The organism is Methylobacterium sp. UNC300MFChir4.1, assembly GCF_900110155.1.
Taxonomy (GTDB): domain Bacteria; phylum Pseudomonadota; class Alphaproteobacteria; order Rhizobiales; family Beijerinckiaceae; genus Methylobacterium.
The window spans coordinates 1-54,637 of the sequence record NZ_FOCS01000030.1 but is presented as its reverse complement, the minus strand read 5'-3'; the positions used below and the strand labels follow the sequence as shown (position 1 = coordinate 54,637).

Genomic DNA, 54,637 nt, shown 5'->3' with positions numbered 1-54,637 from the left:
CGCAGCTGCGGCCATTCGGACGCGCCGTCCCGGGCGCGCCGACCCGGACGCTGCGACGCGCGGCCCCGAAGGCCCGCCCCCGTCTGCCCGAACCCTGCCGAGGTCGCCGATGCCTGCCCCCGATCCAGCCCCCGCCAGGGCCGCCGCGCCCGAGGGAGGCGCCTCGACGGTCTGGACGCTCGCCCTCGCCACCGCGCTGATCGGCCTCGTCGCCCTCCCCCGCCGGTCGGCGCGCGGCGCGGTCGGTGCCTCGGTCGACCGTGCGCCCGGCCGGTCCGCCGACCGGGACGGGGCGCGCCGGACGTCGCCCGCGCATGCGGGACGGGAGGCCCACGCCGTGGCCCGGGCCGAGGCCGATCGCGGGCGGCAGGCCTCGACGCCGACCGAGATCCCCGCCAAGGGCTGGAAGGACATCGCGCTGCGCGCCTATCACGACATCGGCGAGAACCGCCTGTCGCTGATCGCGGCCGGCGTCACCTTCTTCACGCTCCTGGCGATCTTCCCGGCGGTGGCGGCCCTGGTCTCCTGCTACGGCCTCGTGGCCGACGCCTCGACCATCAACGACCAGCTCGCCAGCCTCCAGGGCATCCTGCCCCAGGGCGCCCTGGAGATCGTCGGCGACCAAGTGAAGCGGCTGAACGAGCAGGGCAACACCACCCTCGGGTTCAGCCTGCTCATCAGCATCGCCCTGTCCGTGTGGAGCGCCAATGGCGGCGTGAAGCACGTCTTCGACGCCCTCAACCTCGTCTACAACGAGCGCGAGAAGCGCAACTTCCTCGTCCTCAATCTCGTCTCCCTCGCCTTTACGGCGGGGGCGCTCCTGTTCCTCCTCCTGGCGCTGGCCGCGGTGGTGGTGGTGCCGGTGGTGCTGGAATTCGTCGGGCTCGGCGCGGACGCGTGGTGGCTGGCGCTGCTGCGGTGGCCGGTCCTGCTCCTGGCGGTGCTGCTCGGCCTCGCCCTGCTCTACCGCTACGGGCCGAGCCGGGACGCGCCGCGCTGGCGCTGGGTCACGCCCGGGGGCGCCCTCGCGGCCGTGCTGTGGATCGTCGCGTCGCTGCTGTTCTCCTGGTACGTCGGCCATTTCGGCAGCTACAACAAGACCTACGGCTCGCTCGGCGCGGCGATCGGCTTCATGACCTGGATCTGGCTCTCGACCATGATCGTGCTGGCCGGCGCCCAGGTGAACGCCGAGATGGAGCATCAGACCGCCGAGGACACGACCGTCGGCGAACCGCAGCCCCTGGGCACGCGCCGGGCGCGCATGGCCGATACGGTGGGCGCCGCCGCGGAGTAGCGCGGCGCCCGGCCCTCACCCGGGGGCACGGCCTCCTGAGCGAGGGGGACTTCGCGGAGCGCGTCGCCGGCGAGAACGCCGACTTAACACAGGTTGGCGCGCGTTTTTCTGCTGCAGGCACAAGCCGATCAAGAAGATCCGGACTTCGATGTTCGGGCGACGGTTTGGCCCCCTGCCGATAGAAATATCCGTGCCTCATTATTCGACCGATACCCTTGGCGGCGCCGTCGTTCGGGACGCTTCGGATGGGCGCGACGTCGCCCGATCCCCCGCGGCCCCCCGCTTCGGCGACCTCCCCGGCGCCTGCTCCGGCGCCTGTCCCGGCGACTGCCCGGCCGCCGGCACGCCGGCGCCGCGGTGATCTGACCGGAGGCGGACGTGGACAACCCGTTCGTACGGAAGATGGAGCGGCATGTCCGGCTCGCGCCCGAGGACCGCGCGATCCTCGACGGGTTGGGGCGCCTGCATGTCCGCCACGTCGCGGCCCGGCAGGATATCGAGGGGCAGCAGAGCGACCCGTACCACACGCACCTGATCCTCGACGGCTGGGCCTGCCGGTACAAGCAGTTCCCGGACGGGCGGCGGGCGATCGTCGCGCTGCTCCTGCCGGGCGACCTGTGCGACCCGTTCGTGTTCCGCCGGGCACGCATGGACCACGCCATCGGCGCGCTGACGCCCGTCACCGTCGCGCGGATCGCCCCGGAGCAGATCGGCGACGCGGTCCGCGGCCGGCCCGCCGTCGAGGAGTGCCTGTGGCGGGAGCTGCTCGCCGCCACGGCGATCCACCGCGAGTGGATCGCCAGCGTCGGCCGGCGCTCGGCGATCGAGCGGCTGGCGCACCTGTTCTGCGAGCTGCACCTGCGGTTGACGCGCGTCGGCCTCGCGGACGGGACGACGCTGCCGATGCCGGTGACCCAGCCCGACCTCGCCGACGCCCTCGGCCAGACGAGCGTGCACATCAACCGCACCCTGAAGGAGCTGCGCACCGGCGGCCTCGTCGCCCTGCGCAGCCGCCGCTTGACGATCCGCGACCTCGACGGACTGCGGGAGCGCGGGCTGTTCGATCCGGCCTACCTGCAGCTCTCCTGAGCGGCGCGGGCGATACGCCGCGGCACCGGAGGCCGCGTGCGCCTTGCCGCGGGGCGGCCGCGGCCGATCTGAGGCGGACCCGTCACCCGCCACCGGCGCCCGCGCGACACACGATGCACATCCACCTCGACGCGCTTGGCGGCGTCGCCGGCGACATGTTCGCCGCCGCCCTGCTGGACGCCTTCCCCGAGCATCGGGCCGGCGTGTCCGCCAGCGTCCGGGCGGTCGACGCGCGCATCGCCTGCGCGGTCAGCGCGCACAACGATGGGATCCTCAGCGGCGCGCGCTTCACCGTGTCGGCGCCCGGGGCGGAGCCCGGGCCCGCGCCGCACCGGCACGCGCATACCGGGCAGCACGACCATCCGCATGCTCACGGCCACGATCACGGCCACGATCACGGCCACGATCATGCCCGCGACCACGGCCACCGTCCCTGGTCGGAGATCCGCGTCGCGCTGGAGGCGGCGGATCTCGCGCCGGCGGTGCGGGCGCACGCGCTCGGCATCTTCGGGCATCTGGCCGCGGCGGAAGCCCGCGTCCACGGCATCGCGGTCGACGCGGTGGCGTTCCACGAGGTCGGCGCCGCCGACTCGATCGCCGACATCGTCGCCGCCGCCCACCTGATCGCCGCCTTGGAGGCGCGCAGCTGGAGCGTCTCGGCCCTGCCACTGGGCTCCGGCCGGGTGCGGACCCAGCACGGTCCCCTCCCCGTCCCGGCCCCCGCCACGACGCTGCTGCTGGCGGGCTTCGCGACCCTCGACGACGGGATCCCCGGCGAGCGCGTCACCCCCACCGGCGCGGCGATCCTGCGCCACCTCTGCGGCGACGATCCCGGGCGCGGTCGCCCCCGGGGGATCCTCGGGCGCACCGGCATCGGCTTCGGCACGAAGGTCCTGCCGGGCCTGAGCAACTGCCTGCGCGCCCTCGTGCTGGAGGACGGCGCCGCGTCCCGCCCGGGCCGGCGGGATCTCGCGGTGATCGCCTTCGAGGTCGACGACCAGTCCGGCGAGGATCTCGCCACGGGCCTCGACCGGCTGCGCGCCGAGCCCGGCATCGTGGACGTCGTGCAGATGCCGGTCATCGGCAAGAAGGGCCGGATGATGGCCCGGATCCAGGTCCTGGTCCGTCCGGAGAGCCTGGAGGCGGCGGTCGCGGCCTGCTTCCGGGAGACCACGACCATCGGCCTGCGTTACCACCCCGTGGAGGGCGCGGTGCTCGCGCGCGCCGCCCGCACCGTCGAGCACGACGGCCGGTCGGTTCGCGTGAAGATCGTGGCGCGGCCGGGCGGGCGCACCGCCAAGGCCGAGGCCGACGACGCCCGCGACCGTCCGGACCACGCGGCCCGGGCCGCCCTACGCCGCGAGGCCGAGCGCCTCGCCCTGGAACAGGAGCAGGAGGAGCGGTGACGCGCCAGCATCTGGAATCCGTCCTCGCCGGGCTCGGCCCCGTCGCGGTGGCGGTGAGCGGCGGGGTCGACAGCCTGACGCTCGCCACCCTCGCCCACCGGCTGGCGCCGGGGGCGGCTCTCATGGTCCACGCGGTCTCGCCGGCGGTGCCGGAGGAAGCGACCGCGCGCGTGCGCGCCGAGGGCGCCCGCGAGGGCTGGTCCTTACGGGTGATCGAGGCCGGCGAGTTCGCCGACCCGGCCTATCGGGCGAACCCAGTGAACCGCTGCTTCTTCTGCAAGACCAATCTCTACGGCGCGGTCCGGCGCGTCACCGACCGCCAGATCCTGTCGGGCGCGAACCGCGACGACCTCGGCGAGTACCGCCCCGGCCTCGACGCCGCCCGGGAGCACGGCGTGCGCCACCCCTACGTGGAGGCCGGGTTCGACAAGGCGTCGGTCCGGGCGCTCGCCCGCGACCTCGGCCTCGGGGCCGTGGCGGAATTGCCGGCCGCGCCCTGCCTGTCGAGCCGGGTCGAGACCGGCATCGCCATCGAGCCGGAAACCCTGACCTTCATTCATGCGGTCGAGCGGCTGGTCGGCGGAGCGCTGGCGACCGACGGCGCCGGACGGGCCGTCCGCTGTCGGGTCCGCGCCGAGGGCGTGGTGGTGGAACTCGATCCGGCGAGCCTCGCCGCCCTCGACGCCGAGGATCGCGAGACGCTCGGGGCGGGCATCCGGGACATGGCGCCGGCCCGTCTCGCCGGCCCGGTCCGCTTCGCCCCCTACCGGGTCGGCAGCGCCTTCCTGGTCGAGCCGCGGGAGGCCCGGGCGTGAGCATCTCCGAAGAGTTCACCCTCGATTTCGCCCGGCCCGAGCGGATCGGGCTGGAGGAGGCGATCTTCTGCGCCGGCAAGAGCCCGGAGCAGATCGACGCGATCCTGGAGGCCGCCCGGGCGCGCGGCGCCTCGCTGCTCCTCACCCGCCTCGACCCGGAGAAGCGCGACCGGCTCCGGGACGCCGCGCGGCTCGATTACTGCCCGGTCTCGCGCACGGCGGTGTTCGGCGAGGCCCCCCGGATCACCGGTCCGGCCCGGGTCGCGGTGGTGGCGGCCGGCACCTCGGACGTGCCCGTCGCCCGCGAGGCCCTGCGAGTGCTGGCCTATGCCGGGCGGGCGGCCTCGCTCTTCGCCGATGTCGGCGTCGCCGGCCTGTGGCGGCTGACGTCGCGGATCGAGGAGATCCGCGCGCACCCGGTGGTGATCGTCGCCGCCGGCATGGACGCGGCTTTGCCCAGCGTCGTCGGCGGCCTCGTGGCCGGCGCGGTGATCGCGGTCCCGACATCCGTGGGCTACGGCGTCGCGGCGGGCGGGCGCGCCGCGCTCGACGCCGTGCTGGCGAGCTGCGCGCCGGGCATCACGGTGGTCAACATCGACAACGGCTACGGCGCCGCCTGCGCCGCCCTGCGCCTGCTCCACGCGGCGGGACGCCTCGCCACGGGGACCGAACGATGACGCGGCCCGACGCATTACCTCCCCTCACCAGGACATCCTCGAACGGAGACAGCCGATGGAACGCCGCAGCTTCCTCCAGGGCGCCGTGCTCGGCGCGGGCCTCGCGGGCGCCGGCAGCGCGGGTGCGGCCGTGAACGCCCCCGTTCTCCCGGGCAACCGCCCGCAGGACCCCGCGGACCTGCCCTTCGTCACCGATCCCGGCGAGCGCCGGGGCGAGATGCTCTACCGGTCGTTCGGGAAGAGCTCCGAAAAGATCTCGGCGATCGGCATGGGCGGGTTCCATCTCGGCAAGAGCGCCGTGACGGATGACGAGGCGACGCGGCTGATCCATGCCGGGATCGACCGCGGCATCACCTTCATGGACAATTGCTGGGACTACAACGAGGGGCGCTCCGAGCTGCGCATGGGCGCGGCCCTGGCCCAGGGCGGCTACCGCGACAAGGTCTTCCTGATGTCCAAGATGGACGGGCGGACCAAGGAGGAGGCGCTCAAGCAGATCGACCAGTCGCTCCTGCGCCTGCGCACGGACCGGATCGACCTCGTCCAGCACCACGAGATCCTGCGCTACGACGACCCGGACCGGGTCTTCGCCGAGGGCGGCGCCATGGAGGGGTTCCTGGAGGCCAAGAAGCAGGGCAAGCTGCGCTACATCGGCTTCACCGGCCACAAGGATCCGCGCATCCACCTGCAGATGCTGGAGGTCGCCGCCGAGCGCGGCTTCCACTTCGATGCCGTGCAGATGCCGGTCAACGTGATGGACGCGCATTTCCGCTCGTTCAGCCACCTCGTCCTGCCCTACCTCGTGCAGAACGGCATCGCGCCGCTCGCCATGAAGACCTTCGGCGACGGCGTGATCCTGAAGGCGGACGCGCCGATCAAGCCGCTCGAGTACCTGCACTTCTCGCTGAACCTGCCGGTCTCGGTGGTGATCACCGGCATCCAGAACCAGCGCGACCTCGACCAGGCCTTCGAGGCGGTGAAGACCTTCGAGCCCATGGACAAGGCCGCAGTGGCCGAGCTGCTGTCGCGCTCGAAGCCCTACGCGCTGGAGGGCAAGTACGAGCTGTTCAAGACGAGCGCCACCTTCGACGGCACCGCCAAGAACGCGGCGTGGCTCGGCGAGGACGTGGCGAGCGTGAAGAAGCTCGCGCCGACGATGGAGTAGGCGGCGGGCAAGCGCGTCCGATATTCCCCTCCCCCTTGCGGGGAGGGGTTGGGGGTGGGGGTGGTTCAGAAGGAACCGCCGAGCCCTTTCCGGCCCCACCCCCACGCGGGATCTGCGATCCCCAAACTCCTCCCCGCAAGGGGGAGGAGAGTCAGCCCCTCACGCCACGTCCTCCAGCCGGATCGGCAGGCTGCGGATCCGGCGGCCGGTGGCGTGGTGGATCGCGTTGGCGATGGCCGCGTTCACCCCGATGATCCCGAGCTCGCCCAGGCCCTTCAGGCCCAGCGCATCGACCTGATCGTCGGGATCGGGCACCAGCAGCGCCTCCACCTCCGGCGCGTCGGCCGCCGTGGGGACAAGGTACTCGGCGAGATCCGGGTTGCGGTAGGCGGCGCCGTCCACCACGGTCTCTTCGAGCAGCGCCGAGCCGAGGCCCCAGATCATCCCGCCCGTGAGCTGGCTCCGCGCGGTCAGCGGGTTGAGGATGCGCCCCGCCGCGAAGGCGCCGGTGAGCCGGGCGACGCGGATTTCCCCGGTCTCGGCGTGGACGTGGACCTCGGCGAACTGCGCGCCGAAGCCCCAGGAGACGGCCTTCCCGCCCCCACCGAGGGCGAGCCCGATATGGCCCTGCCGCAGGCCCGCGAGCGCCTTCTCCCGGTCGTCGCCCTCGGGCACGAACTCCGCGACCGTCTCGACGCCTTCCGGGCCGACGACCTCGCCGAGTGCGATCCCGGCCCCGTCCGGCGCCGCGAGCCGGTCGCCCGCGAGGCGCAGGCTGCCCGGATCGCGGCCGGCGAGGCGCCCGCCCTGCCCGGTCGCGGCCTGCGCCAGGCTCTCGCGGATCTGGCGGCAGCCGAGCGCCAGGGCGCTCATCAGGCTGGTGGTCGTGCTCGACCCGCCCGAGATCCCCGCCGCCGGCAGGTCGGTGTCGCCGAGCCGGACGGTGACCCGCTCCACCGGCACGCCGAGACCGTCCGCCGCGCCCATCGCCAGCAGCGTGGTGATGCCGTTGCCGATCTCGTGGTGCGCGCAGGCGACCTCCGCGGCGCCGTCCGGGCCGAGCCGGACCCGCAGGGTCGCGGCCGCGATCTTGGTGGGCCGCACCGAAGTCGCGCAGCCGAGACCCACCCGCCAGGGCCCGTCGCGCATCGCGCCCGGGCGCGGCACCCGGCGCGACCAGCCGAAGGCCTTCGCGCCGGCGTCGAAGCAGGCCATCAGCGGCCGGGTCGAGAACGGTTTTCCGGAGACCGGATCGACCGCCGTGTCGTTGAGGCGGCGCAGCGCGATCGGGTCCATGCCGAGCGCGACCGCCATCTCGTCGACGGCGCTCTCCAGGGCGAACAGGAACGGCACCTCCGGGGGCGCCCGCATCGGCCCCGGCGTGTTGCGATCGACCCGCACGGCCCGCTCCTCGGTGCGGATGTTCGGGCAGGCGTAGAGGCTCGCCGTCACCTCCGCGCCCTCCATGACGAAGGGATCGAAGCGCGACGTCACGGTCTCGGCCTCGTGGACCAGGGCGGTGAACCGGCCCGTCCGGTCGGCGCCGAGTCGGATGCGGTGGCGCGATTCCGGCCGGTAATTGGCGATGGTGAAGCACTGTCGCCGGCTGGGCACCAGCGAGACGGGCCGGCCGAGGTGCCGCGCCGCGAGCGCGACCAGCGCGGTGTGCTGCGACAGGGCGAATTTCGAGCCAAAATGGCCGCCGATCAGCCCCGCCACCACCCGCACCTGCGCGGGATCGAGCCCGAGCTGCGCCGCGAGCCCGTGCTGCACGGCGCCGACGTAGCGGGTCGGCTCGTGGACGGTGAGCCTTTCGCCGTCCCAGGCGGCCCGGGTGGTGAACAGCTCGATCGGGTTGTGGTGCTGGACCGGCGTCGCGTAGCGCGCCTCGACGCGGAGGGCCGCATCCCGGAAATCCGCCTCGGCGTCGCCCCGGGCGATATCCTCGTGCTGAGCCTTCAGGTCGGCGAGGCGCACCGTCTCGGCGCCGGTGGCGTCGAAGCCGCCGGCGGCGGGCTCCTCCGCGTAAGCGACCTTCACCGCACCGGCCGCCGCTTCGGCGGCCGCCTGACTCTCGGCGACCACGAGGGCCACGATCTGGCCGGCATAGGCGACGGCGTCGGAATCGAGCGGACGGTGCGAGCTGTTGGCGTACCCGCCGGCCATCAGGTGCTTCACCGGCGCCACCGCGCCCGCGAAGTCCCGGTGGGTGAAGATCCGGAGGAGTCCCGGCACCCGCTCGGCCGCCGCGAGGTCGAACCCGGTGATGCGGCCCCGGGCGATGGTGCTGGTCACCAGGGCCGCGTGGGCCGTGTCGCGGTCCGGGCCGGTGAGGTCGGAGCTGTAGAGGGCCCGGCCGGTGACCTTGTCGGCTCCCTCGACCCGGGTGTGGGGGCGGCCGAGATGGCCGTCGGTGTCCTGCGCGCCGGCGTCCATGCCGCCCTCCCCGTTCGCGGCCCCTCGGGCCGCATCGCAAGGGGGAAGCGCCGTGAGGGCTTCACGGCTCCCCGGACGGTGGAGCGACAGGATGCAGCAACCGAACGGGCCCAGGCGTCATCGCGAGCGGAGCGAAGTGACCCAGGGCAGCGCGCCCTGGATGAGCGTGGCGCTGCCTGGATTGCTTCGCTCCGCTCGCAAGGACGGAGCGGGCTGCGGCAGCCTTCCGCCGCAGCCCTAGATCTCAGTTCAGGACCTTGCCGTCCGGTCCGACCTTGACCTCCTGCTCCTTGTCGGCGCCGGCGACCTTGATCTCGTACTGGACCGAGGAGCCGTCCTTCTCGACCTCGGCCTCGTAGGCCTTGCCGCCGCCGGCCTTCTGCTCGGCGATGGCCAGCGCGTCCTTCAGCGAGGTCTTGGCGTTCTGGAAGTCGGAGGCCTTCAGCCGGGTGAAGTAGCGCTCGAACGGCTGGTTCTCGGTCTTGTAGAGGGCGCCGGTATCGGCGTTGATGCCGTACTCGACGAGCTTGCCGCTCGGGTAGACGACCTTGATCGCGTAGTGGGCCGGATCCTTGCTGCCGGCCTTCTCGAAATCGGCGTCGATGGCGCGGCCGCCCTTCTCGTCGCCCTGCGACTCGGCGGTGGCCAGCGCCTGGGCGAGGCCGACCTTGGCGACCTTGGCGACCTGCCACTCCTTCATGTTGCTGTCGGCCTTCGTGGCCGGCTCGGCGGGCGTCGCGGTGGGCGTCTGGGCCAGGGCGAGGCCGGTGGAGAGGGCGAGGAGGCCGGCTGCGGCGGTGAGACGGGTGATCATGGCGGTGTGTCCCTTCGCGGGTTCGTTCACGGATGCGTGAAACGTCGGGTCCGGAAATCCGGTTGCCCGCGATCGGGAAAAAATTCGGGTCCCGTCGCCCGGGCGGGGCCGGGTCGGCGCCCGGGGCCGCGCGGGGCCGACGGCCCGGCGAGACGGACGGCCGGCGCCCCTGTATGACACGCGGGCGATCCGGCGCGCCCTCGGGGACGGCGGACGTCCCCCCGATGGAGCAGGCCATGACCGCGCACGAGCCCGAGCCCCTGGACGAGTTCACCCGCCTGCACGCCAAGCTGTCCGCCCTGGAGATCGTGCTCGGCGTCCTGATCGGTCGGCTCTCCGAGGAGAACCCGGAGATCCGCGAGGACGTGAAGCGCGACGTGGCGGCGATCCTGTCGGACCTGCCGATCGACGGCCCGAGCGAGGAGATGATCGCCGCCGAGGTCCGCCGCGCCGCCGAGGTGCTGACCAGCGTGTCGATCGGCTGAGCCGTCAGCGCGGCGGCATCCGCAGCGCCCCGTCGAGCCGGATCGTCTCGCCGTTCAGCATCGGGTTCTCGCAGATGTGCCGGACGAGGTCCGCGTATTCCGACGGGCGGCCGAGGCGCGGCGGGAACGGCACGCTCTGGCCGAGCGTGTCCTGCACGTCCTGGGGCAGGCCCGCCATCATCGGGGTCTCGAAGATGCCCGGCGCGATGGTCACCACCCGGATGCCGTGCCGGGCGAGCTCCCGGGCGATCGGCAGGGTCATGGATACCACCCCGCCCTTCGAGGCCGCGTAGGCGGCCTGCCCGATCTGGCCGTCGAAGGCCGCGATCGAGGCGGTGTTCACGATCACGCCCCGGGCGCCGGCCGCGTCCGGCGCCTCGCGGGCGATGGCGTCGGCGGCCAGCCGGATCATGTTGAACGTGCCCACGAGGTTGACCGAGACCGCCCGCGCGAAGGTCTCGAGCCGGTGCGGCCCGTCGCGGCCGACCACCTTCTCCCCCGGCGCGATGCCGGCGCAGTTCACCAGCCCGTGGAGGTGCCCGAACGCGTCGAGCGCCGTCCGGACCGCCGCCGCGCCGTCCGCCTCGCGGGTGACGTCCGTCTCGGCGAACCGGGCCTGCGCCCCGAGGTCCGCCGCCACCCGGGCGCCGGCCTCCCGGGCGATGTCGGCCACGACCACCCGCGCCCCCGCCGCCGCGAGGCCCCGCGCCGTCGCCTCCCCGAGGCCCGAGCCCGCGCCCGTGACGATGAAGACCCGGTCCCTGATCATCGCGCTCGCCATCCTGGCTCCCCGCCGCTCCCGGGCGGCCGACGGCGCCCCGCGAGTCCCGAGGTAGCGCGGCGCCGCGGCCGCCGGAAGGTGTCCGGCCCGGCACATGCGCCCGATCGCGCCCGCGCCGCGATTGACGTGTGATTTTTTCCCACATATACGGGATGAAGACGATCCGATGTACGGGATCATATCAACGCGTGTATCTGCGAATTTTATCCGGTGATCCGTCGCGCGGCGGCAAGTCGTTCGGCCGCGCGTGACCTGTCGTCCCCTGTATCCGGGCTGCGGACCGGCCCGCGCCCGTCATCCTCCGGTCCCGGCCGTCCGGGAGCGGCCGCTCCCTCACGCCTGATCAGGACAGCCATGGGCGCCCACTGGATCGAGAATGCGGCCCGGCACTGGCGGCACGGGCGGATCGTCGGGCACCGCTTCGCCGAGCGGCGTCCCGGCATCCGCGCGGCCCTCCGGGCGGCCGCGCCCGGCAGCGTGCTGCTCGCCGGCAATTCCCACGCGGAGCTCGTCGGCGCGCCGGATCTCGGCGGCCGGCCCTGCATCAACGTCGCGGTCGGCGGCAGCACCGCGGCCGATTGCGGCCGCCAGCTCGCGGCGCTGTGCGTCCCGGTCCGCTGCGCGGCCGCGGTGCTGATCATCGGCACCAACGACATCCAGCGCTGGCGCCATCCCGAGCGGGCCCGGGTGGTCGACCGGTTCGAGGCCGATGTCCGGGACATCCTGCGCCGCTTGGAGGCCTGGGCCGCGCAGGTCTTCGTCGCGGCGATCCCGCCGATCGGTGCCGGGGCGACCGGGCGCGATCCCGCCGCCGTCGCGGTATTCTCGGATCGCCTCGCGGCACTCTGCGCCGCGGGGGGCCGCACCTTCTTCGACCCGTTCGCGCCGTGGCGATCCGGCACCGTCGGCCTCGCCGGTCCGGGCCTCCACCGGGACGGCGTGCATCTGGCCGACTACGCGCCCCTGGCCGCGGCGCTCGCCAGCGCGGTGGTGCTCGATGCGCTCCCGCTCGCGCCCGTCCGGAGGCCCGTGCCAGCCGCGCCCCTGCGGATCCTGCGCGCCGCCTGGATCGGCCGGCCGTGAGGCTCCGCGCGCGCCTCGCCGCGGCCCTGCGGCCGCCCGCGCGCGCCGGCGTGCAGCACCTCCCCTGGCGGGTCTGGCCCGGCGAGGAGGCGGCTTGGCGCGACGAGAACGGCGTCCGCCACCCGCGGGCGGTGCGCCGTGCCCTCGCGGCGCTGGCAGCCCTCGAACCCCGCGGTCGCTACGGCGCCCGGATCGAGGGACGGGGCAAGGTCGTGACCGGCCCGGCCAGCGCGCTCGTCCTGCGCGACGCGGAGGCGGAGATCGGGTTCGTCCTCGGCCTCACGCCCGACGGGTACGGCGCGGAGCCGTTCTGAGAGGTCCCGTTCAGGGCGGGGTCGTGCACAGCAGGGTCGGCGCGCAGGCCGTCCGGAAGCCTGCCCGCGCGTAGAGGGCCTCGGTCCTGCCGTCGGCCGGGCATTGCAGGAAGACCTGCGCGGCTCCCCGCGCCCGCGCCTCGCGCAGGGCCGCGACCGTCACGGCGGTGCCGAGGCCGCGGCGCTGCCGGTCGGCCCGCGTGCTGACATTGTACAGGCCCGCCGTCTCGCCGCGCAGGTAGAGGCTGGCGCACGCCGCCGGGCCGGCGGCGTCGCGCAGGACGAGGTGCAGGGTCACGAGGCCGTGCCGGCCCCGGGCCGCGCGCAGCGCCGGGATGTAGTAGCGGCGCAGATGCGTCCGCACGCCCGGCGCGTCGGACAGGTGGGCGAAGACCCTCTCGAAATCCGGCCCCGGCGCGGGCGTCGCCTGCACGGTGACGGCGCTGCCGGCCGGGGCCGGCGCCGGAAGCTCCCGCGCCACCATCCAGCGCGCCGGGTAGAAGATCGCGGGCTCGAACAGGGCGCGCAGCAGCGCGATCTCGCCGTCGTCCCGGGCCAGGAAGGCCGGCGCCCGCGCGCGCCCGAGGGCGGCCGCGCCCGCCCAGGCGAACTGGTCGGGGCGGTGCACGCCGAAGGCGAAGTTCACGGTCGGGTCCGGGATGCTGCGCGACCAGACGTAGCCGGCGCCCCCGGGGCCGTGCTCGACGCCGTCGATCAGGGAGCCGGTGAGCGCGGCCACATGGGCGTCGCGCAGGGTCTCGAAGGTCGGTTCGGGCGCCTGCATGTCAGGCGGCCGTCCGAGCGGAGGCTCGCGCGGGGGACGGCGCCCGGGCCTCGGCGGTGTCCCTGGCTGTGTCCCCGGCTGTGTCCCCGGCCGTGCCCGGACCTGCCTCCGCAGCCGTGTCCGCGCCCGCCTCCTGGCCGTGCCTGTCCATCCGCTCGCTCCTGCGCCGCTCGGGCTTCGACGGAGTGACGGTTGAGGCGGGGCGCCGTTCATGCTGTCGCACCCGGTGCCGGCGGACGGCGCCCGCACGAAACCTCTGAACGCCGGACGGGCCCATCCGTCAGGAAGGTGCCGGCGACGCGGAGGTGCCGGCGACGCGCGGAGGACGGATGACGGACGCTTCGAGCCAGCGGATGCGCGACGCGGGGGCGCATCCCCCGAGGACGTGCGATGACGGGGCGCGGGAAACCGCGCGGGACGCCGCGCCGGTGCCCCTCACCCTGGAGGGGACCCGCGAAGTGCCGGTGATCCGCCTCGCCGAGCCGGTCGCGCCGGCGGCGGCCGCGGAGGCGATCCTGGGGCGCGCCGAGGCGCTGACCGCCCAGGACATGCAGGTCCTGCGCATCGTCGTCGCGGCCGATCCGGCGACGTCCGGACGGCTGCTCGACCTCGGCGCGGCCCGGCCCCTCGGTGACGGCGACGGGGTCGAGATCCTGCCGGGGCTCCTCTGGCAATGCGCCGCCCGCTGGCTCCCGCGGGCCCGGCCGCCCTTCCCCGAGCTGTTCACCGCCACGGCCGGCCGCCGCCACCCGCTGCGGCCCCGGACGCCCGCCGGCACGGTCTACGCGCGGGCGATCCCGTGGCTCGATCGGCGTCTGAGCTTCCGCACGATGACGGAGCCCGGCGACGTTGCCCTGTTCTCGACCTGGATGAACGACCCCCGGATCGCCGCGATCTGGCAGGAGACCGGTACCCTGGAGGCGCACGCCGCCTATATCGCAGGGCTCCAGGCCGACCCCGCGACCCTGCCGCTGTTCGGCTGCCTCGACGGCAGGCCGTTCGGCTATTTCGAGCTGTACTGGGCGCGGGAGAGCCGCCTCGGGCCGCTCTACGAGGCCGGCCACTACGACCGCGGCTGGCACGTCGCGATCGGCGACGCGTCCGTGCGCGGGCGGCCCGCGCTCTCGGCCTGGCTGCCGTCGCTGATGCACTACCTGTTCCTCGACGAGCCGCGCACGCAGCGCGTCGTCGGCGAGCCGCGGGCCGATCACGCCCAGCAGATCCGGAACCTCCACGGCTCCGGCTTCGCGACGATCGCGACCGTCGATTTCCCCCACAAGCGCGCGGCCCTGGTCGCGCTGTCGCGCGAGCACTTCGTGCGCGACCGGCTCTGGGTGCCGGGGGCGGTCGCCGCCGACGCCGCGCCGCGGCCTCCCGCGGTGCCCGCCTAGACCGCCCTCCGCGAACAGGGGGGCGCGTCCGGTGATACCCCCGCCCCCGCCCCCGCCCACGGGTCCGTCGCCGGCGGGCTGATGATCGCCTGCGCCGGGCCGCGGCCGAGGTCCTGGCCGACGGGCGCGGTCCGGCGCCGCTGCCGGCCTGGGGCCTCGGCGCGCGCCGGGCAGGCGGCGCAGCGCCGGTCGAGGGCCGCGAGGCAGTGCAGGTGGCCGCGGCGCACGAGGCCGCACACCAGCGCGCGCGAGACCCCGAGCCGGGCCGCGATCTCGATCTGCGGCACGCCCTCGACCCGGTGGAGCTGGAAGGCCGTGCGCACCGGCTCCGGCAACTCGGCCACCGCGGCCTCCACCTGCCGCAGGGATTCCCGCGACGCCGCGGCCGCCTCGGGGGTGCCGGTGCCGGGATCGGCCGGGTCCGGCGCGGCGTCGAGGCCGGTGAACAGGCGCCGCTCGAGGCCCTGCCGCCGCGCCCGGTCCAGGGCGAGGTTGCGCACCATCCGCCCGACATAGGCGGCCTGGATCGCGGTCTCGGCCAGGGGCGGATCGGCGATCAGCCGGAGCAGCACGTCCTGGACCACGTCCTCCGCCTGGGCCGGGCAGCCGAGGATGCGGCGCGCCCGCGCCAGATAGGCGGCGCGATGGCGCTCGAACGCCGCGAGGTTCCATGATCCGCCGGGCGGAGGGCGGCCGGGCCGGCCCGGCGGGACCGCGGCGATCCCGTGGCCGGAGGGACCGGCGTCGCTGTTCCAGGTCGCCACTGTCCCGCTCACAATGTCCCATCGGCACGGCGCGTGCGGGCGGGACGCGTAACACGCGGCTCTTCTGTGTAACAACGTCTATCTTCGTGGATTGGAATTATTAAAACTCGACAGATTGCCGGATGCCTGAGGGAATAGAGGAAACATCTGGTGGCGCGCCCGGCAGCAGGGCGGGAAGTCATTCCGGATCCCGAATCCTGCGGTGCCACGCCTGGGATCGGGCCGGCGGCCGCGCCGGATTTCCGCTCGCGCCAGGGTCCGTCGGCGCGTGTATGCTGGCGCTTCCTCGATTCGGGGCGCGGTGCGCGCCGCCGAACCCGTCCCCGCAGGATCGCGGCAGGAGAGCCAGGGCCGCGATGCCGTCCGTCGATACGCTCGTCCCGGTGGGTGCCTTCGCGCTGCTGGTCCTGGCGTTCGCCGTGAAGCACCTCGCGGCGGACTTCTTCTTTCAGACCAACTGGATGGCGCAGGGCAAGCAGCGGTCGTCCGCCTGGCTCGCCCCCCTCTGCGCCCATACCGGCCTGCACGGCCTCGGCACGCTGCTGATCGCGCTGGCGGTGAAGCCGGCCCTGTGGTGGCTGGCGCTCGTCGATTTCGCGATCCACACGGGGATCGATCGCGGCAAGGTGCTGGTCGGTCGGCGGACGAGCCTGCCGCCCACGGACGCCCGGTTCTGGTGGCTGATCGGCATCGACCAGTTCCTGCACCAAGTCACCCATCTCGGGCTCGCCGTGGTGCTGGCGACGGCCTGACCTCTGACCGGGAGAGCCGGCGCCGCCGGGCGCCTCACTGCATCTCGGCCTCGAGCAGCCGATTCGTGTCGGAGACCTTGCCGGCCAGTTCCAGAATCAGGAAGCGCTGGAAGGCGAGCGCGAGATCCGGGCGCTCCCGCTCCATCCGCGCGAGGGCGGCGCGGTCGATGACGACCACCCGGCAGGGGCTCTCGGCGACGGCGGTGGCGGTGCGCCGCCCGCCCTGGACCAGCGCGATCTCGCCGATCACCGTGCCGGCCGTGGTGGTGCGCAGGCGCAGATTGCCGCGGCCGGGGACCTCCATCTCGATGGAGACGAGGCCCTGCTCCAGGAAGTAGAGGGCATCGGCCGCCTCCCCCTGGCGCATCAGCGCCGCGCCCGCCGCGAGCTCGCGGACCGTCAGGTAGGGCGCGAAGTCGTCCGGGCCGAACGTGCTGCCGAGCCGGTCGGCCATGTGCCGGGCGAAGACGGCGACCTCCCCCGGGCCGGCGCCGCCGGCCTCCGCCAGGAGCGTCGCCTCGGCGGCGCGCAGGGCCTCGTCCAGCGTGTCGAGGATCCGGACACGCGGGTCGGCGGTGAGGCCGCTGCGGGTGATCAGCAGGCGCGCGATCGGATCCACGTGGACCAGCAGCACCTCGAAGCGCCGCTGCTCGGCGAGCTGGCCGACCTTGCGGAACGCGATCAGCGCCGAGCTGTCGAGTCCCACGGTCTCGCGGAAATCCAGGATCAGCACGCGCAGATCCCCGGCCTCCGCGGCGGCCCGGCGGAAGATCGCCTGCGCGTTGAGGAAGAACAGGTAGCCCTGCAGGGTGTAGATCCGGGTCCGGTCGCCGGCCGCCTCGAGCCGCGCGGCGGCGTCGGGGCCGCGGATCACGCTGCTGCGCCGGTCCGCCCCGGAGAGCGACCGGCGGATCGCGCCGATCTGCCCGTACTGGACCCCGAAGATCAGGATCGCCAGCAGGACGCCGACGAGGAAGCCCGTGGTGGCCCCGAAATACGCGGTGGCGGTGCACACGACCAGCGCGATGGCGATCTCCCAGCCCGGCAGGGTCCGGCTGGCGACGCCGAGGTTGAACAGGAGCCCGATGCCGATGGCGATCAGGGCGCCGCCGGCCAGCGGGCGGGGCAGCAGCGCCAGGGGGCTCGCGCCGACGATGAGGAGCGCCGCCATGACCGCGAGGGTCAGCCACCAGCCGAGCCAGTGGCCGCCGCCGATGTTGTGCAGCAGCAGCGTCGAGGTCCGGCCGAAGCCCATCGCGGAGCTGCCGAACACGCTGCCGACCAAGTTGGTGGCGCCCGAGGCGACGAACATCCGGTCGATGTCGAGGTCGCGCCGGATCTCCAGCTCGACGCTCACCACGTAGAGGATCTGGATGATCACCGCCACGACGACCAGGGTGGCGATCTTGGGCCAGATCGGCAGGAGCAGGTGCGGATCGAAGGCCGTCAGGCTGCCGATGGCGGGCGGCCGCAGCAGCGTGCCCGTCGGCAGCGGCTCGATCAGCCATCCCGATGCCTGCCCGGCCGCGACGCTGGTGCCCGTCCAGGCCAGCCCGAGATGGACCACCGCGAGGCTCGACAGGATCACCGTCGGGTAGGTCCCCCAGTGCCGGACGATCCGGGGGAGGTAGAAGGCGCAGAACCCGATCACGAGGGTCAGGGCGATGCGCGCGAGCGCCCCGGCATCGATCCGGCCCGGATCGAGGTTCGCCGGATCGACGGCGTGGAGCAGGGCCGCGAGCGGGTCGTCGACATGGCCGCCGATCTGCACGCCGCTGCGCAGGAACAGCAGGCCGACGCCGCCGAGGAAGCCGGCGAGCACCGGGTAGGGCAGGAGCTGCACCAGCAGGGAGGCCCGCAGGGTGCCGAGCAGCGCGAAGATCACGCCGGTGGCGAAGGTCGAGACGCCGCAGGCGACGAGCACGAGCTGTCCGACCGTCTCCGGATCGGTGACGCCCGCGGCCTCGAGCTGCCCGGCGACCGCCGCGGCGATCGCCGCCTGCACGATCGCGGCCGCGCCGATGAAGGACAGCGAGATCCGCGCGGTGCGGCGGAGCGCGATGAAGACGAGGCTGCCCAGCACGTAGGCCGCGAGCAGCGCCGACAGGCCGGCCGCGCGGCTCTCCACCAGCGGCCCCGAGAAGATGAGCTGGGAGTAGCTGATGAGGTCGAGGAGCAGCACCATCACGGTGACGGCCGCCGCCGCCCCGATGCGGGCCCCGCGCAGGATCGCCGCGCGGCCGCCGGCCGGGGATGCGGTCCCGGCGGACGTCAGGTCGGTTGTCGTCATCGGCACGGTACCCGCGTCTCGAAATCCCGATGGGCGCGGAGATCGCAGATCCCGGGGCAGATCCCGTGCGATCACGCGCACGGATCGTCGCCGAATCGCAGGACCTGACCTTGGCCACGCCAGTTCTCAACCGATGGCAGGCGCCGGCTTAAATTATCGTGCAGGCCGCTTCCGCGCGGCAGCATTGTGGGATCGCCGCGGTGGATCGCGCGGCGGATCGGCCGATCCGCCGCGCCGTCGGGGGCTCCCGGGTCGCGGCCGCCGCGACGGGCCTTCGGCCCTCAGCGCGCCTCGCTGACGCGCTTGGTCGCCCGCTGCTCCTTCTTGTAGGCGGTGATCGCCGCCGAGCAGTTCGGGGAGAGCTTCTTGAGGTTGGCCTTGAAGCAGGCCTCGACCTCCGGGCCGCCCGGCGCGTAGGCGCTGCAGAAATCCATGTAGTCGCCGGTGCAGTACTGCTTGAGGGCTTCCCGGGCCGGGGATTGCTCCGCGAAGGCCGCGGCGGGGCCGAGGCACAGACCGATGGCCAGGAGGGCCGTCTTGGTCGAAGTCATCGAAATCCTACGCTCGTCCAGGCCGCGCGAGCGGGTCGCGCGGCGATGGGCGGTGCGGATGGGCGCCAAGGATGGCATGACCATGACGCCCGGGCCGCCCGAACGCAGATCAGCCATGCCCCGTGCCGGCGGGGCCGCCGGTCAATGGGCGCTGACGCGGCGGGTCGGCACGAGGTCGTTGGCGATGATCTCGCCGAACGGGCCGTCGTTGCGGGCATTGCCGGCCGGCCGCCCGGTCGTGGCGCGCAGCGGCAGCTTCGGGAAGACCAGCTCGGCGAACCGGTAGGCCTCCTCCAGGTGCGGGTAGCCCGAGAGGATGAAGCGGTCGATCCCGAGATCGATGTACTCCTTCATCCGGTCGGCGACCTGGTCGGCCGAGCCGACCAGGGCCGTCCCGGCGCCGCCGCGGACGAGGCCGACGCCGGCCCAGAGGTTCGGCGCCACCACGAGCTTGTCGCGGCTGCCGCCGTGGAGCGCCATCATGCGGCTCTGGCCGACGGAATCCTGCCGCTTCAGGGTCTCCTGCGCCTTGGCGATGGTGGCGTCGTCGAGCTTCGAGATCAGCTGCTCGGCGGCCTCCCAGGCCGCGGCCTCGGTCTCGCGGGCGATGACGTGCAGGCGGATGCCGTAGGAGAAGGTCTTGCCCTTCGCCTCGGCGGCCTCCCGGGCGGCGGCGATCTTCTCGGCGACCTGGGCCGGGGGCTCGCCCCAGGTCAGGTAGACGTCGCAATGCTCGGCCGCGACCGCCATGCCGGCCGCCGACGAGCCGCCGAAATAGAGCGGCGGATAGGGCTTCTGCACCGGCGGGAAGATCAGCCGGCCGTTCTCGGTGCGCAGGTGATCGCCCCGGAAGGTCACGGTCTCGCCCGCGAGCAGGCCGCGCCAGATCGTCAGGAACTCGTCGGTGACGGCGTAGCGTTCGTCGTGGGAGAGGAACACGCCGTCGCCGGCGAGTTCCACCGGGTCGCCGCCGGTGACGACGTTGATCAGGAGGCGCCCGTCCGAGATCCGGTCGAGGGTCGCGGTCATGCGGGCCGCCGCGGAGGGCTCCATCAGGCCCGGCCGCACCGCCACGAGGAAGCGCAGCTGCTTGGTCAGCGGCGCCAGCGCCGAGGCGACGATCCAGGAATCCTCGCAGGAGCGTCCGGTGGGCAGCAGCACGCCGTAATAGCCGAGCTCGTCCGCCCCCTGCGCGATCTGCCAGAGATAGCTGAGCGAGACGTCCCGAGCCCCCTCCCGCGCGCCGAGATAGCGGCCGTCGCCGTGGGTCGGCAGGAACCAGAGGACGTCGGCGCGCCCGTCATTGGCTGCTGTCATCGGAATCTCCTGTGCGGCCCGGTGGCCGGATGCGGAAAAGCCGGACCCGACTGCGCGGGTCCGGTGATCGTCGAGAGCTAGGGCGGGCCGCCGCTTCCGGGAAACGGCGGCCCGCGTTCAGGCGGTCGGCTGCGATCCGAGCAGGTGATCGAGGATGCGGCCCTCGAGGCGGGCGAGGTCCGGATCCCCGCGCCGGCGCGGCCGCGGCACGTCGACCCGCAGGTCGAGGGCGATCCGGCCGGCCTCGACCACGAGGATGCGGTCGGCCAGCGCCACGGCCTCGGCGACGTCGTGCGTGACGAGGAGCGCGGTGAACCCCTGCGCCCGCCAGATCCGCTCGATCAGGTCCTGCATGCCGATCCGGGTCAGGGCGTCGAGGGCGCCCAGCGGCTCGTCGAGGGCGAGCAGGCCCGGCCGGCTCACCAGCGCTCGGGCCAGGGCCACGCGCTGGCGCTGGCCGCCCGACAGGGTGGCGGGCCACTGCCCGGCCTTGTCGGCGAGGCCGACCTCGGCGAGCGCCGCGAGCGCCGCGAGCGCCCGCTCCCGGCGCTCGGCCCGGGAGCCGCGGCCCGACAGGCCGACCGCCACGTTGTCGACGACCCGCGCCCAGGGCAGCAGCCGCGGCTCCTGGAACATGATCCGCTTCGGCGGCTCGGACCGGCGCGGGGAGCGTTCCGGCCCCTCCAGGTCGATCCGCCCGCCCGTGGGCGTGTCGAGCCCGAGGATGAGGCGCAGCAGGGTGCTCTTGCCGCAGCCGGAGCGGCCGACCACCGCGGTGAACCCGCCGGCCGGCAGGAACAGGTTCAGGCCCTCGATGACGGCGGTGCCGTCGAAGCTCTTGTCCAGGTCGCGGACGGTGACGGCGATCCCGCGGGCCGGCGGCGAGGGGGGCGAATCCGCGGGCAGATCCGCGGGCAGATCCGCTTGCCTGTGCCCCGGGGCGGGGCCGGGCGCCGGGCGCGGGTCCGTGCCCGGGTCGGGAAGCGCCTCGCGGCGGACGGCGTCGAGCAGCATCAGGCGCTCCTGTAGGCGGGGTTCCAGGCGAGGCAGGCGCGCTCGAGCTGGCGGGTCAGGGCGTCGGCGAACTTGCCGAGGGCGGCGTAGATCAGGATCGCCAGCACGACGACGTCGACCAGCATGAACTCCCGGGCCTGCATGGCCATGTAGCCGAGCCCCGACGAGGCCGAGATCGTCTCGGCGACGATCAGCGTCAGCCACATGATGCCCAGCGCGTAGCGCAGGCCCACGAAGATCGACGGCAGGGCGCCGGGCAGCACCACGCGGGTGAACAGCTCGGTGCGGGACATGCCGTAGACCCGGCCCATCTCCACGAGGCCCGGATCCACCGAGCGGATGCCGTGCAGGGTGTTCGCGTAGATCGGGAAGAACACGCCGAGCGCCACGAGGAACAGCTTGGCCTCCTCGCCGATGCCGAACCACAGGATCACCAGCGGGATCAGCGACAGGTGGGGCACGTTGCGCACCATCTGCACCGAGGTGTCGGTGAGCCGCTCCGACAGGCGCGACAGGCCGTTGGCGAGGCCGAGCCCGAAGCCGATGCCGCCGCCGATCACGAAGCCCACCAGCGCCCGCAGGGTGCTGACGCCGAGATTGGTCCAGAGCTCCCCGGTCCGCCCGGCCTCCCAGCCGGCCCGGACCACGTCGAGGGGCGCCGGCATGAAGCGGTTGGAGACGAGGCCAGCCGAGACCGCGGCCTGCCAGCCCAGCAGGATGGCGGCCGGCAGCAGCCAGGGCACCGCGGAGTCGCGCAGGCGAACGAGCTTCGAGGGGCGCATCAGCGGTTCTCCGTCCGCTTCTCGGACTTGAGGGCGTCCGCGGGCCGGGGGGGCGTCCAGACCGCGTCGGCGACCCGGACGGGCTTCGGCAGGAGCCCGAGACGGTGGAAGCTGTCGGCGACCTTCTGCTGGTCGGCGATCGCGGCCGCGTCGAGGGGCGCGACGCCGTAGGACAGGCGGCCGAGCGCCACGGCGAGGACCGGCGCGGGGATGCCCACCGAGGGCGCCAGTTCCGCCGCCACGGCGTCGGCATGGCCCTCGGCCCAGGCGTCGATCTCCCCGATCGCCTGCAGCACGGCCGAGACGATCGCGGGGCTGGTGTCGGTGAAGCCGCGCCGGGACAGGTAGAACTGGCGGTTGGGGGCGAGCGCGTGCCCGTCGACCCCGCGCCCGTCGACCAGCACCCGGGCGCCCGTGGCGCGCTCGGCGGCGGCCTGGAACGGGTCCCAGATCACCCAGGCATCGACGGAGCTGCGCACGAAGGCGGCGTTGGCGTCGGCCGGCGCGAGGTACGCGAGCGTCACCGCGTCGTAGGGGACGCCCGCCTGCTCCAGGGCGCGCACCAGCAGGTAGTGGACGTTCGATCCCTTGTTGAGGGCGACGGTCTTGCCGCGCAGGTCGGCGACGCTGCGGATCGGGCTGTCCTTGGGCACGAGGATCGCCTCGCCCCGCGGCGCCGGCGGCTCGGCGGCCACGTAGCGCAGCTCCGGGCTCGCGGCCTGGGCGAAGATCGGCGGCGCCTCGCCGGCCGAGCCGAGATCGATCGCCCCGGCATTCAGCGCCTCCAGGAGCGGCGGGCCGGACGGGAACTCGGACCACGCCACCGCGGTGCCGAGGGGCTGGAGGGCCTTCTCCAGGGTGCCGCGGGCCTTCAGCAGCACGAGGGACCCGTATTTCTGGTAGCCGATGCGGATGGTGCCGGCCGCGCGGGCCGGCCGCAGCAGCGCGGCCGCCGCGAGGCCGAGGCCGGCGGACAGGAGGAGGCGGCGGTTCGGGGCGCCGGCGGATGACAGGGACAGCGCGCGGGGCGATCGGTCGGTCATGGCTCTCTGCGGTCGTCTCAGCCGTTGCGGGCGGGGGGCGTCCAGACCGCGTCGGCGATGCGGATCGGCTTGGGGATCAGCTTCAGGGCGTGGAAGCGGTCGGCGACCCGCTGCTGCTCGGCGGCGACGCGGTCGGTCATCGGTCCGATCACGTAGTCGGTCCGGTCCACCGCCCGCCGCGTCGCGGCCAGCGGCACGCCGGTGCCCTGCGACAGGAGTTCCGCCACCGCGCCGCGATTCTGCGTGCACCAGGCCGCCACCTCGCCCAGGGCGTCGATCGCCGCGGTGAGGACCGGGGCCCGGCTCTCCGCGAAGGGCCGGCTTGCCAGGAAGAAGTTGTTCTGCGGGGTGACGTCGGTGGCGCGCACCAGCACGCGCACGCCCTCCCCCTGCTCGGCGATGGCGAAGTACGGGTCCCAGATCGTCCAGGCGTCGATGCTGCCCCGGGCGAAGGCGGCCGCGGCATCCGCGGGCGCCAGCGTCACCGGCTCGATGTCGGCGTAGCTCAGGCCTGCCTTCTCCAGCGCCGCGATGGTCAGGTTGTGGGAGCTCGACGCCTTGGCGAAGGCGACGCGCTTGCCCTTGAGCTCGGCGAGGCTGCGGATCTCTGAGCCCTTCGGCAGCAGGATCCCGGCGCCGGAACCGCCGGCCTCCTGGGCGGCCGCGTAGACGAGGTTGGAGCGCGCGGCCTGGGCGAAGATCGGCGGGGCGTCGCCGGTCTGGCCGAGATCGATCCCGTCCAGCGACAGGGCCTCCAGCAGCGGCGGCCCGAAGGAGAACTCGACCCAGCGCACCGCGTATCCGAGGGGCTCCAAGCGCTTCTCGATGATCTTCTGCTGCTTGGCGACGACCAGGATGCCGTTCTTCTGGTAGCCGATCCGCAGCACGCCGGGCTCGGCCGCCCGGGCGCCCGGGACGAGGGCCGGCGCGAGGGGCAGGGCCGCGAGGGCGGCCAGCAGGGCGCGACGGTCGAGCATCGGCCGGCTCACTCGGCGGCGGCGAGGGTGAGCGGCGCCGCGGCCGCCCGGTGCACGAGCAGCGCGGCGAGCTGCCCGCCGGCCTCGCGGGCGCGGGCGCGCACTCCGGCCTCGGTCAGCGCGCCGTCGCTGAAATCGGGATCGGAGGCGTAGACCGCGGTCGGGATCTGGAGCGCCCCGAAGAAGCCGAAGAGCGGCCGGAACGCGTGCTCGACCACGAGGGCGTGGCGCGCGCCGCCGCCCGTGGCCACGATCGCCACGGGCTTCCCGGCGAGCGCCCCCGGATCGACCAGGTCGAACAGGTGCTTGAACAGGCCGGTATAGGCGCCCTTGTAGACCGGCGAGCCGACGACCAGCCCGTCCGCCTCCTCGATGGCCGCGAGCACGCCGCGCGCGGCCGGCGCGAGCTGGTCGCGGGTCCAGGCGGCGCCGAGGCCGGTCCCGGCATCGACGAAGTCGAGGATCTCCGCGTCGAGAGAGGCCTGGGCGCTGGCCTCGCGGAGCACGGCATCCACCAGCGTGCGGGTCTTCGAGGGCCGCTGCACGTTGGCGCTCAGCCCGACGAGTCTCGGTCGTGTCATTCCGGATGCCTTGCTGTGAGACAGGATGACGGACCGCCCCGTCTCCGAAGAGCGGAGGTTGCGTGGCCGGACATCCGAACAGGCCGCTAGAATTGATGGCTGCGACTTCCGCCGTCAATGAAACGGCGTTCCCAATTGATCCGTGAAAGAAAAACGTTCTCCCCGAAATCGGGCGACCAATATGGAATTTCATCTCGACCGCCGCGCAGAACGGGCGCGAGATCTTGCGTGCCGGCGGTTCATCCGCACGATTGGCGGGGTTTTATTCTCTCGGAGCGCCCGGCGGGAGAAGCGTGTTCTCGGTACGCGGGCGGACCTGGAACCGAATCGCCAAGCCCGGGATCCGGGGCGGCGGGGGAATCCGGCGCGACCGGAACGCTGCCCGCGGTGACACCTTCGCGGTCGTCAGCGTCGTCATCGCCGCCGTCATTGCCGCCGTCCTCGACGACGCGCCCGGGCCGCTCCGGATCGGAAGGCGGTGCCTACTTACGGACGAGGAGGTGCTGCACGGTGCCGTCGTCGCCGTACTTGGTCCACATCTGCGCGCAGGCCTCTTCCGGACGCTCCCGGAGCTGCGCCAGCTCCGCGTCGAGGTCGTGCTGCAGGGCGACCGAGCGCTTCTTCGTGAAGAAGTCCGCGTGGTTCAGATGGTTCTCGCGCGAGAACTGACGGAAGCGCTCCGTGTCGATCCGGACGGCCGGACAGTGTCTCGCGGCCAGATCGGCCTCGATCCCCGGGCGGAGCGCCGGAACGTCCTTCTGCAAGGACGAGCGACGGGCTTCGGCCCAGGTGCCGAACACGGCCCAGGCCAGTGCGGCCGCCACGAGAGGAGCAAATCTATTCATCGCAAGACGTATCGCTGTGCTGCGACATCCTAAATCTCGCACCTGCGATAAGTTCGATCAGGGCCGCGGAACGCAAGACACTTCTGTGTGAAAGCGCACACCCCGCGACCGGCGCGGCGTCGGGTGCGGAACCCTGACCGCCTCAGTACGCCGGGACGACGCGCGTCTCGGGCAGCGGCGCCCGCATGGTGAAGTGCAGCCCGGCCGGCTGGAAATCGAAGGCGATGTCCGCCTGGCACTGGACCTTCAGGACACGCTGCAGCAGCGTCGAGCCGAAGCCCTTCCGCGTCGGCACCGCCGTGGCCGGACCACCCCGCTCGGTCCAGTCGAGGTGCAGCATGCGGGCGGCCGGCGTCTGCTCGATATCCCACCGGATCGCGATCCGGCCCTCCGGGACCGACAGGGCGCCGTGCTTGGCCGCGTTGGTCGTCAGCTCGTGGATGGCCATGCCGGTCGGGACCGCGAGGTCGCCCATCAGGTCGATCGCGGGGCCGTCCAGCTGGATGCGGGCGCCCTCGACGTCGTTGTAGGGCCCGAGCTCGTTCATCAGCATCTCGCGCAGGGGCGCCTGCTGCCAGTAATCCTCGGTCAGGAGATTGTGGGTCTTGGCCAGCGAGATCACCCGCGCCGAGAACGACGCGTAGAACGCGTCGACGCTGGTCGCTGACCGGGCCGAGGCCCCGAGCAGCGCCTGCACGGTGGCCAGCGTGTTCTTCACCCGGTGATGCAGCTCGCGGATCAGGAGCGCCTGCCGCTCGGTCGTGCGCTCGCGCTCCTCGAGATGGGCGCGCGCCTCGAGCTGCCGGCGCTTGGCGCGATGGGCGGAGCGGGCCGCCATGACCAGCGTCGCCGGGTGGAACGGGCGTTCCAGCACGCTGACGTTGCCGAGCATGTCGGTCAGCTGCGCGTTGGGCTCGGCGCCCCGCAGCCGCAGGAGGATGAACGGGAAATCGGACCAGGGCGGCTGCGCGGCGATCCAGTCCGCCAGGGCCTGGCGGTTCGAGGACAGCAGCGCCTCCTCGGTGAGGACCGCGCAGGCGGCCGCGTCGAGTCGGGAGACCACGTCCGCGAGGCTGGCGCACACCTGTGCCGCGATCCGCGCCTCGCCGAGAATCGCCGCGGCGACGGCGGCGTCGCGGCCACCCGGCGCGAAGATGAGAACCGGCAGTTCAGCCTCGGTCATCAGCCGCGCGGGTTGGCAGGAGCGACGACCGCTCACCCTCGAATGTCGGAACGCCGGTCATGATACCTCGGAACGCGCTGAGCGGTTCGCCAACGCGGATCCCGCCGGAGTCGATCCGCAATTCGCGGATCGTGTCCTCGTGGCTGCCGGTCCGCTTCTTCACGACCGAGATCGCGCGCCGCAGCCGCCCGTCGGCCTCGAAGGTGCGGAACAGCAGGATCGTGTCGCTGAGGTAGGTGAGGTCGACAGTCGCGCCCATCGCCCCGATCATGCCGTGCTGGGCCAGGACGAGGAGCGAGAGCACGCCCTGCTGGTTCAGGTAGGTCAGCATCTCGTGCATCTGCAGGAGCAGGTAATTCTCCTCCGGCATGGCGTTGTGATAGCCGGTCAGGGAGTCGATCACGACCGTCGTCACGCCCCGGTGCTCGACCGCGTTCTGGACGATGTCGGCGAGTTCGCCGGGCGAGACCTCGGCCGGGTCGATCTGCTCGACGATGAGCGATCCGGCGGCGATCGCGTCGTCGACCGGCATGGCGAGGCCGCGGGCCCGGCGACTGAGGACGCCGGTGGTCTCGTCGAAGCTGAGGATCAGCGCCCGCTCGCCGCGGGCGATCGCCGCGGTGACGCAGGTGAGCGCCACCGTGGACTTGCCGACGCCGGACGGGCCGATCAGCATGGTGCTGGTGCCCCGGTCGAGGCCGCCGCCGAGCAGCTGGTCCAGTTCGGGGCTGCCCGTGCCGCACTGGTCGTCGGGGAAGGTGCCGAGATGCTCGGCCGCGACGAGGCGCGGGAACACCGTGAGCCCGCCGCGCCGGATGACGTAGTCGTGGAAACCGCCCCGGAACGGCGTGCCGCGCATCTTGATCACGCGCAGGCGCCGCCGCTCGCCGCCGTACAGGGGCGCGAGCTGCTCCAGCCGGATCACGGCGTGGCTGAGGCTGTGCAGGTTCAGGTCGTCCGTCTCGGCGGTGAGATCGTCGAGGAGCAGCGCCGTGGTGTTCTGGATGAGCAGGAAGCTGCGCAGGGCGTGGACCTGCCTGCGGTAGCGCAGCGATCCCTGTGAGAGCAGCCGGATCTCCGAGAGGCTGTCGAACACCACGCGCTGCGGCTTGAGCCGCTCGATCTCGGCGATCGCCATCCGGACGGTCTCGCCGAGCTCGAGGTCGGACGAGTGGACGAGGCTCTGCTGCTGCCCGGGGTCGAGGCTGAGTTCCGGCGCGACGAGCTCGCAGATCTCGATGCCGTCGAGGGACCAGCCGTGGCGCTCCGCGACGTTCAGGAGCTCGCGCCGGCTCTCCGAGAGCGTGATGTACAGGCAGCGCTCGCCCCGGCGCACGCCGTCGAGGAGGAACTGCATCGCCAGCGTCGTCTTGCCGGATCCGGGCCGCCCCTCGATGAGGTGCGAGCGCTGGGACGCGTAGCCGCCGGCCAGGATGTGGTCGAGGCCGGTCACCCCGGTGGAGACCGGTGCCGCGTCGTGATCGGTCACTGCCATGTCGAGGTCTCTGCCGTCGTCCCACGGGCGGGCGGCCCGTCGACCGCGCGACGGGCCGCGGAGCCCGGTCTCGTACACGAAGCCGCGCGCAGCGCGAAACGCCGCCGCGCGGCCGGCACCGCGCGCCTGCCCGACGGGCGCGCGGCGCGGACGTCGGCCTCGGCGAGACGATCCGGGACCCGGCGAGCGCGGGCTCTGCGGCCGCGGGACGGTCCCTCCCCCGGTCAGGTCGGAAGGCCCGGCGCCCGCCGGGAGCGGGCGCCGGGGCGGTCAGGGCGTCACTGGCTGCCCGGGCCCTTCGCGAGTCCGGCCAGGGTGAACAGGTCCACCGACAGCTTCGCGCCGATCACGAAGGCGTCCGGGATCGGCTTCGGGCGGAACGGGAAGCGGGTCTGGTCCGGGTCGATCACGTATTGCAGGTTCGGCATCAGCCGCACCGCCGGGGTGAGCTGGATGCCTTAACTCAGCTCGAGGATGGTCTGCAGGGACTCGACGGTCCGGGTGCCGAGCCCCAGCGACGCGCGCGCCGCCCGGATGTTGGCCGTGCCCACGGGGGAGAGCTTCTCCATGGCGAAGACGAAGCCGAGGGTGTCGTAGGGCCGGCCCGGGAAGGTGCCGGTCAGCACGGCGCCGCCCTCCAGGAAGTAATCCTGGGTCTTCCGTCCGCCGGTCCCGCCGATCGCGACGCCGAACACCGACAGGCCCTGGACGCCGTTCGGATCCGGCCGCCAGACCATCTGGTCGAAGCGGGCGTAGACCGCCGACCGGCCGAACCGGGTCAGCGGATCGAGGCCGCTGAAGACCTGGGCGGCGCCCCGCCGGTCGAGCACGGGATCCGTGTAGTCCGACCGGTCGAACACGGCGCCGATGCTGTAGTTGCGCGGCAGCGGGTCGTTGCCGAAATTGGTCGAGTAGCCGACCTCCACCGGCACCAGGTATCCGGTGGCGCCGCTGGTCGACCAGTCGACGCCGTTCCGGGTCGGCAGCTGGTCGCGCGGGTTCACCTCGTAGATGCCGGCGTGCAGGAACACCCTGTCGGTGACCCAGGCCTTGGCATGGCCGCCCCAGGTCGCGATCGGCCAGTAGTTAAAGTTCGTCAGCTTGAAGATGGACTTGGGCGCGCCGCAGGTCGCGTTGTTCTGGAAGTTGCAGTAGAGCGGCGAGGCCAGGAAGTTGGGGTTGGCGAGCAGGCGGCCGACTTCGATGTCGAGGCGGTTGTCGAGCAGCTTCTGCTCGTAGGACAGCAGCGTCAGGTGGGCGGTCTGGCCGCCGCCGTAGATCTCCTGCACGCTGCCGTTGAAGCCGATGTCATCCTGCGCCAGGCTCCGGCCGTGGCGCTGGGTGACGACGGTGTGGACCGAGCCGCCGTCGATGCCGGCGAGGCGGCCGAGATCGGCGTCGAGGCCGAACGCGATCTGGCCCGCATAGGCCGATCCCTGCCGGATGCCGCCGGACGGGTTGGCGGCGAACTCGCCCGTGTAGTTCAGGACCATACTGATCCCGTTGCCGAGATCGAGGGTGCCCGGCGGCAGGCTGGGCGGCGTCGCGCTGCTGCCCTGCACGTCGAGGCTGGCGGCGGCGCTGCTGGCGCCCGAGAGAAGCTCCGCGCCTCCCGGATGACCCGCCGCCGGGCGCGGTTCGCCCGGTACCGGGCCTTCTGCGCCGGGCTCGCCTTCGGTCTCGGATTCACCGGGGCCGGTCCCCCGTCCGGTGCCGTCGCCTCGACCTGCGCGACCGCCGGGCCCGCGCCCGCCGTGATCGACGCGGCGCAGAACGCCAGTGCGGCCCATCGCCAATGCTTTGCCCGATGCTTGCCCCGATGCTTTCCCCGATGCTTTCCCCGATGCTTTCCCATGTGTGACTCCCCCTTAACCGCGCGGCCTTGCCTGGCTCTGTCGCGTTCGTGTCCCGGAGGGGGGCCTCCCGGTCAGTCCGTGAAGGCCTCCACCGCGCGGCGCTCGCCGCGCATGAAGGCGTCGGCGGCGTGGATCAGCGGATTCAGGTCGACGTCGCTGGTGCCGGAGCGGACCAGGGCGGCGAAGCGGTCGTAGAGGCCGCGGTACTCCGCCTCGGGCGGGAGCGGCTGGTCGCGGCCGGCGATCGACAGGGCGGCCCCGCCCCGCGACAGGACCAGGGGGCCGTCGTCGGTCTCGACGCGGATGTCCCAGGTCTGCGGCCCGGTCTGGCGCCAGTCGAACCGGGCGTGGATCGGGGTGCCGGCGGCGTCCGCGAAGTGCAGGTCGGCGGCGATCGGCGCCTGCCGGTTCGCCGGCACCGACAGGGTCGCGCCGGTGAGGAAGAACGGCGGCAGGATGTGGGTGGCGATCGACAGGGCGTTGATCCCCGGATCGAACACGCCCATCCCGCCCGCGTCCCAGATCCAGTCCTGGCCCGGGTGCCAGTGCCGGACATCCTCCAGCCAGGCGATCGCCACCGACCGGATCCTGCGGCCCGACAGCCACCGGCGGGCGGGCTCCACCCCCGGCGCGTAGCGGGAGTGCCAGCTCGCGAAAAGGCTCACGCCCCGGTCCCGCGCGGCCGCGACCAGGAGCCCGACCTCGGCCAGCGTCGCGCCCGGGGGCTTCTCGAGGAAGACGTGGCGTCCGGCCGCGATCGCCGCCAGGGCCGCCGCGCACCGCGCCTGCGGCGGCTGGCACAGGGCGACGGCGTCGAGGTCGCCGTGCGCCGCCAGCATCGCCTCCAGGCTGCCGTAGCTCGGCACCCCGTCGAGGCCGCCGTGCCGGCTCGCCACCGCCACGAGCGCGTAATCCGGCGAGGCGGCGATGACTGGCAGGTGCTGGTCGCGGGCGATCTTGCCGACGCCCACGAGGCCGATGCGGATCGGGGCCGCCATGTCAGAGCACCCGCACGGACGGCGCGTCCGCCGGCGCGATCGCCAGCGGGTTGCGCAGGGGCCGCGTGAACGGCGCCGCCGCGATCTCGAACACGTCGCCCGGCCGGGTCGCGACGCCGTCGCTGAACGACAGGGTCGCGGTCCCGAAGAAGTGGACGTGCACGTCGCCGGGGCGCCGGAACGGCGCGTACTTGAAGTGGTGCCGCTCCAGGTTGGCGATGCTGTGGGACATGTTGGCCTCCCCGGACAGGAACGGCTTCTCCCAGAGCACGGCTCCGTCGCGCAGGATGCGGCTCGTGCCGCGCACGTCCGGCGGCAGGGCCCCGAGCCACAGCTCCGGGCCGAGGGCGGCCGGGCGGAGCTTGGAATGCGCCAGCCACAGGTAATTGCCGCGCTCGGTCACGTGGTCGGAGAACTCGTTCGCCAGGGCGAAGCCGAGGCGCACCGGCGTTCCGTCGGCGTCGATCAGGTAGATCCCGGCGATCTCCGGCTCCTCGCTGCCGTCGCGGGCGAAGGCCGGCGAGATCAGCGGCTCGCCGCAGGCGACGAGGCCGGAGCCGTCGCCCTTGTAGAACCACTCGGGCTGCGCGCCGGTCTCGCCCGGCGCCGGCTTCCCGCCCTCGACGCCCATCCGGAACATGCGCATCGAATCGGTCGGCGCCGGGTCGGTCGCGGCCGCGCGGTGCATCGCGTCGCGGCCCTCGGCGGAGCCGAGATGCGTCAGGCCGGTGCCGCTCAGCAGGAGGTGCGCGGGATCGGCGTGGTCGACGGGCGGCAGGAGCCGGACCGCGTCGAGATCGACGGGCGCGCCGAGCCCCGCGCGCCCCGCCGTCGCGGCCAGATCGTCCCCCGCGGCGAGGGCCCTCTGCGCCAGGGCGAGCACGCTGTCGACGCCGAGCACCCGCCACGCCCGGCCGTCGGCGAGCAGCGCGACACCGCGCTGCCCGTCGGCGACGCGGAATTGTAGGAGTGATCGTCCCATCTGTGTCCTCCCGGGGACGCCCGCTTCGGGGCGTCCTGAACGCGCGGCCGTCGAGGGTCGCGCGGCGGCCCGTCAGTGGCCGGGTTGCGGGGCGCGAGCGCCGTCGATCCGGCGCGCCAGGTCCCGCTGGAGGAATGGGCGCGGCATCCGCTCGGTCGCCAGCGGCCCGATCGCGCCGTCGCGGCCGCCCGAGGTCGCCGGGAACGGACCGCCCTGCACCATCGCGGGGGCGACCCCCGCGCCGACCCGGACGCTTCCGCGGACCGTGACGGATCCTGTCGATTAACTACTCATACAATTAGGCTAGAGCAGTTCGCCTCCGGTCGCAAGCGCGGCCGCGCCTTCGGTGCGGCGGGCGTTCCTCTTTGCGCTCCTACAACTTCAGGATACGATCACGCCGTTCCTGCCCCGACCCGGTGGCCCGGACCGGAGGTGGATGCGGTGAGGCAGGAGCGGAGCTCGGAGAACGTGACGCTGCCCCTCGCCTCGGGGTCGCGCCGCATCCACGGCTCGGTCGCCCGCGATCTGGGCGCGGCGATCCTCGGCGGCCGCTACGCGCCCGGGGACGTGCTGCCCGGCGAGATCGAATTCTCTGAGAAATTGAACGTCTCGCGCACCGCCTATCGCGAGGCGATCCGCATCCTGAGCGCGAAGGGGCTCGTCGAGAGCCGCCCGCGCACCGGCACCCGCGTCAGCCAGCGCAGCCGCTGGAACCTGCTCGATCCCGACATCCTCGCCTGGGCCTTCGAGTCGGAGCCGAGCGAGTCCTTCATCCGCGACCTGTTCGAGCTGCGGATGATCGTCGAGCCGGCCGCGGCCGCGCTCGCGGCCGAGCGGCGCTCCGGCCTCGACATCGCCCGGATGGGCCACGCCCTGGAGGAGATGGGCCGCCACGGCCTCGCCACCGAGGCCGGGCGGGCCGCCGACCAGGCCTTCCACAACACGATCCTGGAAGCGGCCCGCAACGGCGCGCTGATCGCCCTGTCGAGCTCCATCGCCGCCGCGGTCACGTGGACGACGATCTTCAAGCACCGCCGCCAGGGCCTGCCCCGGGATCCGATGCCGGATCACCGCGCCCTCTACGACGCGATCGTGGCGGGCGACCCGGACGCCGCCCGCGCGACGATGACCGAGCTGGTCCGCCTCGCCCTCGCCGACACCGAGCTGGCGATGCGGCCCTGACGGTGCCGGCGGCGGGGCGCCGCCGGCCCGGACGTCGCCCGAGTGGCCCGAGTGGCCCGAGTGGCCTCAGTGGTTGTCGCGCGGCACGCCCCGCGTCTGCGCGATGCGCTGGAACGCCTCGGCGCCCTCCAGGATGGCCCCGGTGTGCATCTGCCCCACCGCGGCGCGCTGCATCGCCTGCCAGGGGGTCTGCGAGGCCGGATAGGCGTAGCCGCCCGCCGCCTCCAGGGCCGCGCGCCGCCGCGCGATCTCGTCGGCGTCGACCAGCATGTCGGCGGTGCCGCGGCGCAGGTCGATCCGCACCCGGTCGCCGGTGCGCAGGAGGGCGAGGCCGCCGCCGGCCGCCGCCTCGGGCGAGGCGTTGAGGATCGACGGCGAGCCGGAGGTGCCGGACTGGCGCCCGTCGCCGAGGCAGGGCAGCGCGTGCACGCCGGCCCGGATCAGCTGCGCGGGCGGGCGCATGTTCACCACCTCCGCCGCCCCCGGATAGCCCACGGGCCCGGCCCCGCGCATGACCAGCAGGGTCTCCTCGGTGATGCCGAGGCTCGGGTCGTCGATCCGGGCGTGGTAATCCTCCGGCCCGTCGAACACCACGACGGGACCCTCGAAGGCGTCCGGATCCTCCGGGTTCGACAGGTAGCGGCTGCGGAACTCCGCGCCGATGACGCTGGTCTTCATCACCGCGGCGTCGAACAGGTTGCCGCGCAGGACCAGGAAGCCCGCCGCCTCCTTGAGCGGCCGGTCGATCGGCCGGATCACGTCCTCGTCCTCGATCGCGGCGCCGCGGCAATTGTCGCCGAGGGTGCGCCCGTTCACGGTGAGGGCGCCCTCGCGGATCAGGCCGCGGCGCATGAGCTGCGCCACCACCGCGGGCAAGCTGCCGGCGCGGTAGTAATCCTCGCCGAGATAGGCGCCCGCCGGCTGCAGGTTGACGAGGAGCGGCACGTCGAGGCCGTGGGTCTGCCAGTCCGCGATGTCGAGCGCGACCCCCATGTGGCGGGCGATCGCCGCGAGGTGGATCGGCGCGTTGGTCGAGCCGCCGATCGCGGAATTGACCGCGATGGCGTTGAGGAAGGCGTCGCGGGTCAGGATGTCGGAGGGCTTCAGGTCCTCGGCCACCATGGCGACGACGCGCTTGCCTGTCAGGTAGGCGGCCTCCTGCCGGTCGCGGTAGGGCGCCGGGATCGCGGCCGAGCCGGGCAGCATCATGCCGAGCGCCTCGGCCAGCGTGTTCATCGTGGTGGCGGTGCCCATCGTGTTGCAGAAGCCGGTCGAGGGCGCCGACGAGGTCACCAGCTTGATGAAGCCGTCGTGGTCGATCTCGCCGGCCGCCAGCATCTCGCGGGCCTTCCAGACGATCGTGCCGGATCCGGTGCGCTGGCCCTTGAACCAGCCGTTGAGCATCGGCCCCACCGACAGGGCGATGGCCGGGATGTTCACGGTGGCGGCCGCCATCAGGCAGGCCGGGGTGGTCTTGTCGCAGCCCGTGGTCAGCACGACCCCGTCGAGGGGGTAGCCGTAGAGCAGCTCCACGAGCCCGAGATAGGCGAGGTTGCGATCGAGGCCCGCGGTCGGCCGCTTGCCGGTCTCCTGGATCGGGTGGACGGGAAACTCCAGGACGATCCCGCCCGCCTCGCGGATGCCCTCGCGGATCCGCTCCGCGAGGACGAGGTGGTGGCGATTGCACGGGGACAGGTCCGAGCCGGTCTGGGCGATGCCGATGATCGGTTTGCCCGAGCGCAGCTCCTCCAGGCTGAGGCCGAAGTTCAGGTAGCGCTCCAGGTAGAGCGCCGTCATGTCGATATTGTCGGGGTTGTCGAACCACGCGCGCGAGCGCAGGGGCCGTGCAATCGGTCGGTCGGTCATTTCTGGGTCCGGTGGGCGGGGCTGGTCGAGAAGCGGTAGGTGATCACGTTCCGGTAGGTCTTGCCGGGATCGAGCCGGGCCGAGCCGAAGGCCGGCTGGTTCGGCGTGTCGGGGAAGAGCTCCGGCTCCAGCGCCAGGGCGTCCGACTGGCGGTAGGCGAGGCCGGACTTACCGACCGCGGTCCCGTTGAGGAAGTTGCCGGCGTAGAACTGGAGGCCTGGCTGGTTGCTCGCCACGTCGAGGATGCGGCCCGATCCCGGATCCTCGACCCGCGCCACCGGGTGCGGCTCGGCCGTGGGCGCGTCGGTCACGACCCAGTTGTGGTCGTAGCCGCGCCCGCGCACGATCTGCGCGTCCCGCCCGTCGCGGATCCGCGCGCCGATCACCGCGGGCTCGCGGAAGTCGAAGGGCGTGCCGGCCACCGGCAGGTGCGCCCCGGTCGGGATCAGGGTGGCGTCGACCGGCGTGAAGCGCTCCGCCGGGATGGTCAGAATCTGGTCGAGGATCGAGCGGCCCGAGCCCTCGCCCGCGAGGTTGAAGAAGCTGTGGTTGGTCAGGTTGACGATCGTCGGCTTGTCGGTCGTCGCCTCGTAGGTGACCGTGAGCGTGTTCGTTTCGTCCAGCGCGTAGGTGGCGGTCGCCGTCAGCGTGCCGGGATAGCCCTCCTCGCCGTCCGGGCTGACGTAGCGCAGGGTGACCGAGGGGGCCGCGCCGCCCTTGACCGCGGTGATCGTCCAGAGCCGCTTGTCGAAGCCGGACGCGCCGCCGTGCAGGGCGTTCGGGCCGTCGTTGGTGGCCAGCGTGTAGGTCCGGCCGTCGAGGGTGAAGCGCCCGGCGCGGATGCGGTTGGCGTAGCGCCCGACGCTCGCGCCGAAATAGTTGCCCTTGGCCAGGTAGGAGGCGAGGTCGTTGTAGCCGAGCACGACGTCTGCGGCCTTGCCGGAGCGGTCCGGCACGTCGAGGCTCCGCAGGAGCGCCCCCCACGACAGGATCCGCGCCGTGACGCCCTTGCCGTTCGTCAGCGTCACCTCCTCCACCGTCCGGCCGTCCGGCAGCGTGCCGAACACCGCCCGGGTCGGCTCGGCCGCCCGGGCCGGTGCCGGCGTCAGGCCCGGCAGGGCCGCACAGGCGCACAGCGCCAGGGATCCCACTCCACGCATCGCGCTCTCCCCCTTCGTGATTCCGCCCGCCGCGCCGGTCGTGCGCCGGACCGCGACGGGACTCGCGGTTGACGTCCGCGAGCCCGATATATACTCAGACAAATAAAAGGAACAACACGGGACCCCGACAAGGCGGCCCGAGAGGCAGAGGACAACGCCGGATGGCAGGACCGATCGCGACCGCGGGGACCGCGGCGCCCCGGACGGGGGCGGAGGCCGCGCGCGACCGGGGCGGCTACCGCCCGGCCCTGTCGCTGCTGGCGAGCCTGTTCTTCATGTGGGGCTTCATCACGGTCATCAACAACACGCTGCTGCCGCACCTGCGCAGCGTGTTCGACCTCGACTACACGCAGACCACGCTGATCGAGTCCGTCTGGTTCATCGCCTACTTCGTCGCCTCGATCCCGGCGGCCAAGCTGATCGAGCGCGTCGGCTACCAGCGCGCCCTGGTGACGGGACTGGGCATCATGGCGCTGGGCACGCTCGGGATGATCCTGGCCGCCCACCGGGTCTCCTACGCGATCACGCTCACGGCCCTTTTCGTGATCGCCAGCGGCATCACCCTCCTGCAGGTCGCCGCGAACCCCTACGTGGCGGTGGTCGGCCCGGCCGAGAGCGCCCCGGCGCGGCTCAACCTCGTGCAGGCGTTCAATTCCCTCGGGACGACCCTGGCGCCGCTGTTCGGCGGCTACCTGATCCTCGGCCGCTCGGCCTCGGGCAACGCCGCCGCCGGGGCCACCCTGACCCCGGCCGAGCGCCTGGCAGACGCGCAGTCGGTGCAGCTGCCCTACCTGATCGTGGCGGTGGTGCTCGTCGTCCTCGCCGCGGTCATCGCCCGCTTCCCGCTGCCCGCCATCAGCGGTTCCGGCGGCATCACCGCCCGGGCCGCCAGGGCCGAGCGCGCCGGCCTGTCGCTCTGGCGCCACCGCAACCTCGTGCTCGGCGTGCCGGCGATCTTCATCTACCTGATCGCCGAGATCGGGGTGTCGAACCTGTTCATCAACTTCGTGTCGCAGCCCAAGATCGGCGACCTGACCCACGCCCAGGCCTCGCGCTACCTGTTCCTGCTCTGGGGCGGCATGATGGTCGGCCGCTTCGTCGGCAGCTACCTGATGCAGCGACGCCCGGCCGAGACCGTGCTGGCCGGCGCGGCGATCGGCGCCTGCGCGGTGATGCTGGTGGCGACCTTCGCGACCGGCCACCTCGCCCTGTGGGCGCTGATCTCGGTCGGCCTGTTCCACGCGATCATGTTCCCGACGATCTTCACCCTGGGCATCCGCGGCCTCGGTCCGCTCACCGAGGAGGGCGCCGGGCTGCTGATCATGGCGATCGCGGGCGGGTCGCTGGTGGTGGTGCAGGGCTGGGCGGCGGACCGGTACGGGCTGCAGCACTCCTTCCTGATCACCGCCGCCTGCGAGCTCTACGTCCTGTTCTACGCGCTCTGGGGCTGCAGGACCGGCGCCGCAGCGCGGCCGGCCGGCGCCTGAGCGTCGGCCAGATCGGGGAGCCCGCCATGGACCCGCGGATCCGCATCCTCGACCGGCCCCGGCGCGACCGGCTCGGCGAGGGCCCGATCTGGGTTCCGGAGCGGGGCGTGCTGTTCTGGGTCGATATCGAGGCGCCGGCCCTGAACTGGCTGGACCTCGCCGACGGCGCCGTGGGCACGCGCCCGTTCCCGGAACCGCTCGGCTGGATCATCCCCCGCGCGGGCCGGCGCGACTTCGTCGTCGGGCTGAAGAGTGGCTTCGCGACCTACGACCTGGAGGCCGACCGCCTCGCGCCGATCGGCGACCCCGAGCCCGACGATCCCGACAACCGCCTGAACGACGCCAAGGTCGACGACGCCGGCCGGATCTGGGCCGGGAGCATGCACCAGGCCGAGACCGCGGTGTCGGGCGCCCTGCACCGGCTCGACCCGGACCTGACGTGGCGGCGGATGGATACCAGCTACGGCGTCGCCAACGGGCCGACCTTCAGCCGCGACGGCCGGATCCTCTATCACAGCGACAGCGCCGCCCGGACGGTCTACGCCTTCGACCTCGCCGCCGACGGGGCGCTGACGGGCAAGCGGCCCTTCCTCCGCTTCCCCGACGATTGGGGCTGGCCCGACGGCATGACCACGGACGAAGAGGGCTGCCTGTGGATCGCCCACTGGGGCGGCGGCCGGCTCAGCCGCTTCGATCCCGCGGGGCGCCTGCTGCGCGCGATCCCCCTGCCCGCCCCCAACATCACGAGCTGCGCCTTCGCGGGTCCCGGCCTCGACCGGCTGTTCGTCACCTCGGCGGCGCGGGGGGCCGAGCACGTGCCGGAGGCCGGCGCGCTGTTCGAGCTCGACGTCGGCGTCGCCGGCCTGCCGCCCCGCGCCTTCGCGGGCTGACCGACCTGGCGCCGAGGACGTTGAGTCCCCTGCGCAGATCTTTCCTCCAGCGGGGCGGGTCCTCCGGCGTCCGAGCTGCCGCGGCGGGCGGTCGCGGGCCTGCGGTCGCGGGATCGTGCGTCGGCGTCCTCCGGATGGGGGATGCGGTCGCCCTGTGGCGGGTCTACGGTCGGCCTTCTCCGAGACGAGATCACCTTCAAGCCCGCCCGGCCAGGCCGCGGCGGGCTTCTTGTCGGGCGCTACCGCCGGATCGGCAGCCGGTGGCGGGCGTGCCCGGCGGCGTCGCGCACGACCAAGCTCCAGGACCGGTCGGGATCGGCGGCGCAGACCTCGTCGGCCATCTCGGCGATGACGCTGCGCGCCTCGGCCATGGCCTCGGCCAGGCTGCCGACCTCCACGCCGTCGTCATCCCGGATCGTCTCCTCGCCGCTCTCGAGGTCGAAGTAGAAGCGCTCGGACACCGACCTCCCCCCTGCTGCAGCCCCGCGGCGATCGTCCGGATATCACTACGTAGTGCAATGCACGACTGGGAAAGGTCTTCGGTCGGATAAACCTTAATGCATCTAAAACATGGAGTTTGCTCGGATCTGCGCCGTCCGCCCGAGATTCCGCTCACGTTATCAAGTACAAGAATCTCCAGCGTCCCCCCGCCGTCGTCCGACGGCCCGGAGCGGTGGCGCGCCTGAGCCGGGGCCCCGTGACATGTCGACCTCCGCCAACCCGCCCGACCCGTGCGCCGAGACGGCCGCGCTCCGCAAGGACAAGCTGCGCGCGCACATCAGGAGCGTGCTGTCGACGATCCGGTCCCATCATATGGGCCGCGGGGCGCCGTCGATCCGGGCCACGGGCTACGTCCTTGGAGGGTGGTTCTGCGGCTCGGCCGCGGCAACGATCCCGCTTTTTACGTAGCAACGGTCCGTCCAAGGGATGTGTTTCTCGAGGCGCCGCGATCCGGCGCTTCGAACGGCGTCCCATGGCAGAGAACACCCAGCTTCGATCCCATATCCGCGGCGTGCTGCTCAGATTGGTGCGGCGCCTGCGCGATCGGGCCGGCTGACGGGGTCCTGTTCGAGGCCGGTGGGACAATTGCGAGACAACCGCGAGGAGGCTGGTGCGCCGCGCGGCGCACCGACCCCGTCGTCCGGCCGCTTACCCCGGCTGAGCGCCCATCATCGCCTGCATCCGATCGAGCCGGGCGATGTGCAGGTTGATCAGCGGCAGGGCGCCGCGGGCGATCGCGCGCAGGCCGGGATCCTCGCCCGACCGGGCGTAGGCGCCGTGGATGCCCAGCGCCTCCTGATGGCCCTGGAGCGAGGCGTTCACGAAGGTGGCGTCGTATTGCGGCCCCGGCGGCATGGCGCTGAGCTGCGCCAGGATCTGCGCCTTCTGCGCGTCGGTGGTCATGCCCTGGGCCGGAGCCGGTCCGCCGAGCACGCCGCCGACGACACCGCCGGCGACGCTGCCCGCCGCATTCACGGCCGTGCCGGCCACCGCCACCGGCGCCGCGACGAGGCCGCCGATCAGGCCACCCGGGCCCGCCGCGGCCGGGCTCGGGATCGGGGCGCCGCCCGTGTAGGCGCTGATCTTGCGGGCGAGGTTCACCTGTTCGACCACCTCCGCGCGGGCGAACTTCTTGACGGCGGGATTGGTGGTCTTCGCGTGAGCGTCGCGGGCCGTGTTCTCCAGGAACAGGCCGCCGCTGGTGGCCATCTGGAGATAGGCGCCGGTCGGAATCGCGCCGGCCGGCGTGACCTGCGCGAGGGCTGTGCGGGTGACCGCCAGGGCCGCGGTGGCGCCCAGCATCGTGGTGAGGAGAGCGCGTCTGTGCATGCGACGGTGCATCATGGGAGTGGCATCCGGATTGGGTGAGGCACCCGACGCCCCGATCATCGCTTGAGGTGCTGCCCGGCGAACCGCACAGGGGGGACAAGGTTCCTGCCCGGCGGGCCGTCCGAACGGCGGGATCGGGGCACCGAGAAACCGCAGGATGGATCGGATTGCGCGCGCGAATGACCGGTCCTGCGCAGCCTTTGCGCGGGAATACGCCGTCTTCGCCGCCCGGCCCGCGGCTTTATCTCCGATCGATACAGATCTAGATTGGCGCACCGAACGAGGCAGCGCCGCGCGGGGGGCGCGGCCATCCGGACCGGCTCTCGAGGTGACGATGGGCCAGACGACGATCAAGGACGTCGCCCGACGGGCCGGCGTGAGCTTCCAGACGGTCTCGCTGGTCCTGAACCACCCGCAGAAGGTCGCCCGGACCACGCGCGAGACCATCGAGACGGCCATGCGCGACCTGGACTTCGTGCCCAGCCTCGCCGCCCGGTCCCTGCGCAAGAAGCCCAGTCGCAGCATCGCCTGCGTGTTCGCTCCGGCGCCGGAGCCCGCCGCCGACGGGGGCCGCCCGGGGGAGACGGCCGATCACGGCCACGTCCTCCGGACCTTCGGCACCGTCACCGATCGGCAGGGCTACACCCTGGTCCACCGCTGCCGCCGCGCCGACGACCCGGACGGCCCGGGCCGGATCGCCGGCCTCGTCAGCGAGGCCCGGGTCGACGGCCTCGTGGTCTTCGCCGAGGATCGGGACGACCCGCTGATCGGCCTGCTCAAGGCCAAGCGATGCCCGTTCGTGGTGTTCGGCCTGGAGGTGCCCGGCACGCACTACGTCGCGCTGGCGGAGCGCGACGCGGTCCACGGGGCCGTCCGCCACCTGATCGCGGCGGGGAGCCGGTCGATCTGCCTGCTCGCGGGCGACGCGCGCCGGCCCGCCGCCGCCACCGAGCGGTTCCGCGGCTACCGGGATGCCCTCGCGGAGGCGGGGCTGCCCCTGCGCGACGCCCTCGTGGTCTCCTGCGACGGGACCGCCGAGGGCGGCTACCGGGCCGCGCGGGCTCTCCTGGAGGCCGGACCCGGCGCCCGGCCGGACGCCGTCGTGGCCGCCAGCGACCGGGTGGCGTTCGGCGTACTGCGGGCGCTGCACGAGGGCGGCGTGCGGGTCCCCGCGGAGATCCGCGTCGTCGGCTTCGACAACCTCAGCCAGGGGGCCTACGCGGTCCCGAGCCTGACCTCGGTCGATGTCCCGGTGCTCGACATGGTCCGGTCCGCCTTCGCGACGCTGGTCGAACTGATCGAGGGGACACGGGCGCCGGACGACCTCGCCCAGACGCTGTTCCCCGCGCGCCTCGTCGTGCGCGAGTCGAGCGCGCCGGCGGCACCCTAGCGAGGCCGGCTCTCACTCCGCCGCGAGGACGCCCGCGCCGGCTTCGCCGCGCCCGAACTGCGCCGCGTGCAGGCGGCTGTAGGGGCCGCCGGCGGCCAGCAGAGCCGCGTGCCGGCCCTCCTCGACGACCCCGCCCTCCCCCAGGACCACGATGCGGTCGGCGTCCCGGATGGTGGCGAGGCGGTGGGCGATCACCAGGGTCGTGCGCCCGCGGGCAAGCTCGGCGAGCGCCCGCTGGATCTCCCGCTCGGTCTCAGTGTCGAGCGCCGAGGTCGCCTCGTCGAGGATCAGGATCGGCGGGTTCTTGAGGAAGACCCGCGCGATGGCGATGCGCTGCTTCTGGCCGCCCGACAGGCGCACGCCGCGCTCGCCCACCACGGTGTCGAGGCCCTCCGGCAGGCTGTCGATCAGCCCGCCGAGACGGGCGCGCCGCGCGGCGGCGTCGATCTCGGCCTCGGCGGCGTCGAGGCGGCCGTAGGCGATGTTCTCCCGGATCGTGCCGGCGAACAGGAACACGTCCTGCTGGACGATGCCGATCTGGCGGCGCAGGCTCGCCAGGGTGATGTCGCGGATGTCGATCCCGTCGACGGTGATGCGGCCCGCCTCGACCTCGTAGAAGCGCGGCAGCAGGGCGCAGAGGGTGGTCTTGCCGACCCCCGAGGGACCCACGAACGCCACCGTCTCGCCGGCCGCCACCGCGAGGTCGAGGCCGGCGAAGACCGGGCGGCCGGGCCCGTAGCCGAAGCCCACCCCCTCGAAACGGATGTCGCCGCGCAGGGCGCCGACCGCGCGGGCGCCGGGCCGGTCGGTGATGTCGGGCTCGGTGGCCAGCAGTTCCTGGTAACGGCGGAAGCCCGCGACCCCCTTCGGATACGTCTCGACCACGGCGCCGATCTTCTCCAGCGGCCGGTAGAACACGCCCACCAGCAGCAGGAAGCCCACGAAGCCCCCGGGCGTCAGGTCGCCCCGGACCACGAAGGCGGCGCCGCCGAGCAGCACCGCGATCTGGACGAGGCGCAGGCCCAGGTAGTTGATCGACAGGCCGGCCGCCATCAGCCGGTAGGCCTCGAGCTTGGTGTCCCGGTAGCGGGCGTTGTCGAGGGCGAAGAGGGCGCGCTCGTGGGGCTCGTTGGCGAAGGCCTGCACCACCCGCATCCCGCCGACATTCTCCTCGATCCGCGCGTTGAAGGCGCCGACCCGGCCGTACTGGGCCTGCCAGTTGCGGGTCATGCGGCCGCCGTAGCGGATCGACACGAAGGCGATCAGCGGCAGGATCGCCGCGGTGATCAGCGCCAGCGGCGCGTGGACGTAGAGCATCAGCGCGAAGGCGCCGAACAGCGTCATCACGGCGATGAACAGGTCCTCGGGCCCGTGATGGGCGACCTCGCCGATCTCCTCCAGGTCCTTGGTCACCCGGGCCACGAGGTGGCCGGTCTTCTGGCCGTCGTAGAAGCGGAAGGAGAGCTTCTGCAGGTGGTCGAAGGCCCGCGCCCGCATCGTGGTCTCGATGTTGATGCCGAGCACGTGGCCCCAGTAGGTGACCACCACCATCAGGCCGGCATTGGCGACGTAGACCAGCGCCAGCGCGGCCGCTGCGAGCAGGATCAGGCCCCAGTCCTGCCGGGGCAGCAGGCTGTCGATGAAGCCCTTCACGGCGATGGGGAAGCCGAGCTCCAGCAGGCCCGACAGCACCGCGCAGCCGAAATCGACCAGGAACAGCGTCCGGTACGGCCGGTAATAGGCGAGGAAGGCCTTCAGCATCGCGCGGCTCGGATCAACGTTGGGCGGCGCACTCGACGGGGCAGAGCGCGCCGCAGGACGGCACCCCCGGCAGGCGGTGGCGCAGGCAGCAGACGCGCCGCCGCCGGCAGCCCGAAGGTCCCGGGCAGAGCGCCTGCGCAAGAGGACTCTCGAGCGGGCTCCTAGCGCAGCCGGGGCCGGCGCGCCATCCGAGGCAGGCCGCGACGTCGTCACAGGCGGCGGCGCGGGCGGTAGGGCAGGTGGTGGTACAGGCGCTCGCGCAGGTGGTGCCGGCCCCCTCCCCGTCCCCAGCCAGCCCGGCGAGCGGGTCCCCGAGTTCCCGGGCGACGTAGTCCAGGATCACCGCGGCGTTGCCCCAGAGGACCCTGGGGGCGATCCCGCACCGGGCGTGGCAGAGCTCGACGAACGGGCGCAGATGCGCCTCCACCAGCCCGGTCAGGCCGGGCGCCGGGCCGGCCGCGCAGGCCGACCCGTCCGCGGGCAGGCGGAAGCGGCGCGGCCGGCCGGCCGCGTCGAGCTCGAGGCTGACCGCGTCGAAGGCGAGCGGCAGCGGCCGGCCGAGGCGCACCAGGGCGGTCAGCGCCGGCGTCGCCAGGGCCGCGAGGTAGAACTGGCTCCAGTAGGAGACCCGGACCCGCGGGTCGGCGGTCCGGAACGCCGCGCCGAACCCGGCCCCGAAGGCGGCCAGCGTCGCGTCGAACACGGCCTCGTCCCGCAGGGCGCCGAGGGGCAGCGCGTCCGGGCCGCCTGGGCCCTCGGCGACCCCGTCCCGGTAGGCCGCGAGCGTGTCGGGAACCTGGGCGGCGACCTCGGCGATCATCGCGCCGCCCCGTCGTCGCGCAGGGTCCGGTCCACGGCGATGGCGAGCCACGCCACCGCGGCGGCGTAGAGCGGCAGGGTGGCGGCGAAGTAGCCCGGCCAGCCGATCCAGCCGGCGAGCGCCGGGGCCGCCACCCGCAGCGGCATCGCGGCGAAGAAGGCGGCGCCGAACAGGAGCGCGTAGTCGGTGGCGGGCTTCGGCCCCTGGGCCCAGCGGTAGATCATGTTGAAGACCGGCACGCCCAGGAACCCGCCCGCGACGAAGCCCAGCACGGCGGCGGTGATGCCGAGATCCGGCATCCGGCCCGCGCAGGCGACGACCATCAGGCCCCCGGAGGCCAGGACGCCGAGGGCCCCCACGGCGATCAGCCGGACCGTGCCGAACCGCGCGGCCAGCCATCCGGCCGCCAGCGCCATGACGAGGTTCACGGCCGGGAGCACGGTGCCGGTGAGCGTGCCGACCTGCCCGAGTGGGACGCCGAGATCGAGGAGCGCCAGGGTGTTGGGCCCGCCCACGAGGTAGGAGGCGGCGAAGTAGGCGCCGAGCACCAGCACGCGACCGCCCAAGCGGCGCAGCCGCGCCAGGGAGCCCGACCAGCGTTCCGGGCCCGCACCGGCCGCGGTGCCGGCACCGGCGCTCCGGGTCTCGCGCAGGCGCGACTCCCGGTAGCCCAGGATCGGCAGCAGGCAGAGGGCGTCGAGGGCCGCGCAGGCCAGGACCGCCCCGCGCCAGCCCAGGCTGTCGTAGGAGCCGACCAGCACGCCGACCCCCAGGATCCCGCCGAGGGAGGCGCCGCACAGCTTGGCCGAGGCCACGAAGGCGCGCCGCTCCGCCGGCACGGTCTCGACCACCAGGGCCTCGAGGGCGATGTCCATGGTCGCCACGCAGGCGCAGGCGGCGATCGCCAGGGCGAGCAGCGCCGGGAGCGGCCAGGCCTCGCCGAGGCTCAGGACGACCAGCAGGAGCACCGAGGCGGCCTGCGCGGCCGCGATCCAGCCGATCCGGTGGCCGAGGATCGGCAGGCGGAGCCGGTCGAGCAGGGGCGCCCACAGGAAGGTGAGCCCGACCGGCAGGTTGATGAGCTGCAGCAGCCCGACCTCGGCCAGCTCCACGCCCCGCGCCCGCAGGATCAGCGGCGCCCCGCCGGACAGGAAGCCAAGCGTCGCCCCGAAGGTCACGTACAGGCAGAAGAACGGCGCCAGCGGCCGCAGGGCCGCCAGGGTGTCGACGACCCGGGTGCCGATGGCGGGTTCGGCGGAACCCGTCATCGCCCCCCGCACGCCGTACCGCGATTGGTGCCGCGATCCGGACCGGTCCAGAGACCGCAGTTTATAATCACACTAATCTATTGATTTACCTCGGTTTTCGCTCTTTAGAGAGGCCTGTGCCGGGGATCAAGCCGGCGGGTATTTGCGGCGCGCCGCCTCGCCGGATCCGGCGTTAACCTTTCGTCAACCATGCCCCCGACAGAGTCCCCGGCGGAGGGCTGAGCCATGACCCGACGCCGGGATTTCGACGCGCTGAGCGAGGCGCAGATCGCCGCGGACCGCACGCAGGGACGCTGGGTCGAGCCGAGGGCGGGCTTCCGGCCAGTCGGGCCGCGGGCCGTGTCCGATCTGCTCGACACGATCCAGCACGTGGCCGAGGCCGCGACCGGCGAGCGCAGCTTCCTGCACCTGCGTCCGGAGGCCGGCCGGCCCCGCGGGCGCTGAGGCGAGCCGGCCCACGCTCCCGCCGCCCCGACCGCGCGGCGCACTGGCAAGGGCCGACCGGTTCTGCAACAACGCCGACATGAGACGGCGTCCGGCCCTCGAATCCGCCAACGCGCGCGCCGATCGCATCCGCCCGATCCGGCTGCGCCCCATGGGCGCGGACGCGACGGCCGGGCGGCTGGTCGGCCATGGCGGCCTGCCCGGTGGCCGCGACGGCCGGATCCGAGGGTCCAGGTCATCACCGGCTCCGCCGAGAACGCGACCTTCGCCACCTGCGGACTCGAATCGGGGATGCGGATGATCACCGAGCCGTGCTCCGTGGAGACCCTGGCCGCGCGGGCGCCCGCGCCGATCGCCGGTCGCGACTGACCGCCGATGCCGCTGTCACTGACGACCCGCATCCTGCTGCTCGTCCTGCTCGCCCTCGCCCCGGCGCTGGCGATCCAGGGCTACAACGAGGTCGCCCTGCGGGCGAGCCGCGACGCGGCCGTGCGGGCCGACGCCCGCGCCACAGCGCGGGACGTCGCGGAGGATTTCGCCCAGATCTCCGAGCGGATGCAGCAGGCCCTCGACCTGATCTCCGAGGATGCCACCGTGCAGGTGCGGGAGCCGGCGGCCTGCACCGCCTACCTGCGGCGGGCTGCCGCGCGGCTGCCGCACGTGCTGCTGATCGCCGTCACCGATCCCGACGGGGCCGTGATCTGCGACAGCGCCGGCGCGCCCGCGGGCTCCTACTCGAGCCGCGGCCGGGCCTATCACCGCCGCGCCCTGGAGCAGGGCGGCTACGCGATGGGCGGCTACGCGGTCGGCTTCCAGACGAAGCGGCCGTCGATCCACTTCGCCCGGGCCGTCCATGTCGGCGAGTCGGCGGGGGCCCCGGCGGGCGTCCTGCTCGCCGCCGTCGACCTCGACTGGCTCTCCGATCACCTAGAGCAGGCGCTCCATCAGCCGGAGACGGCGATCACCGTGACGGACCGGGATGGCCTGATCATCGCCCGCCGCCCGGACGAGGCGGCCTGGATCGGCAGGCCGATCCCGCCCGACCGGGCCGCCATGCTGGAGGCCCAGGGCAGCGACGTCCGCGTCGCCGCCGGCCTCGACGGCCGGAAGCGAATCATCGCCACCGCGATGCCGGACGGCCCGCTGGCCGGGGTGCGCGTCGTCGTCGGGCGCGACTACGCCACCGCCTTCGCGGATATCGACGCCGCCACCCGCCGCGGGCTGGTTCTGATCGCCCTGGGGGCGGCCCTGGCGCTCGCCGCCGCCCTCGTGGCCGGGCGGGTGTTCATCCGGCGACCGGTCGACCGGCTCCTGCGCACCGCGGCGGCGTGGCAGGCCGGCGACCTCGCCGCCCGCACCGGCCTGCGCGGGGCCGCGGAGTTCGACCGGCTCGGCAGCAAGCTCGACGCCATGGCCGGCACCCTCCAGCGCAACACCGCCGAGCTGCGCGCGGAGATCCAGCGCGGGCGCGCCCTGCAGGCGCAGCAGGGCACGATGCTGCACGAGCTGAACCACCGGGTGAAGAATACCCTGGCCACCGTCCAGGCCCTCGCCCGGCAGTCCCGCGGCTCCGCGGAGGTCCTGGAGGCGCGGATCCTGGCCCTGTCGAAGACCCACGACCTCCTGACCCGCGAGGACTGGAGCGGGGCCCCCCTGCGCGAGTTGCTGGAGAGCGAGCTCGGACCCTACCGGACCGGCGACGACCAGATCCGCCTGGACGGGCCGGACGTGTCGCTGAGCCCCCGCGAGGTGCTGGCCCTCGGCATGACGGTCCACGAGCTGACCACCAACGCGGCCAAGTACGGCGCCCTCTCGGTCCGCGAGGGCCGCGTCCGGGTGGCGTGGTCGCTCGCCGCCGGCGCGGCCGGGGAGCGGCGCCTGCGGCTCAGCTGGGAGGAGCGCGGCGGCCCGCCGGTGCGGGCGCCGACCCGGGTGGGCTTCGGGACGCGGCTGATCGCCGGCGGCGTGCGGCGCGAACTCGCCGGCACCGTCGACCTCGCCTTCGAGGCCGAGGGCCTGCGCTGCCGCCTCGACGTCCCGCTCGATCCGGGTCTCGGCACCATGCTGGCGCCGACGGGCTAGGTGTGGCCCGGCTCGGGCGGATTCAGTCGTTGGAGCAGAGCTTTGAGCACGGATCCTGGCAGATCGGTTGAACGCGCCCCTCCGCATGGCGCGCGGTCGACCCGCGCTCAGGCCGCGCGCGAGCATTCCTCTGAATCGCGTTGATAACTTTGGGTTTTCCGGTCCCGGTATCACGCGCCGGCGCGCGTCACCTCCCGGACGTCGCGCTTCACCTGCCGCCACGTCCGCCAGGGCTCGAGGTTCGAGAGCGCCATCCGGCGGGCGCCCATCCAGCCGAGGCCGAGCGCGATGACGAGGAACGGCGCGGCGACGATCAGCGCGGCCGGCGCCTCGGCACCGAACGGCACGGCCAGCAGCTTCACCACGGCGTCGAGGCCGAGGAAGAAGGTGACGATCAGCAGCACCGGGATCGTGCCGACGATGGCGATCAGCGACACGATCGCCCGGAAATTGCCGTCGACCTCCGTCCGCGCCAGCGTGAGCAGCGCCTCGACATGCGCCGTGCCCTCGCGCAGGGCCGCGATCAGCAGGGCGAGGGTTCCGTCCGGGGTCTGACGCATGGATACGAGAATCCTCGGGGCCGTCACCGGCCGGCTCTCGCCAACGGGGCCGCGGCCCGAAGCGTTCCGCGCCGGTGGCTCACAGCATCAGTAGCAGGGCGCCGAGGATCAGCACGGTCGCCAGGCCTGCCAGGAGGACCGCCCGGCCGGCATCGGCGCCGTCGTCCGGGACCGGCTTCGGGGCGTCCGGCGCGGCGGATGCGGGCTCCGCGAAGGCCGCGCCCTGCCCCGCCTCCGCGGCCCGGACCGGCGGCGTGCCGGGCCGCGGCGCCGGGAGGGCGACCGAGACCGGGATCGCCCGGTCCGTCGGGGGGCCGAAGGCCTCCGGCTCGACGCTCACGCCCGCCGCCTCCAGCTCCAGCATCACGAGGACCAGGGCGTCGACGTCCATCCGCTCGACGGGCAGCGCGGCGCGCAGATCGTCGGCGGTGAGGAGGCCCCGGTCGCGGCCGAGGGCGACCAGCCGGTCGAGCGTCGCGCGATCCAGAGCCTGCGTCATGTCCCGCCTCCGCGGCCGCGTCCCGATGGTCCATCGAGAACGCGCCGGGGTGGCGCCGGTTACCGGCGGCCGCGGGTGTTCCGGCGCTAGGCCCCGAGGGCGGGCGCGGCCGCCGGGATCGCGCCGGGCTCCGGCCGCGCGCCGCCCGGTCCCGGCCGGAACCGGAGCATCGGCCGCTCGATCAGGTACCAGCTCAGCAGGCCGAGCGGGATGGCGGCCGCGAGGGCGAGGGCGGCGACCGTCCAGGGCGAGATGCCGGGGATCCGCGCGACCAGCAGATTCTGCACCGGCCACGCGTAGAGGTAGAGCCCGTAGGACGGGTCGACCTGGGCGGTGGCGCGGCTGAGGGCGGTGGGGCGCACCGCGAAGGCGAACCAGAAGATCAGGTAGCCGCCGAGGATCGCGAAGGCCGGCTCGGCCAGCGGTCGGCTGAACATCAGCGGCAGGAGCAGCAGGGCGGCGCGGGTCGCGCCGCGCCGCGTGTAGGCGATCCGGTCGGCGAACAGCCGGAAGGCGCCGCCGCAGCAGAACACGAAGGTGAGGCGGATCATCTCCGACAGGGATCCGAGGGTGTCGCCCGGATGCCCGACGGGCAGGAAGAGCCAGCGCAGGGCGAGGAGGCTACCGAGCCCCCCGAGCAGGCCGAGATAGCGCCCGCGGCGGCGCAGGGCGCGGGCGGTGCCCACGAGGCCGAGCAGCAGGTAGCAGCCGAACTCGCACGGAATGGTCCACATCGAGCCGTTGAGCAGCGGGTAGGGCAACTCGGCGAAGGCGCCCGGGACCACCGGCATCAGCAGCAGCGACAGCCGCAGCAGCGTCTCGAGCGGCGAGGCGGCCGCGAGGTTACCGCCGCCGAGGGGCGCGACGACGGCGATGCAGAGCAGGGACGCGACCACGAAGGCCGGATAGATCCGCAGCGCCCGCCGCGCGAGATAGTCGCTGAAGGAGCGCTTGGCGCGGTAGCTCGCGGTGATCAGGTAGCCGCTCACGAGGAAGAAGCCGTCGACGGCGATCTCCCCCAGGGACAGGGTTCCGAAGACCTGCGTCAGCAACTCCCGGGACCGGTTCCCGTCCACGAGCTCGGGGGCGTGCGCGAGGATCACCAGGCCCGCGAACAGGAGGCGCAGGGACCCGAAATTGTTCGCCCGCGGATCCCGGCCGCCCGTCGTCTCCGCCACTCCTACCCGCTCCGCGACGCATCTGCCCGCCGCCCAGGGGCCGGGAAACGGCGCGCGAAGGCAAGGACGCCGGGGCAACACGCGCCGGAGATCTGGCCGCGTCGCCCGCGTCCGCACGCGACGGTGCGGGCGCCGTTGCGCTCCCGGCGTGGTTGGGCTAGGGAATGGCCACGGCCAGCACCCGTAGCTCAGCTGGATAGAGCGTTGCCCTCCGAAGGCAAAGGTCACACGTTCGAATCGTGTCGGGTGCGCCAATCTTCTCAATGACTTAGAGGGCCAAGCCCTGCGGTTGGGAGATTGCCGCGGAAGCACTGCGGAAGCGAACGGCTCGAAATGCTCGTTCAGCCCCTCCTCTCCGCGGCGGCCGTTTCCGCCAGCATGACGCTTTCCAGTCACACTCAGGACGCGGCCACGACGGCCGAGCTGGCGCCGACCGGCACGCTCCGGGTCGGCCTCGTCGAAGCGCCGTCCGCCGGCCTGATCTTCGTCTGTCGAGCCGCCGATGGAGGACTCGACGGCGTGACGGCTGATCTGAGCGCGGATCTCGCCCGGCAGGTCGGCCTGCCGCTGACCGTGACCCTGTTCCCGAACTCGGGCGCCGCGGCCGCCGCCCTGCAGGCCGCGGCGATCGACGTCAGCTTCATGCCGGTCGACGCGATCCGGCGGCAGGTGATCGATTTCGGGCCGGGCTATTACGACCTGGAGAGCACCTATCTGGCCAGCGCCGGGTCGGGCATCACCGACGTGGCGCAGGTCGACCGACCGGGTCTGCGGGTCGTGGCGATTGAGGGCACAACGACGATCCGCGCCTCCGCCCGGACACTGACCCGGACGCAGCCCCTCCCCGTCCCGTCCGTGGCCGAGGCGGTCGCACGCATGCGCGCCGGGGAGGCGGACGCCTTCGCCCTCTCGCGGGACACGCTGCGGCCGGTGGTCCTGCAGGTCCCGGGCTCCCGCATCGTTGCGGGCGGCTTCCAGCAGACGCAGGTCGCCGTCGCCGTCCCGAAGGGCCGACCGGCCGCCCTCGCCCGCGTCACGGCTTGGATGGATGGGGCGAAGCGTGCCGGTGTCGTCCGGCGCATCTTCGATACCCGCGGCTTCCATGACGACGCGGTCGCGCCATGATCGGCTGGCTCAACGGCCAAGGCTACGTGCGGCACCGCGAGGATCCTGAGAGGGCGAACTGACGGAGCGTCATATGGCAGACAACCACAGCAAAGAGCGCATGCAGGCCGAGGCAGCCTTTGCGAGGATGCAGGATCGTCCCGGCGGAAATGCCGCTGATCGGCCTACGGCGAGTGCCGCCGATCAGAACACCGCACACCTGAAGGCCGCGCGCCTCGAACGGGATGCCGCCAGGGCTGGGACAAAAAAGCCGTGATGCACGAAGCCATAGGCGAAGCCCTCACCGAGAACCTGGCGGCCAAGGGCTACTTCAAGGGCGAGCCCAAGTCCGATGTCTAAGCTGCCGTTCAATGCCCGCGGCCATCTGTCGACACCGGCCGCGAGAGACGTAGCTCGACAGAAGCAGGCAGAGCAGGCACTCGACGCCGAAAAGGTCGCGCTGGAAGAGCGTATGGCGGAGCTGCGGGCGAAGCGTCTGGCACTGGCACACGATCTGCCTCAACGGTCGGATGACAGGCCCGCTGAATGAGACTTACTTGAACCGTCTGCGGCTGCTCGGCGAGCGAGATCGTTTCTACAAGCCGGGGGATTGGACCCTCACCAGCCTCGCGCGAAACGGCTTGGTGGTTCGCACAGGCAATCAGGATCGCTTCGGTCGCGAGGAATGGTCCATCACCGTTGATGGCCGAAAAGCCATCGTGAGCAACGCAGGTAGGCGCACCGGCATCAAGCCCCACGAAGTAGCGCAGGGCCTTGCAGGATCACAAGGATTCTAGCCTTCAGCGCCATCTTCATCGTCGAGAAAGGCGCAGACCTGATCGCGGCCCCTGATTGAGGTACTTCGCGTAGGCCATGGCAAGATGCCAATGAGCCCAGGTTCCGGACCGCTACCACATCCTGCTCATCACCCACGTGATGGCGATCACGACGATTCCCATGGAGAACTGAGCGATCAGCAAGCCCATGTAGCGGACCGACTTGAGCCGAGGCGGAGCCGGTGGACCGCCGACGATGCCGGGCGTGCCGCTGTGGGGCTGGTCGTCGTTCATGAGGTGGCCCCAGCTCAACGCTCGGGCCCGGCACGGACGACTGCGGCTCGATATGAGTCAACGGCTCGAGAGATAGGCGGTTGCTCATGGGGACGACATTGCTGGGAGCTTGCTCGGACGCATCCAGCCTGAGGCGCTCGGCGTCAGCTCGGCCGGCCTGCTACTCGATACCCTTCCGCCTCGCCTTGCCGCGGTCGGTTCTTTCGGATGGCGAACTGGTGCGCAGCTCGTGGCGCGCCTGCTCGAGGTACTCCTGGCGCTCGACTTCCGTTAGACAGGCGACGTTGTGGCCATTGCGGGCCTCCCGTTCTGTAAAGCCGGCATCCCAAGCGCGATCGTCGTGGTTCTTCGCGATGAAGGTGCGCTTGGCGCGCGCCAGCACGTCGGCTTCAGTCGGCTCGCCCATGGCTCAACTCCCATGCAGTCGGCAGCCTATAGCAGGGGGACCCGGCAGGCGAGCGCGGGAGCCGCAACTGCCGCAGAATCACGCCCGGGTCGGCAGCCTCCGCGTCGCGCAGCTGCCGGGTGTCAGGCGACACGGCAAACTGACCCCCTGACGCCATGAGGACCTGACCCCCTCGATGAGCGAGGAGGTCGAGATGATCAGGAACGAAGATCAGGCTCTTCAGCGGACGGACGATCCGCGGAGGGCCGAGATGAAGACGCCGGACGACGTATCGGCGATGGTGCGGCTGAAGGCGCTGGGCTGGGGTGCCAAGCGGATCGCGACCGAGCTCGGCTGTTCGAAGAACACGGTCAAGCATTGGCTCCGTCAGGGTGATTGGCGTTCCTCTAAAACGCCCTCACGATCGAAGCGGCTCGACGGCTTGACGGACTGGTTGGCCGAACGGTTCCGGCAGCATGCCGGCAACGCCGACGTCGTGCGCCAGGACCTCGCCAACGAGAAGGACATCCACGTCAGCCTGCGCACCGTGGAACGGGCTGTGGCGCCGTTGCGGCGGGACCTGGTGATCGCCGCGCGGGCGAGCGTGCGGTTCGAGACGCGGCCAGGCGAGCAGATGCAGATCGACTTCGGCGAGCGGCGGATCGAGATCGGCGGTGTGCCAACCCGGGTCTCGCTGTTCGTTGCGACGCTCGGTTACTCGCGTCGACTGCATGTGCGCGCCTTCGGCCACGAGCGGCAGGAGGACTGGTTCGCCGGATTGGAGAGCGCCTTCCAGGCGTTCGGCGGTGTGCCGCGTGAGGTGCTGCTCGACAATGCCCGCGCCCTGGTCCTGCACCATGACCCGGTCAGCCGCGAGGTCATCCTGCATCCGCGGTTGCACGCCTTCTCCCGGCATTGGGGCTTCCGGGTGCGGGCCTGCGCCCCGTACCGGGCGCGCACGAAGGGCAAGGACGAGCGCGGCGTCGGCTACGTCAAGAGGAACGCTGTGGCCGGCCACCGCTTCGCGAGCTTTGCCGCCCTGGAGGCGCATCTCGATGCCTGGACGCGGGATGTGGCCGACCGGCGCGCGCACGGCACGACCGGTGAGGCGCCGGGCGCGCGGTTCGCCCGGGACGAGGCCCGGGCGCTGCAGCCCCTGGCGGGCGTGCCGCCGTTCTCCGCCGCGCGCGATCTCGTGCGCCGGGTCGGGGCAGACTGCGCGGTCAGCGTCGACGGCAACGCCTACTCGGTGCCGTGGCGGCTGATCGGCGAGCGGGTTCGCGTCACCGTGAGCGGAGCGGTGGTGCGCGTCCACCACGGCGGACGTGAGGTCGCCGTGCACGCCGCGTTGAAGGGGCGCCACGGCCGTGTCGTCGACGATGCCCATCTGGCCGGGCTTGTGGGTAGCCGAGAGCGACCGGCTCACCGGCTCGACCCGTCGCCCATCATGCCGCCGGCGCTGTTGCGGCCGCTGGCCGAGTACGAGGCGATCGCCGGGGGAGGCTTCTGATGGACGATGACCACCTCACCCTGCTGCTCGACCGCCTGAAGCTGACGGCCATGCGCGATCAGCTCGATAGCCTGATCGACGAGGCTGGCCGGGGCGAGCTGACGATCCGTGAGGCGCTGACCCTGTTCTGCGAGCGCGAGGTCGCTCGGCGTGACCAGCGCCGCATCGACATGGCCTTCGGTCTGGC

At 73.0% G+C, this 54,637-nt stretch carries 52 protein-coding genes, 1 tRNA gene and 2 pseudogenes; 24 read left to right on the top strand and 31 right to left on the bottom strand.

The window, feature by feature from the left end; all coding sequences use genetic code 11:
* The first annotated feature begins 109 nt into the window (after positions 1–109).
* From BMY19_RS26660 to BMY19_RS26635, 6 genes are all read left to right on the top strand, one after another.
* On the top strand, positions 110–1,294 hold the full coding sequence (locus BMY19_RS26660; RefSeq protein ID WP_056527178.1) for a YihY/virulence factor BrkB family protein: 1,185 nt from the start codon (positions 110–112) through the stop codon (positions 1,292–1,294).
* Positions 1,295–1,672: 378 nt separating this feature from the next.
* Positions 1,673–2,383 (top strand): Crp/Fnr family transcriptional regulator, encoded by a 711-nt coding sequence (locus tag BMY19_RS26655; RefSeq protein ID WP_042672072.1) that lies wholly within the window; start codon positions 1,673–1,675, stop codon positions 2,381–2,383.
* A gap of 113 nt (positions 2,384–2,496) precedes the next feature.
* Positions 2,497–3,789, top strand: coding sequence for a nickel pincer cofactor biosynthesis protein LarC (locus BMY19_RS26650; RefSeq protein WP_100253473.1), 1,293 nt, complete (start codon positions 2,497–2,499; stop codon positions 3,787–3,789).
* Positions 3,786–4,604 (top strand): ATP-dependent sacrificial sulfur transferase LarE, encoded by an 819-nt coding sequence (locus tag BMY19_RS26645; protein WP_100253472.1) that lies wholly within the window; start codon positions 3,786–3,788, stop codon positions 4,602–4,604. The genes BMY19_RS26650 and BMY19_RS26645 overlap by 4 nt, the downstream gene beginning before the upstream one ends.
* A complete protein-coding gene (larB, locus tag BMY19_RS26640; RefSeq protein WP_082557874.1) occupies positions 4,601–5,281 on the top strand; it encodes a nickel pincer cofactor biosynthesis protein LarB in 681 nt (226 codons plus the stop codon). Before BMY19_RS26645 ends, larB begins: the two co-directional genes overlap by 4 nt.
* 55 nt (positions 5,282–5,336) lie before the next feature.
* Complete coding sequence (locus BMY19_RS26635; protein WP_100253471.1) at positions 5,337–6,446, top strand: aldo/keto reductase; 1,110 nt, start codon at positions 5,337–5,339, stop codon at positions 6,444–6,446.
* Positions 6,447–6,605: 159 nt separating this feature from the next.
* Here BMY19_RS26635 and BMY19_RS26630 read toward each other — a convergent pair whose 3' ends face one another.
* Both BMY19_RS26630 and BMY19_RS26625 read right to left on the bottom strand, forming a co-directional pair.
* Positions 6,606–8,882, bottom strand: a complete 2,277-nt coding sequence (locus tag BMY19_RS26630; protein WP_100253470.1) for a xanthine dehydrogenase family protein molybdopterin-binding subunit — start codon at positions 8,880–8,882, stop codon at positions 6,606–6,608.
* Between the two features lie 244 nt (positions 8,883–9,126).
* Complete coding sequence (locus tag BMY19_RS26625; RefSeq protein WP_020094795.1) at positions 9,127–9,696, bottom strand: PepSY domain-containing protein; 570 nt, start codon at positions 9,694–9,696, stop codon at positions 9,127–9,129.
* A gap of 236 nt (positions 9,697–9,932) precedes the next feature.
* Here BMY19_RS26625 and BMY19_RS26620 point away from each other — a divergent pair, with 236 nt between their 5' ends.
* Entirely contained in the window at positions 9,933–10,181 is a 249-nt protein-coding gene (locus tag BMY19_RS26620; RefSeq protein WP_026605197.1) for a hypothetical protein, read from the top strand.
* A 4-nt stretch (positions 10,182–10,185) separates the two neighbouring features.
* Here the strand turns inward: BMY19_RS26620 and BMY19_RS26615 are convergent, their stop codons facing one another.
* Positions 10,186–10,962: a 3-hydroxyacyl-CoA dehydrogenase gene (locus tag BMY19_RS26615; protein WP_091682588.1), complete on the bottom strand. Its 777-nt coding sequence runs from the start codon at positions 10,960–10,962 to the stop codon at positions 10,186–10,188.
* A gap of 354 nt (positions 10,963–11,316) precedes the next feature.
* Between BMY19_RS26615 and BMY19_RS26610 the strand changes: the two genes are divergently transcribed.
* Both BMY19_RS26610 and BMY19_RS26605 read left to right on the top strand, forming a co-directional pair.
* Complete coding sequence (locus BMY19_RS26610) at positions 11,317–12,045, top strand: SGNH/GDSL hydrolase family protein (RefSeq protein ID WP_100253469.1); 729 nt, start codon at positions 11,317–11,319, stop codon at positions 12,043–12,045.
* Positions 12,042–12,359 carry a hypothetical protein gene (locus BMY19_RS26605; protein WP_100253468.1) on the top strand — a complete coding sequence of 106 codons (318 nt, stop codon included), beginning with the start codon at positions 12,042–12,044 and terminating at the stop codon, positions 12,357–12,359. The genes BMY19_RS26610 and BMY19_RS26605 overlap by 4 nt, the downstream gene beginning before the upstream one ends.
* A 10-nt stretch (positions 12,360–12,369) precedes the next feature.
* On the opposite strand, the gene BMY19_RS26600 is transcribed toward BMY19_RS26605, so the two are convergent.
* Positions 12,370–13,143, bottom strand: a complete 774-nt coding sequence (locus BMY19_RS26600) for a GNAT family N-acetyltransferase (protein WP_100253467.1) — start codon at positions 13,141–13,143, stop codon at positions 12,370–12,372.
* A gap of 329 nt (positions 13,144–13,472) precedes the next feature.
* Between BMY19_RS26600 and BMY19_RS26595 the strand changes: the two genes are divergently transcribed.
* Positions 13,473–14,534 (top strand): GNAT family N-acetyltransferase, encoded by a 1,062-nt coding sequence (locus BMY19_RS26595; RefSeq protein WP_244535022.1) that lies wholly within the window; start codon positions 13,473–13,475, stop codon positions 14,532–14,534.
* Here the strand turns inward: BMY19_RS26595 and BMY19_RS26590 are convergent.
* Positions 14,531–15,310, bottom strand: coding sequence for a sigma-70 family RNA polymerase sigma factor (locus BMY19_RS26590; protein WP_244535021.1), 780 nt, complete (start codon positions 15,308–15,310; stop codon positions 14,531–14,533). The genes BMY19_RS26595 and BMY19_RS26590 overlap by 4 nt on opposite strands.
* A gap of 344 nt (positions 15,311–15,654) precedes the next feature.
* On the opposite strand from BMY19_RS26590, the gene BMY19_RS26585 reads away from it, so the two are divergent.
* Entirely contained in the window at positions 15,655–16,050 is a 396-nt protein-coding gene (locus tag BMY19_RS26585; protein WP_100253466.1) for a DUF3307 domain-containing protein, read from the top strand.
* A gap of 34 nt (positions 16,051–16,084) precedes the next feature.
* On the opposite strand, the gene BMY19_RS26580 is transcribed toward BMY19_RS26585, so the two are convergent.
* The 14 genes and pseudogenes from BMY19_RS26580 to araD1 form a co-directional block, all read right to left on the bottom strand.
* Positions 16,085–18,340 carry a cyclic nucleotide-binding domain-containing protein gene (locus BMY19_RS26580; RefSeq protein WP_100253465.1) on the bottom strand — a complete coding sequence of 752 codons (2,256 nt, stop codon included), beginning with the start codon at positions 18,338–18,340 and terminating at the stop codon, positions 16,085–16,087.
* A gap of 281 nt (positions 18,341–18,621) precedes the next feature.
* Positions 18,622–18,891 carry a hypothetical protein gene (locus tag BMY19_RS26575; protein WP_012318328.1) on the bottom strand — a complete coding sequence of 90 codons (270 nt, stop codon included), beginning with the start codon at positions 18,889–18,891 and terminating at the stop codon, positions 18,622–18,624.
* A gap of 141 nt (positions 18,892–19,032) precedes the next feature.
* Positions 19,033–20,208, bottom strand: a complete 1,176-nt coding sequence (gene ssuD / locus BMY19_RS26570; RefSeq protein ID WP_100253464.1) for an FMNH2-dependent alkanesulfonate monooxygenase — start codon at positions 20,206–20,208, stop codon at positions 19,033–19,035.
* A gap of 117 nt (positions 20,209–20,325) precedes the next feature.
* On the bottom strand, positions 20,326–21,222 hold the full coding sequence (locus BMY19_RS26565) for an ATP-binding cassette domain-containing protein (RefSeq protein WP_170863050.1): 897 nt from the start codon (positions 21,220–21,222) through the stop codon (positions 20,326–20,328).
* On the bottom strand, positions 21,222–22,004 hold the full coding sequence (gene ssuC, locus BMY19_RS26560) for an aliphatic sulfonate ABC transporter permease SsuC (protein WP_100253463.1): 783 nt from the start codon (positions 22,002–22,004) through the stop codon (positions 21,222–21,224). Before ssuC ends, BMY19_RS26565 begins: the two co-directional genes overlap by 1 nt.
* A complete protein-coding gene (locus BMY19_RS26555) occupies positions 22,004–23,047 on the bottom strand; it encodes a sulfonate ABC transporter substrate-binding protein (RefSeq protein ID WP_100253462.1) in 1,044 nt (347 codons plus the stop codon). Before BMY19_RS26555 ends, ssuC begins: the two co-directional genes overlap by 1 nt.
* A gap of 17 nt (positions 23,048–23,064) precedes the next feature.
* The gene (locus BMY19_RS26550; protein ID WP_100253461.1) at positions 23,065–24,024 is read right to left on the bottom strand and encodes an aliphatic sulfonate ABC transporter substrate-binding protein; all 960 of its coding nucleotides are present in this window, start codon (positions 24,022–24,024) and stop codon (positions 23,065–23,067) included.
* An 8-nt stretch (positions 24,025–24,032) separates the two neighbouring features.
* Complete coding sequence (gene msuE / locus BMY19_RS26545) at positions 24,033–24,605, bottom strand: FMN reductase (protein ID WP_091928616.1); 573 nt, start codon at positions 24,603–24,605, stop codon at positions 24,033–24,035.
* A 482-nt stretch (positions 24,606–25,087) separates the two neighbouring features.
* Complete coding sequence (locus BMY19_RS26540; RefSeq protein WP_091980646.1) at positions 25,088–25,450, bottom strand: hypothetical protein; 363 nt, start codon at positions 25,448–25,450, stop codon at positions 25,088–25,090.
* Between the two features lie 142 nt (positions 25,451–25,592).
* Positions 25,593–26,633, bottom strand: coding sequence for a sensor histidine kinase (locus tag BMY19_RS26535; protein ID WP_020094777.1), 1,041 nt, complete (start codon positions 26,631–26,633; stop codon positions 25,593–25,595).
* Entirely contained in the window at positions 26,620–28,128 is a 1,509-nt protein-coding gene (locus BMY19_RS26530) for an ATPase domain-containing protein (protein ID WP_056527239.1), read from the bottom strand. The genes BMY19_RS26535 and BMY19_RS26530 overlap by 14 nt, the downstream gene beginning before the upstream one ends.
* Before the next feature lie 278 nt (positions 28,129–28,406).
* Positions 28,407–29,983 (bottom strand): annotated as a pseudogene (locus BMY19_RS26525) (carbohydrate porin).
* Positions 29,984–30,055: 72 nt separating this feature from the next.
* Positions 30,056–30,982 (bottom strand): Gfo/Idh/MocA family protein, encoded by a 927-nt coding sequence (locus BMY19_RS26520; protein ID WP_100253460.1) that lies wholly within the window; start codon positions 30,980–30,982, stop codon positions 30,056–30,058.
* A gap of 1 nt (position 30,983) precedes the next feature.
* Positions 30,984–31,964 (bottom strand): AraD1 family protein, encoded by a 981-nt coding sequence (gene araD1, locus BMY19_RS26515; RefSeq protein WP_100253459.1) that lies wholly within the window; start codon positions 31,962–31,964, stop codon positions 30,984–30,986.
* A gap of 468 nt (positions 31,965–32,432) precedes the next feature.
* Between araD1 and BMY19_RS26510 the strand changes: the two genes are divergently transcribed.
* Positions 32,433–33,146 (top strand): FadR/GntR family transcriptional regulator, encoded by a 714-nt coding sequence (locus tag BMY19_RS26510; RefSeq protein WP_244491948.1) that lies wholly within the window; start codon positions 32,433–32,435, stop codon positions 33,144–33,146.
* Positions 33,147–33,212: 66 nt separating this feature from the next.
* On the opposite strand, the gene BMY19_RS26505 is transcribed toward BMY19_RS26510, so the two are convergent.
* Positions 33,213–35,012 carry an IlvD/Edd family dehydratase gene (locus BMY19_RS26505; RefSeq protein ID WP_020094770.1) on the bottom strand — a complete coding sequence of 600 codons (1,800 nt, stop codon included), beginning with the start codon at positions 35,010–35,012 and terminating at the stop codon, positions 33,213–33,215.
* Entirely contained in the window at positions 35,009–36,172 is a 1,164-nt protein-coding gene (locus BMY19_RS26500; protein WP_170863049.1) for an aldose epimerase family protein, read from the bottom strand. Before BMY19_RS26500 ends, BMY19_RS26505 begins: the two co-directional genes overlap by 4 nt.
* Positions 36,173–36,333: 161 nt before the next feature.
* Here BMY19_RS26500 and BMY19_RS26495 point away from each other — a divergent pair, with 161 nt between their 5' ends.
* Both BMY19_RS26495 and BMY19_RS26490 read left to right on the top strand, forming a co-directional pair.
* Entirely contained in the window at positions 36,334–37,659 is a 1,326-nt protein-coding gene (locus BMY19_RS26495) for a sugar MFS transporter (protein WP_100253458.1), read from the top strand.
* 26 nt (positions 37,660–37,685) lie between these two features.
* The gene (locus tag BMY19_RS26490; protein ID WP_100253457.1) at positions 37,686–38,549 is read left to right on the top strand and encodes an SMP-30/gluconolactonase/LRE family protein; all 864 of its coding nucleotides are present in this window, start codon (positions 37,686–37,688) and stop codon (positions 38,547–38,549) included.
* A 239-nt stretch (positions 38,550–38,788) separates the two neighbouring features.
* Here BMY19_RS26490 and BMY19_RS26485 read toward each other — a convergent pair whose 3' ends face one another.
* Both BMY19_RS26485 and BMY19_RS26475 read right to left on the bottom strand, forming a co-directional pair.
* Positions 38,789–39,010, bottom strand: coding sequence for a DUF6894 family protein (locus BMY19_RS26485; RefSeq protein ID WP_091980657.1), 222 nt, complete (start codon positions 39,008–39,010; stop codon positions 38,789–38,791).
* A gap of 688 nt (positions 39,011–39,698) precedes the next feature.
* Entirely contained in the window at positions 39,699–40,379 is a 681-nt protein-coding gene (locus tag BMY19_RS26475; RefSeq protein ID WP_100253476.1) for a DUF4142 domain-containing protein, read from the bottom strand.
* Positions 40,380–40,713: 334 nt separating this feature from the next.
* Between BMY19_RS26475 and BMY19_RS26470 the strand changes: the two genes are divergently transcribed.
* Entirely contained in the window at positions 40,714–41,769 is a 1,056-nt protein-coding gene (locus BMY19_RS26470) for a LacI family DNA-binding transcriptional regulator (RefSeq protein ID WP_100253456.1), read from the top strand.
* A 12-nt stretch (positions 41,770–41,781) separates the two neighbouring features.
* On the opposite strand, the gene BMY19_RS26465 is transcribed toward BMY19_RS26470, so the two are convergent.
* From BMY19_RS26465 to BMY19_RS26455, 3 genes are read right to left on the bottom strand one after another with little or no spacing between them, the layout of a single operon-like run.
* Complete coding sequence (locus tag BMY19_RS26465) at positions 41,782–43,530, bottom strand: ABC transporter ATP-binding protein (RefSeq protein WP_042675783.1); 1,749 nt, start codon at positions 43,528–43,530, stop codon at positions 41,782–41,784.
* A 13-nt stretch (positions 43,531–43,543) separates the two neighbouring features.
* Complete coding sequence (gene fhuF, locus BMY19_RS26460; protein WP_100253455.1) at positions 43,544–44,350, bottom strand: siderophore-iron reductase FhuF; 807 nt, start codon at positions 44,348–44,350, stop codon at positions 43,544–43,546.
* Positions 44,347–45,618: an MFS transporter gene (locus tag BMY19_RS26455; protein WP_100253454.1), complete on the bottom strand. Its 1,272-nt coding sequence runs from the start codon at positions 45,616–45,618 to the stop codon at positions 44,347–44,349. The genes fhuF and BMY19_RS26455 overlap by 4 nt, the downstream gene beginning before the upstream one ends.
* A gap of 225 nt (positions 45,619–45,843) precedes the next feature.
* Between BMY19_RS26455 and BMY19_RS26450 the strand changes: the two genes are divergently transcribed.
* Positions 45,844–46,062, top strand: coding sequence for a hypothetical protein (locus tag BMY19_RS26450; protein WP_056527276.1), 219 nt, complete (start codon positions 45,844–45,846; stop codon positions 46,060–46,062).
* Positions 46,063–46,437: 375 nt separating this feature from the next.
* Positions 46,438–48,144: a sensor histidine kinase gene (locus BMY19_RS26445; RefSeq protein WP_100253453.1), complete on the top strand. Its 1,707-nt coding sequence runs from the start codon at positions 46,438–46,440 to the stop codon at positions 48,142–48,144.
* 170 nt (positions 48,145–48,314) lie between these two features.
* On the opposite strand, the gene BMY19_RS26440 is transcribed toward BMY19_RS26445, so the two are convergent.
* From BMY19_RS26440 to BMY19_RS26430, 3 genes are all read right to left on the bottom strand, one after another.
* Positions 48,315–48,704 carry a phage holin family protein gene (locus tag BMY19_RS26440; RefSeq protein WP_012318288.1) on the bottom strand — a complete coding sequence of 130 codons (390 nt, stop codon included), beginning with the start codon at positions 48,702–48,704 and terminating at the stop codon, positions 48,315–48,317.
* A gap of 79 nt (positions 48,705–48,783) precedes the next feature.
* A complete protein-coding gene (locus BMY19_RS26435) occupies positions 48,784–49,203 on the bottom strand; it encodes an RNA polymerase sigma factor region1.1 domain-containing protein (protein ID WP_100253452.1) in 420 nt (139 codons plus the stop codon).
* A gap of 86 nt (positions 49,204–49,289) precedes the next feature.
* The gene (locus BMY19_RS26430) at positions 49,290–50,381 is read right to left on the bottom strand and encodes an acyltransferase family protein (RefSeq protein WP_091928499.1); all 1,092 of its coding nucleotides are present in this window, start codon (positions 50,379–50,381) and stop codon (positions 49,290–49,292) included.
* A gap of 177 nt (positions 50,382–50,558) precedes the next feature.
* Between BMY19_RS26430 and BMY19_RS26425 the strand changes: the two genes are divergently transcribed.
* The 5 genes from BMY19_RS26425 to BMY19_RS30630 all read left to right on the top strand — a co-directional run bounded on the left by BMY19_RS26425 (position 50,559) and on the right by BMY19_RS30630 (position 52,282).
* Positions 50,559–50,635: transfer RNA gene (locus BMY19_RS26425), tRNA-Arg, on the top strand.
* Positions 50,636–50,759: 124 nt separating this feature from the next.
* Positions 50,760–51,506 (top strand): transporter substrate-binding domain-containing protein, encoded by a 747-nt coding sequence (locus tag BMY19_RS26420; protein ID WP_100253475.1) that lies wholly within the window; start codon positions 50,760–50,762, stop codon positions 51,504–51,506.
* A gap of 73 nt (positions 51,507–51,579) precedes the next feature.
* Positions 51,580–51,762, top strand: coding sequence for a hypothetical protein (locus BMY19_RS30640; protein ID WP_139215709.1), 183 nt, complete (start codon positions 51,580–51,582; stop codon positions 51,760–51,762).
* Positions 51,763–51,837: 75 nt separating this feature from the next.
* Entirely contained in the window at positions 51,838–52,035 is a 198-nt protein-coding gene (locus BMY19_RS30635) for a hypothetical protein (RefSeq protein ID WP_139215708.1), read from the top strand.
* A 7-nt stretch (positions 52,036–52,042) separates the two neighbouring features.
* Entirely contained in the window at positions 52,043–52,282 is a 240-nt protein-coding gene (locus BMY19_RS30630) for a hypothetical protein (protein WP_139215707.1), read from the top strand.
* A 111-nt stretch (positions 52,283–52,393) separates the two neighbouring features.
* Here the strand turns inward: BMY19_RS30630 and BMY19_RS31045 are convergent, their stop codons facing one another.
* Both BMY19_RS31045 and BMY19_RS26415 read right to left on the bottom strand, forming a co-directional pair.
* Positions 52,394–52,555, bottom strand: coding sequence for a hypothetical protein (locus tag BMY19_RS31045; protein ID WP_157862120.1), 162 nt, complete (start codon positions 52,553–52,555; stop codon positions 52,394–52,396).
* A gap of 160 nt (positions 52,556–52,715) precedes the next feature.
* Positions 52,716–52,961 carry a hypothetical protein gene (locus tag BMY19_RS26415; protein WP_056533872.1) on the bottom strand — a complete coding sequence of 82 codons (246 nt, stop codon included), beginning with the start codon at positions 52,959–52,961 and terminating at the stop codon, positions 52,716–52,718.
* A 250-nt stretch (positions 52,962–53,211) separates the two neighbouring features.
* Between BMY19_RS26415 and istA the strand changes: the two genes are divergently transcribed.
* Both istA and BMY19_RS26405 read left to right on the top strand, forming a co-directional pair.
* Complete coding sequence (gene istA, locus BMY19_RS26410) at positions 53,212–54,450, top strand: IS21 family transposase (protein ID WP_100253474.1); 1,239 nt, start codon at positions 53,212–53,214, stop codon at positions 54,448–54,450.
* Positions 54,450–54,637, top strand: a pseudogene (locus BMY19_RS26405) (ATP-binding protein); the annotation flags it as partial. The gene istA and the pseudogene BMY19_RS26405, both read left to right, overlap by 1 nt.

Excerpts from the sequence above, each read along its gene's own strand:
- BMY19_RS26660 (WP_056527178.1), top strand. The coding sequence starts at position 110 with ATGCCTGCCCCCGATCCAGCCCCCGCCAGGGCCGCCGCGCCCGAGGGA.
- BMY19_RS26650 (WP_100253473.1), top strand. The coding sequence starts at position 2,497 with ATGCACATCCACCTCGACGCGCTTGGCGGCGTCGCCGGCGACATGTTC.
- BMY19_RS26635 (WP_100253471.1), top strand. The coding sequence starts at position 5,337 with ATGGAACGCCGCAGCTTCCTCCAGGGCGCCGTGCTCGGCGCGGGCCTC.
- BMY19_RS26630 (WP_100253470.1), bottom strand. The coding sequence starts at position 8,882 with ATGGACGCCGGCGCGCAGGACACCGACGGCCATCTCGGCCGCCCCCAC.
- BMY19_RS26625 (WP_020094795.1), bottom strand. The coding sequence starts at position 9,696 with ATGATCACCCGTCTCACCGCCGCAGCCGGCCTCCTCGCCCTCTCCACC.
- BMY19_RS26620 (WP_026605197.1), top strand. The coding sequence starts at position 9,933 with ATGACCGCGCACGAGCCCGAGCCCCTGGACGAGTTCACCCGCCTGCAC.
- BMY19_RS26615 (WP_091682588.1), bottom strand. The coding sequence starts at position 10,962 with ATGGCGAGCGCGATGATCAGGGACCGGGTCTTCATCGTCACGGGCGCG.
- BMY19_RS26610 (WP_100253469.1), top strand. The coding sequence starts at position 11,317 with ATGGGCGCCCACTGGATCGAGAATGCGGCCCGGCACTGGCGGCACGGG.
- BMY19_RS26600 (WP_100253467.1), bottom strand. The coding sequence starts at position 13,143 with ATGCAGGCGCCCGAACCGACCTTCGAGACCCTGCGCGACGCCCATGTG.
- BMY19_RS26595 (WP_244535022.1), top strand. The coding sequence starts at position 13,473 with ATGACGGACGCTTCGAGCCAGCGGATGCGCGACGCGGGGGCGCATCCC.
- BMY19_RS26585 (WP_100253466.1), top strand. The coding sequence starts at position 15,655 with ATGCCGTCCGTCGATACGCTCGTCCCGGTGGGTGCCTTCGCGCTGCTG.
- BMY19_RS26580 (WP_100253465.1), bottom strand. The coding sequence starts at position 18,340 with ATGACGACAACCGACCTGACGTCCGCCGGGACCGCATCCCCGGCCGGC.
- BMY19_RS26575 (WP_012318328.1), bottom strand. The coding sequence starts at position 18,891 with ATGACTTCGACCAAGACGGCCCTCCTGGCCATCGGTCTGTGCCTCGGC.
- ssuD (WP_100253464.1), bottom strand. The coding sequence starts at position 20,208 with ATGACAGCAGCCAATGACGGGCGCGCCGACGTCCTCTGGTTCCTGCCG.
- BMY19_RS26565 (WP_170863050.1), bottom strand. The coding sequence starts at position 21,222 with ATGCTGCTCGACGCCGTCCGCCGCGAGGCGCTTCCCGACCCGGGCACG.
- ssuC (WP_100253463.1), bottom strand. The coding sequence starts at position 22,004 with ATGCGCCCCTCGAAGCTCGTTCGCCTGCGCGACTCCGCGGTGCCCTGG.
- BMY19_RS26555 (WP_100253462.1), bottom strand. The coding sequence starts at position 23,047 with ATGACCGACCGATCGCCCCGCGCGCTGTCCCTGTCATCCGCCGGCGCC.
- BMY19_RS26550 (WP_100253461.1), bottom strand. The coding sequence starts at position 24,024 with ATGCTCGACCGTCGCGCCCTGCTGGCCGCCCTCGCGGCCCTGCCCCTC.
- msuE (WP_091928616.1), bottom strand. The coding sequence starts at position 24,605 with ATGACACGACCGAGACTCGTCGGGCTGAGCGCCAACGTGCAGCGGCCC.
- BMY19_RS26540 (WP_091980646.1), bottom strand. The coding sequence starts at position 25,450 with ATGAATAGATTTGCTCCTCTCGTGGCGGCCGCACTGGCCTGGGCCGTG.
- BMY19_RS26535 (WP_020094777.1), bottom strand. The coding sequence starts at position 26,633 with ATGACCGAGGCTGAACTGCCGGTTCTCATCTTCGCGCCGGGTGGCCGC.
- BMY19_RS26530 (WP_056527239.1), bottom strand. The coding sequence starts at position 28,128 with ATGGCAGTGACCGATCACGACGCGGCACCGGTCTCCACCGGGGTGACC.
- BMY19_RS26520 (WP_100253460.1), bottom strand. The coding sequence starts at position 30,982 with ATGGCGGCCCCGATCCGCATCGGCCTCGTGGGCGTCGGCAAGATCGCC.
- araD1 (WP_100253459.1), bottom strand. The coding sequence starts at position 31,964 with ATGGGACGATCACTCCTACAATTCCGCGTCGCCGACGGGCAGCGCGGT.
- BMY19_RS26505 (WP_020094770.1), bottom strand. The coding sequence starts at position 35,012 with ATGACCGACCGACCGATTGCACGGCCCCTGCGCTCGCGCGCGTGGTTC.
- BMY19_RS26500 (WP_170863049.1), bottom strand. The coding sequence starts at position 36,172 with ATGCGTGGAGTGGGATCCCTGGCGCTGTGCGCCTGTGCGGCCCTGCCG.
- BMY19_RS26495 (WP_100253458.1), top strand. The coding sequence starts at position 36,334 with ATGGCAGGACCGATCGCGACCGCGGGGACCGCGGCGCCCCGGACGGGG.
- BMY19_RS26490 (WP_100253457.1), top strand. The coding sequence starts at position 37,686 with ATGGACCCGCGGATCCGCATCCTCGACCGGCCCCGGCGCGACCGGCTC.
- BMY19_RS26475 (WP_100253476.1), bottom strand. The coding sequence starts at position 40,379 with ATGCACAGACGCGCTCTCCTCACCACGATGCTGGGCGCCACCGCGGCC.
- BMY19_RS26470 (WP_100253456.1), top strand. The coding sequence starts at position 40,714 with ATGGGCCAGACGACGATCAAGGACGTCGCCCGACGGGCCGGCGTGAGC.
- BMY19_RS26465 (WP_042675783.1), bottom strand. The coding sequence starts at position 43,530 with ATGCTGAAGGCCTTCCTCGCCTATTACCGGCCGTACCGGACGCTGTTC.
- fhuF (WP_100253455.1), bottom strand. The coding sequence starts at position 44,350 with ATGATCGCCGAGGTCGCCGCCCAGGTTCCCGACACGCTCGCGGCCTAC.
- BMY19_RS26455 (WP_100253454.1), bottom strand. The coding sequence starts at position 45,618 with ATGACGGGTTCCGCCGAACCCGCCATCGGCACCCGGGTCGTCGACACC.
- BMY19_RS26450 (WP_056527276.1), top strand. The coding sequence starts at position 45,844 with ATGACCCGACGCCGGGATTTCGACGCGCTGAGCGAGGCGCAGATCGCC.
- BMY19_RS26445 (WP_100253453.1), top strand. The coding sequence starts at position 46,438 with ATGCCGCTGTCACTGACGACCCGCATCCTGCTGCTCGTCCTGCTCGCC.
- BMY19_RS26440 (WP_012318288.1), bottom strand. The coding sequence starts at position 48,704 with ATGCGTCAGACCCCGGACGGAACCCTCGCCCTGCTGATCGCGGCCCTG.
- BMY19_RS26435 (WP_100253452.1), bottom strand. The coding sequence starts at position 49,203 with ATGACGCAGGCTCTGGATCGCGCGACGCTCGACCGGCTGGTCGCCCTC.
- BMY19_RS26420 (WP_100253475.1), top strand. The coding sequence starts at position 50,760 with ATGACGCTTTCCAGTCACACTCAGGACGCGGCCACGACGGCCGAGCTG.
- BMY19_RS30640 (WP_139215709.1), top strand. The coding sequence starts at position 51,580 with ATGGCAGACAACCACAGCAAAGAGCGCATGCAGGCCGAGGCAGCCTTT.
- BMY19_RS30635 (WP_139215708.1), top strand. The coding sequence starts at position 51,838 with ATGTCTAAGCTGCCGTTCAATGCCCGCGGCCATCTGTCGACACCGGCC.
- BMY19_RS31045 (WP_157862120.1), bottom strand. The coding sequence starts at position 52,555 with ATGAACGACGACCAGCCCCACAGCGGCACGCCCGGCATCGTCGGCGGT.
- BMY19_RS26415 (WP_056533872.1), bottom strand. The coding sequence starts at position 52,961 with ATGGGCGAGCCGACTGAAGCCGACGTGCTGGCGCGCGCCAAGCGCACC.
- istA (WP_100253474.1), top strand. The coding sequence starts at position 53,212 with ATGAAGACGCCGGACGACGTATCGGCGATGGTGCGGCTGAAGGCGCTG.